The 54,890-nt window shown below is 61.4% G+C and carries 56 protein-coding genes, 1 tRNA gene and 1 pseudogene (2 of these 58 running past the window's edge); 32 read left to right on the forward strand and 26 right to left on the reverse strand.

Annotated features, from left to right (window positions below):
* A protein-coding gene (topA, locus tag ACK4FH_RS11305; RefSeq protein WP_409813659.1) for a type I DNA topoisomerase crosses the window boundary here: on the reverse strand, positions 1-1,653 show its 5' portion. 1,056 nt of this gene lie to the left of the window's left edge; 1,653 of the gene's 2,709 nt are visible here — the first part of the coding sequence; the start codon lies at positions 1,651-1,653; the stop codon falls past the left edge of the window.
* A 380-nt stretch (positions 1,654-2,033) separates the two neighbouring features.
* Here topA and ACK4FH_RS11310 point away from each other — a divergent pair, with 380 nt between their 5' ends.
* Positions 2,034-2,315 (forward strand): hypothetical protein, encoded by a 282-nt coding sequence (locus ACK4FH_RS11310; RefSeq protein ID WP_409813661.1) that lies wholly within the window; start codon positions 2,034-2,036, stop codon positions 2,313-2,315.
* Positions 2,316-2,318: 3 nt separating this feature from the next.
* Here the strand turns inward: ACK4FH_RS11310 and dprA are convergent, their stop codons facing one another.
* Genes dprA through ACK4FH_RS11330 form a run of 4 tightly spaced genes read right to left on the reverse strand, consistent with a single transcriptional unit; the run spans position 2,319 to position 6,344 of the window.
* Positions 2,319-3,434, reverse strand: a complete 1,116-nt coding sequence (gene dprA / locus ACK4FH_RS11315) for a DNA-processing protein DprA (RefSeq protein ID WP_409813663.1) — start codon at positions 3,432-3,434, stop codon at positions 2,319-2,321.
* A 5-nt stretch (positions 3,435-3,439) separates the two neighbouring features.
* Entirely contained in the window at positions 3,440-4,069 is a 630-nt protein-coding gene (gene plsY, locus ACK4FH_RS11320; RefSeq protein WP_409813665.1) for a glycerol-3-phosphate 1-O-acyltransferase PlsY, read from the reverse strand.
* Positions 4,070-4,071: 2 nt separating this feature from the next.
* The gene (gene pyrC, locus ACK4FH_RS11325; RefSeq protein ID WP_409813667.1) at positions 4,072-5,367 is read right to left on the reverse strand and encodes a dihydroorotase; all 1,296 of its coding nucleotides are present in this window, start codon (positions 5,365-5,367) and stop codon (positions 4,072-4,074) included.
* Positions 5,364-6,344: an aspartate carbamoyltransferase catalytic subunit gene (locus ACK4FH_RS11330; protein WP_409813668.1), complete on the reverse strand. Its 981-nt coding sequence runs from the start codon at positions 6,342-6,344 to the stop codon at positions 5,364-5,366. The genes pyrC and ACK4FH_RS11330 overlap by 4 nt, the downstream gene beginning before the upstream one ends.
* Before the next feature lie 123 nt (positions 6,345-6,467).
* On the opposite strand from ACK4FH_RS11330, the gene ACK4FH_RS11335 reads away from it, so the two are divergent.
* Positions 6,468-8,159, forward strand: coding sequence for an isovaleryl-CoA dehydrogenase (locus ACK4FH_RS11335; RefSeq protein ID WP_409813671.1), 1,692 nt, complete (start codon positions 6,468-6,470; stop codon positions 8,157-8,159).
* A 117-nt stretch (positions 8,160-8,276) separates the two neighbouring features.
* Here the strand turns inward: ACK4FH_RS11335 and ACK4FH_RS11340 are convergent, their stop codons facing one another.
* Complete coding sequence (locus ACK4FH_RS11340) at positions 8,277-9,191, reverse strand: AEC family transporter (protein ID WP_409813674.1); 915 nt, start codon at positions 9,189-9,191, stop codon at positions 8,277-8,279.
* A gap of 27 nt (positions 9,192-9,218) precedes the next feature.
* Positions 9,219-9,626, reverse strand: a complete 408-nt coding sequence (gene ruvX, locus ACK4FH_RS11345) for a Holliday junction resolvase RuvX (protein WP_409815255.1) — start codon at positions 9,624-9,626, stop codon at positions 9,219-9,221.
* Between the two features lie 279 nt (positions 9,627-9,905).
* Here ruvX and gatC point away from each other — a divergent pair, with 279 nt between their 5' ends.
* The 10 genes and pseudogenes from gatC (at position 9,906) to ACK4FH_RS11395 (ending at position 17,628) form a co-directional block, all read left to right on the forward strand.
* Entirely contained in the window at positions 9,906-10,193 is a 288-nt protein-coding gene (gene gatC / locus ACK4FH_RS11350; protein WP_409813676.1) for an Asp-tRNA(Asn)/Glu-tRNA(Gln) amidotransferase subunit GatC, read from the forward strand.
* A gap of 3 nt (positions 10,194-10,196) precedes the next feature.
* Positions 10,197-11,675 (forward strand): Asp-tRNA(Asn)/Glu-tRNA(Gln) amidotransferase subunit GatA, encoded by a 1,479-nt coding sequence (gatA, locus tag ACK4FH_RS11355; protein ID WP_409813679.1) that lies wholly within the window; start codon positions 10,197-10,199, stop codon positions 11,673-11,675.
* Positions 11,675-13,180: an Asp-tRNA(Asn)/Glu-tRNA(Gln) amidotransferase subunit GatB gene (gene gatB / locus ACK4FH_RS11360; RefSeq protein WP_409813682.1), complete on the forward strand. Its 1,506-nt coding sequence runs from the start codon at positions 11,675-11,677 to the stop codon at positions 13,178-13,180. The genes gatA and gatB overlap by 1 nt, the downstream gene beginning before the upstream one ends.
* A 221-nt stretch (positions 13,181-13,401) precedes the next feature.
* Positions 13,402-13,863 (forward strand): histone H1-like repetitive region-containing protein, encoded by a 462-nt coding sequence (locus tag ACK4FH_RS11365; protein WP_409813684.1) that lies wholly within the window; start codon positions 13,402-13,404, stop codon positions 13,861-13,863.
* A gap of 153 nt (positions 13,864-14,016) precedes the next feature.
* Positions 14,017-14,664 (forward strand): annotated as a pseudogene (locus tag ACK4FH_RS11370) (glutathione S-transferase family protein).
* Between the two features lie 98 nt (positions 14,665-14,762).
* Positions 14,763-15,110, forward strand: coding sequence for a hypothetical protein (locus tag ACK4FH_RS11375; protein WP_409813687.1), 348 nt, complete (start codon positions 14,763-14,765; stop codon positions 15,108-15,110).
* A 124-nt stretch (positions 15,111-15,234) separates the two neighbouring features.
* Entirely contained in the window at positions 15,235-15,867 is a 633-nt protein-coding gene (locus tag ACK4FH_RS11380) for a glutathione S-transferase N-terminal domain-containing protein (protein WP_409813690.1), read from the forward strand.
* 163 nt (positions 15,868-16,030) lie between these two features.
* Positions 16,031-16,300 carry a hypothetical protein gene (locus ACK4FH_RS11385; protein ID WP_409813692.1) on the forward strand — a complete coding sequence of 90 codons (270 nt, stop codon included), beginning with the start codon at positions 16,031-16,033 and terminating at the stop codon, positions 16,298-16,300.
* A 250-nt stretch (positions 16,301-16,550) separates the two neighbouring features.
* Positions 16,551-17,450 (forward strand): acyl-CoA thioesterase II, encoded by a 900-nt coding sequence (gene tesB / locus ACK4FH_RS11390; RefSeq protein WP_409813695.1) that lies wholly within the window; start codon positions 16,551-16,553, stop codon positions 17,448-17,450.
* Between the two features lie 85 nt (positions 17,451-17,535).
* A tRNA-Ser gene (locus ACK4FH_RS11395) sits at positions 17,536-17,628 on the forward strand.
* 62 nt (positions 17,629-17,690) lie between these two features.
* On the opposite strand, the gene ACK4FH_RS11400 is transcribed toward ACK4FH_RS11395, so the two are convergent.
* On the reverse strand, positions 17,691-18,800 hold the full coding sequence (locus ACK4FH_RS11400; RefSeq protein ID WP_409813698.1) for an AI-2E family transporter: 1,110 nt from the start codon (positions 18,798-18,800) through the stop codon (positions 17,691-17,693).
* A gap of 153 nt (positions 18,801-18,953) precedes the next feature.
* On the opposite strand from ACK4FH_RS11400, the gene ACK4FH_RS11405 reads away from it, so the two are divergent.
* The 6 genes from ACK4FH_RS11405 (at position 18,954) to ACK4FH_RS11430 (ending at position 24,829) form a co-directional block, all read left to right on the forward strand.
* Positions 18,954-19,577 (forward strand): trimeric intracellular cation channel family protein, encoded by a 624-nt coding sequence (locus tag ACK4FH_RS11405; RefSeq protein WP_409813700.1) that lies wholly within the window; start codon positions 18,954-18,956, stop codon positions 19,575-19,577.
* 5 nt (positions 19,578-19,582) lie between these two features.
* Positions 19,583-20,215: a DUF2459 domain-containing protein gene (locus tag ACK4FH_RS11410; RefSeq protein WP_409813702.1), complete on the forward strand. Its 633-nt coding sequence runs from the start codon at positions 19,583-19,585 to the stop codon at positions 20,213-20,215.
* Between the two features lie 335 nt (positions 20,216-20,550).
* A complete protein-coding gene (locus ACK4FH_RS11415; protein WP_409813704.1) occupies positions 20,551-21,360 on the forward strand; it encodes a class I SAM-dependent methyltransferase in 810 nt (269 codons plus the stop codon).
* The gene (locus ACK4FH_RS11420) at positions 21,347-22,186 is read left to right on the forward strand and encodes an SAM-dependent methyltransferase (protein WP_409813707.1); all 840 of its coding nucleotides are present in this window, start codon (positions 21,347-21,349) and stop codon (positions 22,184-22,186) included. The genes ACK4FH_RS11415 and ACK4FH_RS11420 overlap by 14 nt, the downstream gene beginning before the upstream one ends.
* Positions 22,187-22,419: 233 nt before the next feature.
* Positions 22,420-23,130, forward strand: coding sequence for a hypothetical protein (locus ACK4FH_RS11425; protein ID WP_409813709.1), 711 nt, complete (start codon positions 22,420-22,422; stop codon positions 23,128-23,130).
* Between the two features lie 28 nt (positions 23,131-23,158).
* Positions 23,159-24,829 carry a Na/Pi cotransporter family protein gene (locus ACK4FH_RS11430; RefSeq protein WP_409813711.1) on the forward strand — a complete coding sequence of 557 codons (1,671 nt, stop codon included), beginning with the start codon at positions 23,159-23,161 and terminating at the stop codon, positions 24,827-24,829.
* Positions 24,830-24,832: 3 nt separating this feature from the next.
* Here ACK4FH_RS11430 and ACK4FH_RS11435 read toward each other — a convergent pair whose 3' ends face one another.
* Positions 24,833-25,705: an alpha/beta fold hydrolase gene (locus tag ACK4FH_RS11435; protein ID WP_409813713.1), complete on the reverse strand. Its 873-nt coding sequence runs from the start codon at positions 25,703-25,705 to the stop codon at positions 24,833-24,835.
* A 75-nt stretch (positions 25,706-25,780) separates the two neighbouring features.
* Entirely contained in the window at positions 25,781-28,060 is a 2,280-nt protein-coding gene (locus tag ACK4FH_RS11440; protein ID WP_409813715.1) for a lytic transglycosylase domain-containing protein, read from the reverse strand.
* Between the two features lie 281 nt (positions 28,061-28,341).
* Here ACK4FH_RS11440 and dapA point away from each other — a divergent pair, with 281 nt between their 5' ends.
* Together dapA and smpB are read left to right on the forward strand one after the other, a co-directional pair.
* A complete protein-coding gene (gene dapA, locus ACK4FH_RS11445; RefSeq protein ID WP_409813717.1) occupies positions 28,342-29,217 on the forward strand; it encodes a 4-hydroxy-tetrahydrodipicolinate synthase in 876 nt (291 codons plus the stop codon).
* A 25-nt stretch (positions 29,218-29,242) separates the two neighbouring features.
* Positions 29,243-29,740, forward strand: a complete 498-nt coding sequence (gene smpB, locus ACK4FH_RS11450) for an SsrA-binding protein SmpB (RefSeq protein ID WP_409813719.1) — start codon at positions 29,243-29,245, stop codon at positions 29,738-29,740.
* A 6-nt stretch (positions 29,741-29,746) separates the two neighbouring features.
* Here the strand turns inward: smpB and ACK4FH_RS11455 are convergent, their stop codons facing one another.
* Entirely contained in the window at positions 29,747-30,388 is a 642-nt protein-coding gene (locus tag ACK4FH_RS11455) for a uracil-DNA glycosylase (protein ID WP_409813721.1), read from the reverse strand.
* A 10-nt stretch (positions 30,389-30,398) separates the two neighbouring features.
* Entirely contained in the window at positions 30,399-31,019 is a 621-nt protein-coding gene (locus tag ACK4FH_RS11460; RefSeq protein WP_409815258.1) for an NYN domain-containing protein, read from the reverse strand.
* 188 nt (positions 31,020-31,207) lie between these two features.
* On the opposite strand from ACK4FH_RS11460, the gene folK reads away from it, so the two are divergent.
* The 10 genes from folK to era all read left to right on the forward strand — a co-directional run bounded on the left by folK (position 31,208) and on the right by era (position 39,530).
* Positions 31,208-31,738: a 2-amino-4-hydroxy-6-hydroxymethyldihydropteridine diphosphokinase gene (gene folK / locus ACK4FH_RS11465; protein ID WP_409815260.1), complete on the forward strand. Its 531-nt coding sequence runs from the start codon at positions 31,208-31,210 to the stop codon at positions 31,736-31,738.
* Between the two features lie 106 nt (positions 31,739-31,844).
* Entirely contained in the window at positions 31,845-32,270 is a 426-nt protein-coding gene (gene rpoZ / locus ACK4FH_RS11470) for a DNA-directed RNA polymerase subunit omega (RefSeq protein ID WP_409813724.1), read from the forward strand.
* Between the two features lie 188 nt (positions 32,271-32,458).
* Positions 32,459-34,606, forward strand: a complete 2,148-nt coding sequence (locus ACK4FH_RS11475) for a RelA/SpoT family protein (protein ID WP_409813726.1) — start codon at positions 32,459-32,461, stop codon at positions 34,604-34,606.
* A gap of 36 nt (positions 34,607-34,642) precedes the next feature.
* Entirely contained in the window at positions 34,643-35,227 is a 585-nt protein-coding gene (pyrE, locus tag ACK4FH_RS11480) for an orotate phosphoribosyltransferase (protein ID WP_409813728.1), read from the forward strand.
* Between the two features lie 9 nt (positions 35,228-35,236).
* On the forward strand, positions 35,237-35,848 hold the full coding sequence (locus ACK4FH_RS11485; RefSeq protein WP_409813730.1) for a DUF2062 domain-containing protein: 612 nt from the start codon (positions 35,237-35,239) through the stop codon (positions 35,846-35,848).
* Positions 35,845-36,636 carry a pyridoxine 5'-phosphate synthase gene (locus ACK4FH_RS11490; protein WP_409813731.1) on the forward strand — a complete coding sequence of 264 codons (792 nt, stop codon included), beginning with the start codon at positions 35,845-35,847 and terminating at the stop codon, positions 36,634-36,636. Before ACK4FH_RS11485 ends, ACK4FH_RS11490 begins: the two co-directional genes overlap by 4 nt.
* Entirely contained in the window at positions 36,633-37,034 is a 402-nt protein-coding gene (gene acpS / locus ACK4FH_RS11495) for a holo-ACP synthase (RefSeq protein ID WP_409813733.1), read from the forward strand. Before ACK4FH_RS11490 ends, acpS begins: the two co-directional genes overlap by 4 nt.
* 79 nt (positions 37,035-37,113) lie before the next feature.
* Complete coding sequence (lepB, locus tag ACK4FH_RS11500; RefSeq protein ID WP_409813736.1) at positions 37,114-37,890, forward strand: signal peptidase I; 777 nt, start codon at positions 37,114-37,116, stop codon at positions 37,888-37,890.
* Entirely contained in the window at positions 37,878-38,558 is a 681-nt protein-coding gene (gene rnc, locus ACK4FH_RS11505; protein ID WP_409813739.1) for a ribonuclease III, read from the forward strand. The genes lepB and rnc overlap by 13 nt, the downstream gene beginning before the upstream one ends.
* A 33-nt stretch (positions 38,559-38,591) precedes the next feature.
* The gene (era, locus tag ACK4FH_RS11510; RefSeq protein WP_409813742.1) at positions 38,592-39,530 is read left to right on the forward strand and encodes a GTPase Era; all 939 of its coding nucleotides are present in this window, start codon (positions 38,592-38,594) and stop codon (positions 39,528-39,530) included.
* Here the strand turns inward: era and ACK4FH_RS11515 are convergent.
* The 5 genes from ACK4FH_RS11515 to ACK4FH_RS11535 all read right to left on the reverse strand — a co-directional run bounded on the left by ACK4FH_RS11515 (position 39,494) and on the right by ACK4FH_RS11535 (position 42,443).
* Complete coding sequence (locus tag ACK4FH_RS11515; protein WP_409813744.1) at positions 39,494-40,171, reverse strand: class I SAM-dependent methyltransferase; 678 nt, start codon at positions 40,169-40,171, stop codon at positions 39,494-39,496. The genes era and ACK4FH_RS11515 overlap by 37 nt on opposite strands.
* On the reverse strand, positions 40,168-40,896 hold the full coding sequence (locus tag ACK4FH_RS11520) for a spermidine synthase (protein ID WP_409813747.1): 729 nt from the start codon (positions 40,894-40,896) through the stop codon (positions 40,168-40,170). The genes ACK4FH_RS11515 and ACK4FH_RS11520 overlap by 4 nt, the downstream gene beginning before the upstream one ends.
* Complete coding sequence (locus ACK4FH_RS11525; protein ID WP_409813749.1) at positions 40,893-41,135, reverse strand: hypothetical protein; 243 nt, start codon at positions 41,133-41,135, stop codon at positions 40,893-40,895. The genes ACK4FH_RS11520 and ACK4FH_RS11525 overlap by 4 nt, the downstream gene beginning before the upstream one ends.
* Positions 41,136-41,380: 245 nt before the next feature.
* Positions 41,381-41,590: a hypothetical protein gene (locus tag ACK4FH_RS11530; RefSeq protein WP_409813751.1), complete on the reverse strand. Its 210-nt coding sequence runs from the start codon at positions 41,588-41,590 to the stop codon at positions 41,381-41,383.
* 19 nt (positions 41,591-41,609) lie between these two features.
* Complete coding sequence (locus ACK4FH_RS11535; protein ID WP_409813754.1) at positions 41,610-42,443, reverse strand: class I SAM-dependent methyltransferase; 834 nt, start codon at positions 42,441-42,443, stop codon at positions 41,610-41,612.
* A gap of 562 nt (positions 42,444-43,005) precedes the next feature.
* Here ACK4FH_RS11535 and recO point away from each other — a divergent pair.
* Together recO and parC are read left to right on the forward strand one after the other, a co-directional pair.
* Positions 43,006-43,734, forward strand: coding sequence for a DNA repair protein RecO (gene recO / locus ACK4FH_RS11540; RefSeq protein ID WP_409813757.1), 729 nt, complete (start codon positions 43,006-43,008; stop codon positions 43,732-43,734).
* 89 nt (positions 43,735-43,823) lie between these two features.
* A complete protein-coding gene (gene parC / locus ACK4FH_RS11545; protein ID WP_409813759.1) occupies positions 43,824-46,070 on the forward strand; it encodes a DNA topoisomerase IV subunit A in 2,247 nt (748 codons plus the stop codon).
* Between the two features lie 6 nt (positions 46,071-46,076).
* On the opposite strand, the gene ACK4FH_RS11550 is transcribed toward parC, so the two are convergent.
* The 9 genes from ACK4FH_RS11550 to motA form a co-directional block, all read right to left on the reverse strand.
* A complete protein-coding gene (locus tag ACK4FH_RS11550; protein ID WP_409813760.1) occupies positions 46,077-46,571 on the reverse strand; it encodes a hypothetical protein in 495 nt (164 codons plus the stop codon).
* Between the two features lie 2 nt (positions 46,572-46,573).
* Positions 46,574-48,148 carry a TRAP transporter large permease subunit gene (locus tag ACK4FH_RS11555; RefSeq protein WP_409813762.1) on the reverse strand — a complete coding sequence of 525 codons (1,575 nt, stop codon included), beginning with the start codon at positions 48,146-48,148 and terminating at the stop codon, positions 46,574-46,576.
* A gap of 14 nt (positions 48,149-48,162) precedes the next feature.
* Positions 48,163-48,702 (reverse strand): TRAP transporter small permease subunit, encoded by a 540-nt coding sequence (locus ACK4FH_RS11560; protein WP_409813764.1) that lies wholly within the window; start codon positions 48,700-48,702, stop codon positions 48,163-48,165.
* A gap of 17 nt (positions 48,703-48,719) precedes the next feature.
* On the reverse strand, positions 48,720-49,796 hold the full coding sequence (locus ACK4FH_RS11565) for a TRAP transporter substrate-binding protein (RefSeq protein ID WP_409813765.1): 1,077 nt from the start codon (positions 49,794-49,796) through the stop codon (positions 48,720-48,722).
* 122 nt (positions 49,797-49,918) lie between these two features.
* Positions 49,919-50,665, reverse strand: a complete 747-nt coding sequence (locus ACK4FH_RS11570) for an arginyltransferase (protein ID WP_409813768.1) — start codon at positions 50,663-50,665, stop codon at positions 49,919-49,921.
* 56 nt (positions 50,666-50,721) lie between these two features.
* On the reverse strand, positions 50,722-52,584 hold the full coding sequence (locus ACK4FH_RS11575; protein ID WP_409813770.1) for an SLC13 family permease: 1,863 nt from the start codon (positions 52,582-52,584) through the stop codon (positions 50,722-50,724).
* An 82-nt stretch (positions 52,585-52,666) separates the two neighbouring features.
* Positions 52,667-53,146 (reverse strand): RDD family protein, encoded by a 480-nt coding sequence (locus tag ACK4FH_RS11580; protein WP_409813773.1) that lies wholly within the window; start codon positions 53,144-53,146, stop codon positions 52,667-52,669.
* 77 nt (positions 53,147-53,223) lie between these two features.
* Complete coding sequence (locus ACK4FH_RS11585; RefSeq protein WP_409813775.1) at positions 53,224-54,120, reverse strand: flagellar motor protein MotB; 897 nt, start codon at positions 54,118-54,120, stop codon at positions 53,224-53,226.
* Positions 54,121-54,138: 18 nt separating this feature from the next.
* Positions 54,139-54,890, reverse strand: partial view of a flagellar motor stator protein MotA gene (gene motA, locus ACK4FH_RS11590; protein ID WP_409813777.1) — the 3' portion only. It continues 112 nt past the right edge of the window; the window shows 752 of its 864 coding nt (coding positions 113-864); its start codon lies beyond the right edge, outside the window; the stop codon is at positions 54,139-54,141.

The raw sequence follows: 54,890 nt of genomic DNA on the forward strand, positions 1-54,890 counted from the left end.
GTCGAGCTCGCCCGCCGATACCTTGTCGAGCTTTTCCTCAAGCGCCGCCGTGAAGTCGTATTCGACATAGCGCGAGAAGAAGTTTTCGAGGAAGGCGGTGACGAGGCGGCCCTTGTCCTGCGGCACAAAACGCTTCTGGTCCATGCGCACATAGTCGCGGTCGCGCAGCGTCTGCAGCGTCGAGGCATAGGTCGACGGACGGCCGATGCCAAGTTCTTCCATGCGCTTCACGAGCGTTGCTTCGGTGAAGCGGGGCGGTGGCTCGGTGAAATGCTGTTCGGGGCGGATCTTCTCCGTGCCGAGCTTATCGCCGCGGGCGACTTTCGGCAGGCGGTTGCCTTCCTCCGCATCGTCCGGTTCGTCGCGGCCTTCCTGATAGAGACGAAGGAAGCCATCGAAGACGATGACCGATCCCGTGGCGCGCAGGCCGATCGGCGCGTCGTTCGCTTCCATCTCGATGGTCGTTCGCTCAAGCTGCACGCTTTCCATCTGGCTTGCGATGGTACGGTTCCAGACGAGTTCATAGAGGCGGCGCTGATCGTCGTCGAGGCGGGCGGCCACCTGCTTGGGCAGGCGCGCGAGATCGGTCGGGCGGATCGCTTCATGCGCTTCCTGCGCGTTCTTGGCCTTGCTCGTGTAGACGCGCGCGCTGTCCGGCAGATAGGCCTCGCCGAATTCATTGTTGATGACGGTGCGGGCCTGGGCGATTGCTTCCGGCGCAATCTGCACGCCGTCGGTTCGCATATAGGTGATGAGGCCGGTCGTCTCGCCGTCGATATCAACACCTTCGTAAAGCCGCTGCGCCACCTGCATGGTGCGGCTTGCCGAGAAACCGAGCTTGCGCGAGGCTTCCTGCTGCAGCGTCGATGTCGTGAAGGGCGGGTTCGGATTGCGCCGTGCAGGCTTGCTCTCGACCGAGGTGACCGAGAAGCGCGAAGCCTTGATGCGCGCGACGACTTCATCTGCCGTCTTCTGATCGGGAATGTCGAACTTGCCGAGTTTCTTGCCGTCGAGCGACACGAGGCGTGCGGCAAAGACATCACCTGCGCCGGTCTTCATGTCGGTTTCGACTGTCCAGTATTCCTGGCTGCGGAAGGCTTCGATCTCGAGTTCACGGTCGCAGATGAGGCGAAGCGCAACGGATTGCACCCGGCCGGCGGAGCGCGATCCGGGGAGTTTCCGCCAGAGCACGGGCGAAAGGGTGAAGCCGACGAGATAGTCGAGGGCGCGGCGGGCGAGATAGGCGTCGATCAACTCCCTGTCGAGTCCGCGCGGATGTTCCATCGCCTCGGTGACGGATTTTTTGGTGATGGCGTTGAAGACGACGCGCTGGACCTCGACGTCCTTCAGCGCCTTCTTCTTGTTGAGCACTTCCAGCACATGCCAGGAAATCGCCTCTCCCTCGCGGTCCGGGTCGGTTGCGAGGATCAGGCGGTTGGCGCCTTTCACGGCGGCGGCAATCTCGTTCAGGCGCTTCTGGGATTTCGCGTCCACATCCCAGGCCATGGCGAAGTCGTCATCCGGCAGAACCGAGCCATCCTTCGAGGGCAGGTCGCGGACATGGCCGTAGGAAGCGAGGACCTTGTAGTCCTTGCCCAGATATTTGTTGATGGTTTTCGCCTTGGCGGGCGACTCAACAATGACGACGTCCATTGGACTGTTGCACTCTCTATATTAGGGGCTCTCGCGGTGGCGAAGCACGGCGCGCCCTTTGCCTTCGGCCCGGTATGCCGGGCCGTTTCCACGCTTGCAAACCGTGAAAAGCTCCAGTCAGCGCCGCGACCGCCGCTGCGAACCGCCGGGTGAAAATGGTGAAAAGGGCGGGGCCTGTCAAATGCCGCGGAATCCTTGAGGAAATACGGCACTCCATCGAGCCGGTGAATATCAGTCCAGTTCGAATATAGTTCCGCTTAGGCCAAAGGGTCTACTTCATCCAGTCTGTATATGCTTCGATCTAGTTCCCGGCCCGGAGGCCGGTTCGGGAAGGAATGTCACCGCCGCGCCGTGTGCATGGCTATTGGAGGAGGTGAGAGATGCGGAAGTCCTATATCCGGGCCGAGGCCGTGCCCGAAGCCGGCGATCTGGCGGAGGCAGCGCGGCGGCTTCGAAACTCCCTTCCGAATGGTGACCCGCTGGCCGATGCCGACGATGAGGCGGTGGCCGCCTATCTGCTGGATCTGATGATCGCATCCCGCAAAATGGCGGCAAAACGCGGCTTCAGCTTTCTGGCCTATCTGATCGGCGTGGCGGCGGAGGAGTCGCGGCTGCTGTCGCTTGGCCAGTCGGCGGTGCGCAAGCAGGTTGCAGGCGACTGAGGATCAGGCGTCAGGCAGCAGGCTCACGCGGTCACCCGGATCGCGATGCAGCCTGCCCGCAAGTTCGAGCTCCAGCAAGACGGCGCGAAGCTCCGGCACGGAGACGCCAGCCTGCCGGATGATGTAATCGACCGGCGTCGGCGTCGGGCCGAGAGCGGCGAAAATGCGCGTGCGTGAATCCCCGTCCGTTTCGGACCGTGCGGCGGCGCGCGGTGCATAGGAGGGCGGTTCCGGCTCGTCGAAGCGGTGGCCGAGCGGCGTCGCCAAAGCGGCGATCACGTCGGCTGCATTTTCCACCAGCGGCGCGCCATCCTTAATGAGCTTGTTTGCGCCCTGCGCGCGCGGATCGAGCGGCGAACCCGGTACGGCAAAGACATCGCGGCCCTGTTCCAGCGCAAAACGCGCGGTGATGAGCGAGCCGGAACGGAGTGCCGCCTCGATCACCACCACGGCGAGCGCGAGGCCGGAGATCAGGCGATTGCGGCGAGGGAAGTGCCGCGCCTGCGGGCTGGTGCCGGGCGGCATTTCGCTGACGAGCGCGCCGCGCTCCGCAATCAGTTTCTGCAGTTCGCGATTTTCTTCCGGGTAGACGATGTCGAGCCCGCCCGCGAGAACGGCGACGGTTCCGGTCGCAAGCGAGGTGCGATGCGCCGCCGTGTCGATGCCGCGCGCAAGACCGGAGATGACCGTGAAGCCTTCCGCGCCCAGCGCCTCGGCCATATCGCCTGCGATGCGGCGTCCGGCGGCGGAAGCATTGCGCGAGCCGACGATAGCGACGGATTTGCCATTCGCCTGCGAGATGTCGCCAAGCATGGAGATCACAGGCGGCGGCGGATCGAGCGTGGCGAGACGCGCCGGGAAATTTTCATCGCCGAGCACGAGCAGATGACCGCCCATTTTCGCAACGGCCGAGATTTCCGCTTCGGCATCCGCAGGATGCGCGATCTTCAGGCGTCGCTTCGAGCCGCCGCGCTTGGCAAGTTCCGGCAATGCATCGAGTGCGTCGAGCGCGTTGCCGAAATGATCGAGCAGGTCGCGGAATGTGACGGGGCCGACATTCTCGCTGCGCGCAAGGCGAAGGCGGGCGAGGCGCTCGGCCGAAGAGAGCGCCGTGCCCACGCGCTTCAGCCTTCGGCCTTCTTCTGACCGATGCGGGATTCTGTTCCCGCCATCAGCCTCGAAATATTTTCGCGATGCGCAATGTAGATGAAGAGCACGAGAACTGCGCTCAGGCCGACAAGCTGCCACTGGTTGAGCCAGGCAAGATAGACCGGCGTGAGCAGCGCCGCGACCAGCGCCGAAAGCGACGAATAGCGCGAGATCAGCGCGACCACGAGCCAGGTGGCGCAGAAAAGCAGGCCGACGGGCCAGTGAAGCGCGAGCAGTATGCCGATAAAGGTCGATACGCCCTTGCCGCCCTTGAAGCCGAGCCAGATGGGATAGAGGTGGCCGATAAAGGCGCCCAGCGCCGCAAGGCCCGGTAGCAGGACAACGTCACCGCCTGCCGTGCGCGCGACCCACGCCATGAGCAGAACCGCAATCGCGCCCTTGCCCGCATCGCAAATCAGCGTGCCTGCGGCGACCCAGCGGTTGCCCGTGCGCAGCACATTGGTTGCGCCGATATTGCCCGAGCCGATATCGCGAATGTCGCCTAGGCCCGCTGTCTTGGTCAGCAGCAATCCGAAGGGGATCGAGCCGAGCAGATAGCCGAGAACGAGCGCGACCAGCGGCAGCGCCATTGAGGTGAAGTCCATGGTCAGCGTTCCTCCCCGTGAACATAGACCGTGCGGCCGCCGACCATGGTACGGATGGCGCGGCCCTGGAACAGGCGGTCCTCGAAGGGTGTGTTCTTCGAGATTGACTTCAGATTAGCCGCTTCGAGCTTCCAGGGCACCTCCGTATCGATCAGCACGAGATCGGCGGGAAGTCCGGTGACAAGGCGGCCCCGGCCAAGGCCGAGCAGATCGGAAGGCAGGCAGGTGAGTGCAGCAAGCATCCGCCCGAGCGGCAGATCGCCATTATGGACCAGCGTAAGCGCGGCCGGCAGCAGCGTTTCGAGGCCGATCGCGCCGAAATCGGCTTCGGCAAACGGACGGCGCTTCACTTCCGGGTCGCGCGGATCATGGCCCGAGACGACGACATCGATTGTACCGTCCGCGAGTCCCGCAACCAGCGCCAGCCGGTCCTGTTCGCCGCGCAGCGGCGGCGACAGCTTGAAGAAGGTGCGGTAGGACTGGACGTCGTTCTCGTTGAGCTGCAGATGCGCCGCCGAGACGCCGCAGGTGACGGGCAGGCCGCGCGTCTTTGCCCGGCGGATGATTTCGACCGAGGCTTCGCTGGAAACCTGCGAGACGTGATAGCGCCCGCCGGTGAGTTCCAGAAGCCGCAGGTCGCGCTCGATCATGATGGTTTCGGCGGCAGCTGGAATGCCTGCAAGGCCGAGGCGGCCTGAAAGCTCGCTCTCGTTCATCACGCCCGTTGCAAGCGTCGGTTCCTCCGCATGCTGCACCACCAGCGCGCCCATATGGGCGGCATAGCTGAGCGCGCGGCGCATCACCTGCGCATTGGCGACGGCTTTCACACCATCCGTGAAGCCGACGGCACCTGCCTCCAGCAGCAGGCCGAATTCCGTCATCTCCTTGCCTTCGAGACCCTTGGTCAGCGCCGCCATCGTGTGGACATGGACGACCGCCGTGTCGCGGGCGCGGCGCTCGATGAAATCGACAAGCGCCACATCGTCGATCACCGGATTTGTGTTCGGCATGACGATCATGGTGGTGACGCCACCTGCGGCTGCCGCCTTGCTGGCGAGCGCCAGCGTTTCGCGGTGTTCGGCGCCCGGTTCGCCGGTGAAGACGCGGCAGTCGATCAGGCCCGGCGCGAGGACGCGGCCCTTGCAGTCCACCACCTCCGCGCCATCGGGCAGACCGTCATTGAAGAGGGCGGGGCCGAGATCGGCGATCACACCATTCTCGACCAGCAGATTGCCGCGCTCGTCATAGCCGCTGGCGGGGTCGATCAGGCGTGCATTGATGAAGGCTGTGCGTTTCATGCGCGGCTTCCGAGCGGCAGTTCGTTCGGCAGGTTGCGCGAGAGCGCGTCAAGCACGGCCATGCGCACGGCAACGCCCATCTCCACCTGTTCGCGGATGAGGCTCCGGTCGATATCGTCGGCAACCGCGCTGTCGATCTCGACACCGCGGTTCATCGGCCCCGGATGCATCACGAGCGCATCGGGCTTCGCATAGGCGAGCTTTGCGTAGTCGAGGCCGTAGAAGTGGAAATATTCGCGCTGGCTCGGCACATAGGAACCTGCCATGCGCTCAAGCTGCAGCCGCAGCATCATAACGATATCAACGCCTTCGAGGCCCCTCTTCATGTCGTGGAAGACCTCGACGCCGAGCCGCTCGATACCTTTCGGCATCAGCGTCGGCGGGCCGATGACGCGCACCCGCGCGCCCATCGCGTTCAGCAGCAGGATGTTCGAGCGCGCGACGCGGCTATGCAGAATGTCGCCGCAGATCGCCACGAGGAGGCCCTGGAGCCTGCCCTTGCGGCGGCGGATCGTCAGCGCGTCGAGCAGCGCCTGTGTCGGATGTTCATGCGCGCCGTCGCCCGCATTGATGACCGAGCAGGAGACTTTCTGGGACAAAAGCTCCACCGCGCCGGAGCTTTGGTGCCTGATGATGATGAGATCGGGGTGCATCGCATTGAGCGTCACCGCCGTGTCGATCAGCGTCTCGCCCTTCTTCACGGAGGAGGAGGAGACCGACATGTTCATCACATCCGCGCCGAGGCGCTTTCCCGCCAGCTCGAAGGAGCTTTGTGTGCGGGTGGAGGCTTCGAAGAAGAGGTTGATCTGGGTGCGGCCGCGCAGCACCGAACCCTTCTTGTCGACCTGCCGGTTCTGCTCGACATAGGTGTCGGCAAGGTCGAGAAGGGCGGTGATGTCGGCGGGGGAAAGCCCTTCGATGCCCAGCAAATGCCGGTGCGGGAAGATGGCTTGAGGCTGTTTGTCAGCGTTGGTCATTAAAGCCGCATTGTATAGGGCCGATTCCGGGGGGCGGCAAGGTGGTTTTGAGGCCGCGTTTGGCCGGGCGCCGGAGGGGGTGTTAACCTCACGGGAAGTCCCCGGAAAAGAGGTTCAGGCCCGATGTCCAGCCAGATGGAAACGCCCGCCGGTTTTGCCACTCACGAGGTCTTCAATCAGCCGCCGCCGCTTGAGGATGTGAACCTCTTTACCGGCGACAAGGCTCTTGCCGAGACGGTGGAGCGGGAAGGCGGGGGGCAGGCGCGCCGGTCGCTGACGGAATTCGGCGCAATCGTGGGCAGCGAGGAGGTGCTGGAGCTGGGGCGGCAGGCCAATGCCTATCTTCCTGTGCTCAAGAGCTTCGACCGTTTCGGCCATCGCGCGGACCGGGTGGAGTTCCATCCTGCCTATCATGCGCTGATGGCGTTGTCGGTGGAGCAGGGATTGCACGGCTCGCCCTGGGACCATCTGAAAGACGGGTTCGATGCTAAGCCGAAAGCGGGAGCGGTCGTCGCGCGGCTCGCCGGCACATACATGATGACGCAGGCGGAAGCGGGCCACGGCTGTCCCATCACCATGACGAATGCGGCGGTGCCCGCGCTTCTCTTCCAGCCCTCGCTTGCGGAGGAATGGGTGCCGCGCATCCTCTCGCGCGACTATGACGAGCGCTTCCTGCCCGCGAGCGAGAAGACGGGCGTCACCCTCGGCATGGGGATGACCGAAAAGCAGGGCGGCACGGATGTGCGGGCCAATACGACATCCGCGGTGCCTGCGGGCAGGGGTGGGCCGGGCGAGGAATATCGCATCACCGGGCATAAATGGTTCTTCTCCGCGCCCATGTGCGATGCCTTCCTCGTACTGGCGCAGGCGCCGAACGGAATCTCCTGCTTCCTCATGCCGCGATTCCTGCCCGATGGCAGCGTCAATGCAATCCGCATCCAGCGGCTGAAGGACAAGGTCGGCAATAAGTCGAATGCCTCGTCCGAGGTCGAGTTTCAGGCGGCCTCCGGCTGGCTCATCGGCGAGGAAGGGCGCGGCGTCCGAAACATCATCGAGATGGCGACCTATACACGGCTCGATTGCGCGGTGGCGACGGCAGGCATGATGCGGCAGGCGGTGAGCCAAGCCGTGCATCACTGCTCCTTCCGCACGGTCTTCCAGAAAAAGCTGATCGACCAGCCCCTCATGGCGAATGTGCTGGCCGATCTTGCGCTCGAGACGGAGGCGGCGACGGCGCTTTCCTTCCGCGTCGCGCGCTCGTTCGACCGCGCGCATGAGGACGAGGCGGAGGCCGCCTTCCGCCGCATCATGACGCCGGTCGCGAAATACTGGGTCTGCAAGCGCGCGCCGAACCTTGCCTATGAGGCGATGGAATGTCTCGGCGGCAATGGCTATGTCGAGGAGGGCATCGCGGGCCGCATCTACCGCGAAATGCCGGTCAATGCGATCTGGGAAGGCTCGGGCAATGTCATGTGCCTCGACGTGCTGCGCGCGCTGATGCGCGAGCCTCAGGCGCTCGAAATCGTGTTCGCGGAACTCGACAAGGCGCGCGGCGCGAGCGCGGCTTACGATGGCGCGCTCGATGCGCTGAAGGATGCGTTCACCGATATGGGCTCGCTTGAGGCGCGCTCGCGGCAGGTGGTGGAGCAGATGGCGAAAGTCGCCGCGGGCTCTATCCTGCTGCAACACGCGCCGGGCTTCGTCTCCGACGCCTATTGCGCCACGCGCCTCGGCCGCGACTGGGGCGATGTGTACGGCACGCTGCCGGTGGGCGCGGATGTCCGTGCGATCACGGAGCGGGCGCGGGTGGCGTAGCAAAATATCTCAGGTGTCATCGCGGGATTTATTCCCGCGACCCATTCGCCTCTCCAATTGCCGCAGCCGCCAATGGGTCCCGGCAACAAGTGCCGGGATGACAACTGTGTTTTTGTCTTAACCCAACAGCCACAACATCAGCGGCATGGTGACGACGGCCAGGATGGTGCCGCCGGTGATGAGGCTTGCCATCAGCGTTGCGTCGCCGCCAAGCTGGCGGGCGAGGATGTAGGAGGAGGTCGCGCCCGGCACCGCGCCGCAGAGCAGCACGACCGCGGCAGGAAGGCCCGTAACGCCGAAGGCGATGCACCAGCCCGCCATCAGCGCGGGCATGACGACAAGTTTCAGTCCGCTTGTCAGTCCGACGATCCAGCCGGTTTCGAGCGCGTGCTTTGGCTGCAGGCCCGCACCGATCGCGATGAGGCCGATGGTGAGCGCAGCAGCACCCAGAATATCGAATGTCGGCGCAAGCGGTCCGGGCAGGCCGATGCCGGTAACATTGAGCGCTATACCCGCCGCGCAGGCGAGGATCAGCGGGTTCTTCGACAGGAGCTTCAGCACGGTTCCCATACCCGCCGGTTCGTCACCCGCATATCGCGTAAGGATGAGCACGGAGAGCACGTTCACCGCGGGAACGAGGACGGCGAATGAAACCGCTGCAAGCGTTACGCCTTCGGGGCCGAAGAGCGAGCCGATCGCGGCAAGCGCGACAAAGCCGTTCCAGCGCGCCGCACCCTGAAAGACGGATGAGAATTGCTGGCCGGTAAGCGGCAGAACCGCCTTCAGGATCATGAGGATCACGACCATCGAAAAGAGGCCCGCGCCCAGCGCCGAGGCCATCGGCCAGATGTCGTAGTCGGTGAGGTTCGCAGTCGCGAGAGTGTGGCAGAGCAGCGCAGGGAAGAAGATGTAATAGGTGAGCCGGTCGAGGGGCGCCCAGATACCCTCATCGAGAAAATTCATGCGCTTGATCGCAAAGCCGAGCGCAATGACGAGGAAGACGGGGATCAGGGAATTCAGGATGGGGAGCATGGTTCGCTCTTCTTGTTTAACGGTGTCTCACAGCCGTCTCAGCCGGTCGAGGGCACCTTGCAGAATGTACGCGGCGGCCATCTTGTCCACCAGTTCGGCGCGGCGGGCGCGGCTGGCGTCGGCGTCGAGCAGCGTGCGGGTCACGGCCTGGGTGGACATGCGCTCGTCCCAGAAGACGACGGGGAGGTCCGTCAGCTTTTCTAGGTTGCGGACGAAGGCGCGGGTGGACTGGCAGCGCGGGCCCTCGGTCCCGTCCATGTTGAGGGGCAGGCCGAAGACGAGGGCGACGACGCCATGTTCCTTCGCCAGCGCGATCAGCCGTTCGGCATCCGCCGTGAACTTCGTCCGCTTGATGGTTTCAAGCGGGCTCGCGATCGAGCGGGAGACATCGGAAAGGGCAAGGCCGATGGTCTTGGTGCCCAGATCGACGCCCATCAGGCGGTCATGGCGGCCGATCCCGTGTTCAAGTTCCTCAAGAAGTTTCACATTGGCGCTCAAGTGCCTGCAACCTTTGGGTAAAATCTGTCGCGGCGGACCATAATCCGGGGCTTTCCGGGGCGCAATCGCCGCCCTCATATATATTGTGCGGGCGGCGTTGCGGCGCGGGGCTCCCGCTTGTTATGTTCCCTCGCGATTCAAGGAGCAAGGGGTGCTTCGCCGGGCTTCCGGCCCCGAGGCAGCTTCCCTCTTCCGACCACCAACAAAGGCGGACCCATGTCGGTCGATCAGAAAACGGTCCGGCACATCGCCCGGCTTGCGCGGATTGCCGTGCGGGACGATGAGCTGGAGGCGCTGGCCAAGGAACTCAACGGCATCCTCGATTGGGTGGAGCAGCTCGGCGAGGTGGATACCGCCGATGTGGAGCCCATGACGAGCGCGGTCGCGATGGCGATGAAGATGCGCGAAGACGTCGTGACGGAGACTAACCGTCAGAAGGATGTGACGCGGAATGCGCCGGGCGCGGAAGACGGCTTCTTCGTGGTGCCGAAGGTGGTGGAGTAAGCGATGACCGATCTGACCAGCCTCACGCTCGCCGAAGCCCGCGACGCGCTGAAGAAGAAGGAAATCACCTCGGTGGAGCTCACCGGCACCTATCTCAAGGAGATGGAAGCCGCGAGCCCGCTCAACGCCTATGTGACCGTCACCGCCGAAAAGGCGATGGAGATGGCCAGGGCGTCGGATGCGAAGCTCCAGAAGGGCGAGGGCGGGCCACTCGAGGGCGTACCGCTCGGCATCAAGGATCTGTTCTGCACGAAGGATGTGCAGACGACTGCCTGCAGCCACATTCTCGAAGGCTTCGTGCCGCCCTACGAGTCAACTGTGACCGCCAATCTGTGGCGCGATGGTGCCGTGATGCTCGGCAAGCTCAACAATGACGAGTTCGCGATGGGCTCCTCCAACGAGACGAGCCATTACGGCGCGGTGGTGAACCCGTGGCGCCGCCAGGGTTCGGACGCGAAGCTCGTGCCAGGTGGATCGTCCGGCGGTTCGTCGGCGGCGGTCGCGGCGCGGCTCTGCGCGGCGGCGACAGCGACGGATACGGGCGGCTCCATCCGTCAGCCCGCCGCCTTCACCGGCACTGTGGGCCTCAAGCCCACCTATGGCCGCTGCTCGCGCTGGGGCATCGTTGCCTTCGCCTCTTCGCTCGATCAGGCGGGGCCGATCGCGCGCGATGTGCGCGACGCCGCGATCATGCTCGGTTCGATGGCAGGCCATGACCCGAAGGACACGACGAGCGTCGACCGCGTGGTGCCGGACTATGAAGCCGCGCTTGCGGGCGGCGTGAAGGGCCTCAGCGTCGGCATTCCGAAGGAATATCGGGTCGACGGCATGCCGAAGGAGATCGACGATCTCTGGACACGCGGCATCGAATGGCTGAAGGCCGCGGGCGCCACGGTGAAGGAGGTGAGCCTTCCCCACACCAAATATGCGCTGCCGACCTATTACATCGTTGCGCCTGCGGAATGCTCGTCCAACCTCGCGCGCTATGACGGTGTGCGCTACGGGCTGCGCGTCGAGGGCCGCGACGTGACGGAGATGTATGAGAACACCCGCGCGGCCGGTTTCGGCGCGGAAGTGAAACGGCGCATTCTGATGGGCACCTATGTGCTCTCGGCGGGTTACTACGACGCCTATTACCTGAAAGCGCAGAAGCTCAGGACCCTGATCGCGCGGGACTTCACGGAAGCCTTCTCCGAAGTCGATGTGCTGCTGACTCCGACGGCGCCGTCCGCCGCATTCGCTATCGGCGAAAAAACCGACGATCCGCTCTCCATGTATCTCAATGACGTGTTCACGGTGACTGTGAACCTTGCGGGTCTGCCGGGCATTTCGGTGCCGGCCGGGCTTTCGGGCGAGGGGCTGCCGCTCGGGCTGCAGCTTATCGGGCGGACATTCGACGAAGAGACGCTGCTGCGCGCGGCGCGGGCCATCGAGGAGGCTGCGGATTTCACCGCGGCGCCCGGCGCCTGGTGGAGGGCATGATGAGCGAGTTCGAAAGCACGATGCGAAAGCGCGAGCCGCGCAAGGAAGACCTGATCCAGGGCCAGACCGGTGACTGGGAGATGATCCTCGGCCTCGAGGTTCATGCGCAGGTCACCTCCAACGCCAAGCTTTTCTCCGGTTCCTCGACCACCTTTGGCGCCGAGCAGAACACGCAGGTAAGCCTCGTCGATGCGGCGATGCCGGGCATGCTGCCGGTCATCAACCGTTTCTGCGTCGAACAGGCGATCCGCACCGGGCTTGGTCTCAAGGCGAAGATCAATCTGCGCTCGGTCTTCGACCGGAAGAACTATTTCTACCCGGATCTGCCGCAGGGCTATCAGATTTCGCAGTTCAAGCACCCGATCGTGGGCGAGGGCGAAGTGCTGCTCGACATGGCGGACGGGCGCGTGGTGACGGTCGGTATCGAGCGGCTGCATCTCGAACAGGATGCGGGCAAGAGCCTGCATGACCAGCATCCCTCGATGAGCTTTGTCGATCTCAACCGCTCGGGCGTGGCGCTGATGGAGATCGTTTCGCGGCCGGATATGCGCTCGGCGGACGAGGCGAAGGCCTATGTGAACAAGCTGCGCACCATTCTGCGCTATCTCGGCACCTGCGACGGCAATATGGAGGAGGGCTCGCTCCGCGCCGACGTGAACGTCTCTGTGCGCAAGATCGGCAGCCCGCTCGGCACACGCTGCGAGATCAAGAATGTGAACTCGATCCGTTTCATCGGTCAGGCGATCGAGTATGAAGCGCGCCGGCAGATCGAAATCCTCGAGGAAGGCGGGAAGATCGCGCAGGAAACCCGGCTTTTCGATCCCAAAACGGGAGAGACACGCTCCATGCGCTCCAAGGAAGAGGCGCATGACTATCGCTACTTCCCCGATCCCGACCTGCTGCCGCTCGAATTCACGCAAATCTGGGTGGACGAGATCAAGGCGTCGCTGCCGGAGTTGCCGGACAACAAGAAGGCGCGGCTGATCGCCGAATATGGCCTCACGCCTTATGACGCGACCGTTCTGATCGGCGAGGCGGCGCGGGCGGACTACTTCGAGGCGGTCGCCAAGGGGCGCGATGCGAAGCTCGCGGCGAACTGGGTGACGGGCGAATTGTTCGGCGCACTGAACCGCGAAGGGCACTCGATAGAGGAGACTCCGGTGTCCGCAAGGCAGCTCGGAGAGCTCATCGACCTTATCTCGGACGGGACCATCTCGGGTCGAATCGCGAAGCAGGTTTTTGATTCGATGTACAAAACGGGTCGTGACCCGGCCAAAATCGTCGAGGATGAAGGGCTGCAGCAAGTCACGGATTTTGGGGCTATCGAGGCCGCAATCGACGCCATCATCGCGGCGAACCCCGATAAAGTCGAGCAAACGAAAGTCAAGCCCCAACTTGCTGGCTGGTTTGTCGGCCAAGTCATGAAATCCACGTCTGGCAAGGCAAATCCTGCCGTCGTCAACGAAATCCTTGCGAGGAAACTCGGCCTATCGTCCGACGGCTGACGAAAATTTCCAGCCTCCCGATGAACGGTTTGGTAACCACTTTCCCCGGAGAGTGGCGCGGACGCCTGTGCACAAATCTGTTGCATTCAGTTGCCGAGCGCAAAATGCGCGCTCATAGTAATTGGCGTGTGCGCCTGAGGGGTACGAGGGCGCTAGCAATGTGTGCGTTACGAGTACATGGATTGTCGCCAAACGAACGGCACATCAGGAGCTAGAGAAACATGGCTACCACCACCAAGACGAAAGCTAAGCCGAAGGCCGCTGCGGCCAAGAAACCCGCCGCAAAAAAGCCGGCTGCCAAGAAGAAGCCGGCCGCCAAGAAGACGGTAAAGAAGCTCGCCGCGAAGAAGACCGCGACGAAGAAGGCCCCCGCCAAGAAGAAGCCGGCTGCGAAGAAGAAGCCTGCTGCCAAGAAGGCGGTTGCCAAGAAGACCGTCGCCAAGAAGGCGCCTGCGAAGCGGAAGCCCGCAGCCAAGAAGAAGCCCGCAGCCAAGAAGACGGCCGCGAAGAAGCCCGCCGCTCGCAAGACGGCTGCGAAGAAGAAGCCTGCAGCGAAGAAGAAGCCCGCTGCTCGCAAGACAGCTGCGAAGAAGCCCGCCGCCCGCAAGACCGCTGCCAAGAAGGCACCGGCCAAGCGGAAGGCTCCTGCGAAGCGCAAGCCCGCAGCGAAGAAGGCGGCCTGAGAAGGCTGAATGAACGATACGCGCCGGTCATCCGCCGTGAAAGCGGCCCCGAAGCGTTCTGCGGCAAGGCAGCGTCCCGCCACTCGGCGGGACAACGCCGAGCCGATCGATCTTTACTACTGGCCAACACCTAATGGCTGGAAAGTGTCGATCATGCTGGAAGAATGTGGGCTGCCCTAAACGGGCAGGCCGGTGAATATCGGAGTTGGCGATCAGTTCAAGCGATCCTTTCTGAAGATCGCGCCGAACAACAGGATGCCTGCCATCGTGGATCCGAAAGGACCAGGGGGGAAACCGGTCTCGATCTTCGAGTCGGGGGCAATCCTTCAATATCTCGGGCGCAAGACCGGCAAGTTCTATCCAGCCGGCGAACGCGCGAGGATTGAGGTCGACCAATGGCTATTCTGGCAAATGGCTGGGCTTGGTCCGATGGCGGGCCAAGCCCATCACTTCCGCCAATACGCCAAGGAGAAGATACCCTATGCAATCAAGCGCTGTACCGATGAGGTGAACCGGCTCTACGGCGTGATGAATAAGCGCCTCAAGGACCGTGACAATCTTGCCGGGCGTTACTCGATTGCGGATATGGCCTGCTGGGGCTGGATCGTACCCTACAAGAACCAGGGCCAGCGGCTGGACGATTTTCCTTTCCTGAAGGACTGGTTCGAGCGGGTTGGTTCCCGTCCGGCGGTCCAGAGGGGATTTGTCCCGGGTCGCGAATGGCGCCGGGGCTCCATCGGTGACAAGACAAAAGAAGCGGAGAAGGCTCGCAAGATCCTCTTCGGACAACGCGCACAATAGGGCGGAGCGGGGCTTAACGGTTCCGCCACTTATGCTAAGCTTGCAGCGTCCCTGGAAACGGGGGCGCTGTTTGCCTTTCAATGGCCCGGAGCGAGCTGATGCGTGAATTCATATCCTCGATTGCCGCGATCGGCATGTTTGCCGCGGTGGTCCCTGCCTCGGCGGCGACGGTTACAGGCACCGGCAGCCTCGTCATGAAGGACAGCTACAACTCCCAGACGAATTGGGGCAGGCCGCTTGTCCTTCCGTCGGACGGCAAGGTTGTGCGGGTGATGTACGGTTCCTATGGCTTTTCGATCATCGACAAGAACGGCAACACGGTAGGCGATTTCCTGCTGCCGGAAATGGCGATGGGCACGGAAATTCCGGCGGGCGAGTACAGCATCGTGCCTTATGTCTGCGCCAAGCACCGGCATCACCATGTCGAAGTGACGGTCGAGTACTGATTTTCCGGTCCGGAAAGATATCCCCTCTTTACAGCGTCACGCTCCACCCCCATTTCGTTTCCATCTGGGGAGGTGTGCCTGAAATTCGTCTTCGCGCTTCCTGCCACAACAACAGGAGGGCGCAATGATCGATCTCTACACATGGACCACGCCGAACGGGCGCAAGGTTTCGATCATGCTTGAGGAAGCGGGCCTTCCCTATGAAGTGCATGCCGTGAACCTCGGCAAGAACGAGCAATTCGCGCCGGAATTCCTTAAAGTCAGCCCGAACAACCGGATACCCGCCATCGTCGACAGGGATGCCGACAGCGGCCCGGTTTCCGTCTTCGAGTCGGGCGCGATCCTGATCTATCTCGCCGAAAAGACCGGCAAGTTCCTCGCGCCGAAGGGCGAGCAGCGGGCGAAGGCGCTCGAATGGCTGATGTGGCAGATGGGTGGCGTCGGGCCGATGCTCGGTCAGGCCAATCACTTCATCAACACGGCGCCGGAAAAGGTTCCCTATGCCATCGACCGCTACATCACCGAGGCGGCGCGGCTCATCAAGGTGCTCGACACGCGGCTCGGCCACGCGGCCTTCATGGCCGGCGACTATTCCATTGCCGACATGGCGACTTATCCCTGGATCAGCGTCGCCTTTCCGCTGATCGCGCAGGGCAAGCCTGACATCGTGGGCGAGGGCGCCAATGTGAAGCGCTGGCTCGACGCGGTCGGCGCGCGGCCTGCCGTTCAGCGCGGCATGGCAGTGCCGAACGTATAGTGCATGACGGAAAACGGCTGCCTGTTGTCGATACGACACTTATGGTGCACCGGCGTTAACCATTTTTTCAGCGGGGGCATAGAAATTTGCATGCGGGAACGAAGTTCATGACTTCGTCGATACGGCAACCGGGGCGGAAGGCCGCGATCTTAGGAGTGGGCAAATGGCTCGCATGCAACTCGAGAGTTTCGAGAAGAACGACCTTGCGGCCGAAGGCGGCAAGGAAGAGGCGCTCTACAATCTTGGCCTGATGTATTCGACGGGGCACGGGGTCGAAGTCGATCTGGTGACCGCGCACAAATGGTTCAACCTGGCCGCCATGAAGGGGAGCAATGCGGCGCGCAGCTGCCGGGCGGAACTGGCTGCCGAGATGTCTCCGTCGCAGATCGCCGAAGCGCAGCGCCAGGCCCGCGAGTGGTTGGCAAACCAGTAAGATACTGTAATAAATAACTAAATCAGGCTTTCCGCAGGCGTCCTCTGCGCCGCGATGTGCCTGATCCGCCGGTATCCGCCCTCTTGCGGATGCGGGCCCTGCTGCCGCCCGCAGCTCCTTTCGCGCCTGCGAAATCGCGGCATCGACTCCGCTGCAAAATGTTCTATGTTCCGCGCAATTGCGTAGCCCGTTTTCCGCCCGCACGACGGAAAATCGCTTCGCGATGTTCGTTTCCCTTTCTGGAGTGGCCATGAGCGACACGTCCCCCCAAGAGGATGAAAAGTCCGTCGAGGATCTGGTCGATCTGCTCGATCTCGAGCGGATCGAGGAAAATCTGTTCCGCGGCCACAGCCCCGATGTCAGCTGGCAGCGCGTTTTTGGCGGGCAGGTCATCGGGCAGGCGCTGGTGGCGGCCTACCGGACGGTCGAGGAGCGCGTATGCCATTCGCTACACGCCTATTTCATCCGGCCGGGCGATCCGAAAGTGCCGATCGTCTATGAAGTCGACCGCTCGCGCGATGGCAAGAGCTTCACCACGCGGCGTGTCGTTGCGATCCAGCACGGCAAACAGATATTCAATCTGGCGGCGTCTTTCCAGGTGCCGGAAGAGGGCTTCGAGCATCAGGCCGACATGCCGAAAGTGCCGATGCCGGAAGAGCTCGCCAGCGAACGCGAATTGCGCAAGGCAATTGCCGAAAAGCTGCCGCCCGAGATCGCCAAGCATTTCTCGCGTCCCCGGCCCATCGAAATCAGGCCCGTCAATCCGCAGGACTATATCGACCCGGCGCCGATGGAGCCCTTGCAGCATGTCTGGTTCCGGGCACGCAAAAGCGTCGGTGACAATACTCCGCTGCATCAGTGCATCCTCGCCTATGCCTCCGACATGACGCTGCTCGACACCTGCATCCGTCCACATGGCGTGAGTTGGGTGTCCGGGAAGCTGCAGTCGGCGAGCCTTGACCATGCGATGTGGTTCCACGGGCCGTTCAGCACCGATGACTGGTTGCTCTATACGCAGGACAGCCCCAGCGCCTCCGGCGCGCGTGGACTCAACCGGGGCTCGATCTATACGCGGGACGGCAAGCTCGTCGCCTCTGTGGCGCAGGAAGGGCTGATCCGTTACCACGGCAAGCCCAAACCCAAGGGCTGAGGCTCGAAAATAGCGGTGTGCGGCTGGACTGAACCGGATATTGGCCTTGAAGCGCCCCGCAATCTTGGGCATACACGGGAAAGCCGGAGAGGTGGCCGAGTGGCTGAAGGCGGCGGTTTGCTAAACCGTTGTACAGTGTAAAGCTGTACCGTGGGTTCGAATCCCATCCTCTCCGCCATTAAAAGGGCCCCCGCAACGGGGCCTTTTTTATTGGCAGAAGATCGGGGGCCGGATCTGGGCTCAGTCGAGCTCCTTACCTTCGCTCAGGTCGCCGTCACGCGATAGCAGGATAGCCACAGGCCTCAGGCCGGGGACATGGGCGCAGACGATCATCACCATGACCATGATCGGTACGGCGAGGAAGAGGCCGACGATGCCCCAGATCGCGCCCCAGAATGTCAGCGACAGGATGATCGCCAGCGACGACAGGTGCAAAGCACGGCCCATCAGCATGGGCTCAATGATGTTGCCGATGCAAAACTGGATGGTGCCGATGCTGAGCAGCACGATGAGCGCCATCGGCCAGTCGCCGAACTGGACCAGCGCCACCAGCATGGGAAGGAACGAGGCGATGATCGAGCCGATATTGGGAATGAAATTGAAGAAGAAGGTCAGCGTCGCCAGCGTTTCGGGGAAGTCGACACCGATCAGCAAGAGCAGCAGATAGACGACGCCTGCCGTGGCAAGGCTGACCGCCGTCTTGACCAGCACATAATGGCGAACGCTGCGCCCGATTGCCTCGAGAATATTGCTTAGCCGCTGGGCGCGTTCGGGGGCGGGAAAGAGCTTTTCGAACTTGGCGGAAAAATGCGGCCTCTCGGCAAACAGGAAGCCGATATAGAGGATGACGAGCACAGTCGAAATCAGCAGGTTCCCCGCCGATCCGGCAAGGGAACGGAGATTGGCGCCGACATCGATGTCGCGGAAGGCCGCGCTTACCGCTGAGGCGGCGTCTTCTCCGAGCCAGGTGAAAAGGGTGGAAAGACCTTCTTCCGAGCGGTCGGTATAGGTCGACGCGGTTGCGACGACGGAATTGACCTGCGCCGACACGATTCCGAAGAGCGCCATCAGCACGGCCGCCGAAAGCAGGGAGACGATGATGGTCGCAAGCCAGTTCGGCATGGCAAGCGAACCGATCCTGAAATGACCGGCGAGGTCGATCAGGGCGGTGATGAGGCTGAAAAGCAGAATGGCGACGGCCAGAGGGGCGAGAAAAAAGCGGCCTTGAACGACGATGACAAGAATGACGGCTATGCCGAGGAGGCCGAGAAGCCAGCTCAAGGGCGGCTGCATCTTCTGCAGAAGCTGTTCGCGCCGCGGGGCCGGGAAATCCTGCGAATCGTCCTGCACGGCGGGTATCCTCTATTGTTCCGGCGCGGGAGAGCGGCGCAACAAACCGCGTCCGTCTGATGCAAGACTGGCAGTGCGGGGCAGGAGGGGCAAGCAGATTGCAGTGCGGTGCTGGCCTTGGCGCGCTTGTGGCGCTAGCGTTTGATCATGGAAATGCCCGATATTCTGCTTTCGCTTCAACTGATCGGCATCGCGGCTTTCGCGGTGTCGGGGGCGCTTGTCGCCGGTGAGCGCCAGATGGACTGGTTCGGCGTCATGGTGCTCGGCATCATTGTTGCCGTCGGTGGCGGCACCGTGCGCGACCTCTTGCTCGATGTGCCCGTCTTCTGGATTGCGGCGCCCTGGTATGTGCTTCTTGCCGGCGGATTTGCGCTGGCGACCATCCCCTTCGCGCGCTTTGCGCACAGGGTCCGGCGGCCCGTCGCCATTGCCGATGCCGTCGGCCTTGCGATCTTCGTATCGCTCGGCACGCGCAAGGCGCTGGAGATGGGGACTTCCGGCTTCGTGGCGGTGGTCATGGGGGTCATCACAGGCATCGCGGGCGGCATCATCCGCGATGTGCTGGCGAACCGGACGCCGACCATCCTGCGCAAGGAGGTCTATGCGCTGGCGGCGCTTTGCGGTGCCTCGCTCTTTGTGCTGGCTGACCGGATGGACATGCCGCCGCTGCTGACGTTCTGGGTTGCGAGCGGCGCGGTGCTTGTCATCCGGCTTCTGGCGATCGCCTATAACTGGTCGATCCCGACGCTGAAGGTCGAACCAGGCGAGCAGGATTGAATCGGATGGCTGCGAAATTTCCACGCATCGCATTCTTCGTTCTGTTTGTGATTGTTTTGCTGGCAGCCGCCCGCGCCGCCGCCGCCGGGGAGGTTTATGTCGTCTATGTGAGCAGCAATGGCTGGCACACCGGCATCGTCGTCGCCACGGACGATATTCCGGCGGGCAAGATTCCCGAGGCCGCCGACTTTCCGGAAGCCGCCTATCTCGAGTTTGGCTGGGGCGATGCGGGTTTTTATCCGAAGCCCGATGCGGGTCTTTTCGCCGCCATCGGTGCCGCCTTTCCGGGTCCAGCCGTCATGCATGTTGCCGCGCTGGCGGCGCGGCCTTCGGATTTTTTCGCTGATGTCGAGGAAGTCGAACTCGAACTCGGCATGGAAGAGTTTACGTCGCTGATACGCTATCTGCACGAGAGCTTCGCGCGCGACGGCGAGCGTGTGGAAGCGACGGCGCCGGGGCTTTATTCTTTCAGCAAGTTCTATCCGGCGACCGGCATATTCAGCCTGAATAACACCTGCAACACATGGACGGCGCGTGGGCTTGAGCTTGCGGAAGTGAATGTCCAGTCAAGTGGTGTGCAGCGTGCAGAAGACCTCATGAAGCAATTGCGGCGTTTTGCGCAGCCTGCGGAGCGCTGAAACGCGTCATATTCCATATGTTTTCGTGAATTTCCCACTCTTGCGGTTGCGGCATGTGGAACGCTTTGTTAGCGTGGCTTCGCTGAGTGGGCGTACCATAATCTGCATCTGCGATGCAGTTCGTCCTTCAGTCGCATCCCGCAGCTTCGCTGCCTTGCCGTTTTCCTGACGGTGTCATGGGATGCGGCCCGCTTCGTGCATTTGCGCGGCTTTCCCTTTGCGGGCTTTCGAAATCGAATTCATAGGTGTCCGGAGGCAGTCGTGCCGGCGCCGTTTGTGCTTTCCGGCGGTGCATCAAGCGCCTGCACGCCGTCATTTGATGAAGGAACGTCACCATGAAACAAATCAAGAAACAGGAACAGGAATTTGGCGACGATCCGCTCTCGATACGCGAGACGGACCACTATCAGCAGGAATATGTCGAGTCCTTCGTCGACAAATGGGACGACCTCATCGATTGGGAAAGCCGCGCGGAGAGCGAAGGGCAGTTCTTCATCAATATTCTGAAGGAACGTGGCAAGCACAAGATTCTCGATGTGGCGACAGGTACGGGGTTCAACTCGGTGCAGCTCCTGAAGGCCGGATTCGACGTGACAAGTGTGGACGGCAGCGCGGAGATGCTTTCAAAGGCGTTCTCGAATGCGCGCGATCATGGCTTCGTCATGCAGACGGTTCATGCGGACTGGCGCTGGCTTAACAAGGATGTGCATGGGAAATTCGACGCCATCATCTGCCTGGGCAACTCCTTCACGCATCTTTTTGAGGAGCGCGACAGGCGCCGCGCGCTGGCGGAGTTCTACGCCGCGCTGAAGCATGACGGCATTCTCATCCTCGATCAGCGAAACTACGATGCCATTCTCGATCGCGGCTTCAGCACCAAGCACAAATACTATTATTGCGGCGACAAGGTCACGGCGGAACCAGCGCATGTCGACGATAGTCTTGCGCGCTTCCGCTATACCTTCTCGGACGACAGCGTCTATTACCTGAACATGTTCCCGTTGCGGAAAAACTACACACGCAAGCTGATGCACGAAATCGGTTTCCAGGCCGTCACCACCTATGGCGACTTCCAGGCCGGCTACAAGGACGAGGACACCGACTTTTTCATTCACGTTGCGGAGAAGGCCTATGAGCAAGACTAGATCGAACGCGGTGGCACAGGCGGAAGCCTATTACGACAGCCCGGACGCGGATTCCTTCTACTTCACGATCTGGGGCGGCGAAGACATCCATATCGGCATGTATGAAAGCGACGATGAGGCGATCGTTCCGGCAAGCCACCGGAACGACGAGACGCTCGCCTCGATGCTGAAGGGTGTGACGAAAGACAGTGTTGTGCTCGATATCGGCGCAGGCTATGGCGGCGCGGCGCGGCATCTTGCGAAGACGCGGGGCTGCAAGGTCATCTGTGTCAATATCAGCGAGACCCAGAACAGGCTCAATCGCGAGCTGAACCGTAAGGCAGGGCTCGACGGCCGTATCGAGGTTCTGCATGGCGATTTCGAGAATATTCCGGTCGAGCCGGACAGCGTCGACATCGTCTGGTCGCAGGATGCGATCCTGCACAGCGGCAACCGTCCGCGCGTACTCGACGAAGTGCAGCGAGTGCTGAAGCCGGGCGGGCAGTTCATCTTCACCGATCCGATGCAGGCCGATGACTGCCCTGAAGGCGTCTTGCAGCCGATCCTTGATCGCATTCATCTGGAGACGCTTGGCAGCTTCGGGTTCTATGAAAAGGAACTTTCGGCGCGAGGTTTCGAGAAGCTCGAGGTGATCGACATGACGCATCAGCTCCGCCGTCACTACTGGCGGGTGGGTCAGGAACTTGAGGCGAACTACGAGCGGCTGACCAAGGGCGTCAGCACGGATTATCTCGACAATATGCTGAAAGGTCTTGAGCGCTGGGTGGATGGCGCCGAGAAGGGCTGGCTTGCCTGGGGCGTAATGCACTACCGCTTGGCAAAGTGATAGCCGGGGGCTAGATTTCTACTGCCGGAACGACCCGGCGACAGGGATCGGAAGATGAGCGCGACACTTTTCGCACAGCTGAATTGGTGGACCACCTGAAGGGTGGCCCCGTTCCGTCGTCTGACGATCAAACCGGACAAGGCCGCCCCATCTGGAGGCGGCCTTTTCGTTTGCGCATAGGGCATCGAAGGCGTCTCCGGGTGGCGGCCAAGCCGTGATATCGGGAGAGAAACATGCTGAAGCCGCAAACGGGCGCCGCGCGCGAATTCGAACTCGAGGGTATCGTGCCCTGGGGGCGTCGCTTCTCGGAATACGAGGCGTTTTTTGCGCTGGCCGATTTCCGTTTTCCGGGAACGGTGCTCGATGTGGTTGCCGGGCCGTCATCCTTCGCAGCAGAGGCGCAGGCGCGAGGGATCAAGGTTGTGGCCGCCGATCCGCTCTACTGCTACCCGGGCGAGGAAATCGAGCGCCGCTTCGAACTGACGGTCGAGGCAATGCGGGCGGGAATGCGCCGTGCCGCCTATCGCTTCAACTGGAAGCACTACGGCTCGGAGGAGGGCATTCACCGGCTCAGGCGGGAGGCGCTGGCGCTATTTCTTGCCAACTATGAGGCGGGCAAGCGGGAGGGGCGATATGTGACGGCGGCCTTGCCTGTGCTGCCATTCGCGGATGGCGCCTTCGGCCTCGCGCTCGTCTCGCATCTCTTGTTCCTCTATGGGGACAAGCTCGACTTCGCCTTTCATCTGGCGGCACTCCGGGAGCTGTTGCGTGTCGCGCCGGAAGTTCGCGTATTCCCGCTGATGAACCTCGACGGCCTGCCGTCGAGCCATCTGCCGGGCGTAATGCGGACGCTGCGCGAGGAAGGCGCTGAGGTGGAGCTTGTCGAAGTGCCGTTCGAGTTTCAGCGAGGCGCCACACGCATGTTGCGGGCAAGGCGCCGATAAAGCGATACTCGCTGCCGCGGAGGCGTGAATGGGTATCGACAGCATTACGGGACTGCTTGGCGGGCTGGGGCTTTTCCTGGTCGGCATGTGGTTGATGACCGAGGGGTTGAAAGTCGCCGCCGGACCGTCGCTCAAGATGCTGCTTGAGCGCTGGACGAATACGAGGGCAAAGGGACTGGCAACCGGCTTTGCCCTCACAGCGCTTGTGCAATCGTCGAGCGCCGTGACGGTGGCGGCCATCGGCTTCGTCAATGCCGGTGTCCTGACGCTTGGGCAGGCGATCTGGGTCATTTTCGGCAGCAATGTCGGGACGACCATGACAGGCTGGATCGTCGCGACGGTCGGCTTGAATGTGAATATCGAGTTCCTCGCGTTGCCGCTGATCGGGCTCGGCATGATCGTGCGGCTGATCTGGTCCGGCGCGGCAAGGGGTGCGCTGGGCGAAGCCATTGCCGGCTTTGGCCTTTTCTTTCTCGGGGTTGCCGTTCTCAAGGAGACATTCGAGGGAATCGCGGCGGCTATCCCGATCGAAATGATGGCCGGCGGCTATTTGCAGGATTTTCTGTTCCTGCTTGCGGGCTTTGCCATCACCGCGCTGGCGCAGTCGTCGAGCGCCTCGATCGCGGTGGCGCTATCGGCGGTATCCGGCGGTTTGGTCAGCCTTGAAACAGGTGCGGCAATGGTGATCGGTGCCAACCTCGGTACGACGGTTACGGGAATGCTGGCCGTTCTCAATGCCACCTCAAATGCGAAACGGGTCGCGGCGAGCCATGTGATCTTCAATTTGGCGACCGGGGCGCTCGCCTTTCTCATCCTGCCCGGCTTCGTCTGGCTGGCGGGACTGGCGGCGGCAGCCGGATATGCCGATCCGGGGCCCGCGGCAACGCTGGCTCTGTTTCATACGTTGTTTAACGTTTCCGGCGTATTGCTGTTCTGGTTCCTAGGCGACCGGTTGATCCGTCGCGTCGAAGCCATGTTTACCTCGCAGGAGGAAAGCGAGGCCCGGCCAAGGCATCTCGACAGGACGCTGCGCGACATGCCGTCGCTCGCGGCGGCGAGCCTGCTGCTCGAACTTCGCAGGTTCGGCGGCATGACGAGCGACATGGTCGTGCAATATCTGAAGGCACCTGTAATGCGCGCGACTATGGTCGCGCGGCGCGCGCTTTTACTTGCAAAACTTTCCGAAGCGATCAGCGATTATGCGGCGGGCATGTCGGTGGCGCGGCTGCCGGAAAAGTTGCCGGATGCGCTTGCCCATAGTCTGCGCGCCTTGCAGCACTACAATGGCATGGTGCATGAATTGCAGGAATTGATGGAACACGTTGGCGAGCAGCGCAATCTGCCAGAGAGTCTGGCGGCGGAACTGCGCGGCTACCGGATTTCCCTCGAAGAGCTGCTTTCCGATACGTCGCTGACGGACAGGGCAGGAGATGGCGAGGCCCTGTCGGCGAGGGGACAGGCGTTCGAAGCGGAATACCAGCATATAAAGGATGCCGCGCTTTCAGCTGCGTCGCGCGGCGGCATGGATCACCTGAAACCCCTTGACGATGCGATCCGCGAGGCGGATCTCATCCGACGGATTGCCCATCATGCGGTGCGCGCAGCCATGCGGATCGAGGCGGCAGAAGCAATCGTCGCACCGCAGAAGCGGGACGCTCAGGCAGAGCCGGTGGCCGAAGCCGTGGCACGCAACGAGTAGACCTCAGCGCGCCACGCGGTCGAGGAAGGCGTCGATTGTGGCGACGACTTCCGGCTCGTCGAGGAAAGGCGCGTGGCCGCGGTCTTTCGCCGTGACGGCGGAGACATCCACATAGTCCGCTGTCATGCGGGTGACGATGGCCTCGCTCAGGAGGTCCGAATTCTCGCCGCGCACGACGAGAACCGGCTTTTGCGCCAGCGCGCCGAATTGCGGCCACATAGTCGGCACTTCGCCATTCGAAGCTTCGAGTCCCTTGCGCATGGCGGTGCCGATCTTCGGGTCGTAATCGAGTTTCGGGGCGCCATTGTCCTCGGCGAAGGTGCGCCGGCTGAACGCCCGCCATTCTTCGGCGGTGAGGTTCGGGAATTCGCGTTCGTTCATCATGCGCAGCTTTACCGCCGCCTCGTCCCAGCTTTGCGGCGTTTCCATGATGCCGACATAACCGGCGATGCGCTCGATGCCTTTCCTTTCGAGCTCCGGGCCTATGTCGTTCAGGATCGCGGCCTTGATGACATTCGGGCGGAACGCTGCAAGCGCCATGGTGACGATACCGCCGCGCGAGGTGCCGATGAAGACCGCCTGGCCGATGCCTGCGGCACCCATCAGGTCGAGTGTGTCCATCATTTCATGGGCAGGCGTGTAATCCGCCCAGTTATCGCACCAGGCCGAGCGGCCCCGGCCCCGGAAGTCCGGGCAGAGGACGCGGTGCTTCGCAGCGAGATGCGTTGCCAGCGCGTCGAAGTCCTTTGAGTTGCGGGTGAGGCCAGGCAGGCAGATGACAGGCGTGCCTGGCGCCGCGCGGTCGCCATAATCCCGGGCATAGAGCTGCAGGCCATCCTGGCTGGTGTAGAAGACGTCACGAAATGAGGCGGCCATGCGGAGGCACTCCACGCTGTTACGAGGTGGCGATCTTGTTCAAGCGAGACGGCTGCCGCAAGCGCGAAAGCGTGACTAGTGGTCTTCTGCTTCGATGACCGGGGCCATGCCGCTCACCGGCGATGCGACGGGTGTCGGCGTCACGGTGCCAGGGATAGCCGAAGGCTGTGCGGCGGGCGTAGCGCCAGGCGGTGCGAGCGGAACATTGCTAGGCCGAGGTGTAGGCGCGGGGTCATTGATCGGGGCCGAGCCGGTGTAACGGCGAATGTCTTGATCGATGCGAATGGGCTGCGGCGCGCCGTCAAGCCGCCCGCGATAGACCTCGAGATTCTCCATCACGCGCTGGACGTAGTTGCGTGTTTCCGAAAACGGGATGCTTTCGATCCAGTCGATCGGATCGACAGCGGTCGAGCGGGGATCACCGAAGCGGTTCACCCATTGGCGGACGCGGGATGAGCCGGCGTTGTAGGCGGCGATGCTCATGATGTAGGAGCCGCCGAATTCGTTCTCGACAAGGTCGCCGAGATGGGCGGCACCAAGCGTCGCATTGTAGACGGGGTCGTTCAGGCGGCTCTGGTTATAGGGCAGGCCGACCTGCTTTGCGACGATACGCGCCGTGCCGGGCATGAGCTGCATGATGCCGCGCGCACCGGCCGGGCTCAGCGCATTCGGGTCGAACTCGCTTTCCTGCCGCGACAGGCCGTAGACGAGCGCCTTTTCGACAGGCGGGCCGCGATGCGTCCATGCGGGCATGGCGTCGGTCGGATAGGCGTGTTCGGCGATCACGATATTGCGGGAAAGTGCGTTCTTGGCAACACGCAGCGAGAGCTTGCGGTCGCCGAAATTGAGCGCCAGCTCAGACAAGGCACTGAGTTCGGTCTTGCTTTCGAGCGTGTTCGATAGATGCAGCATGACGGCCCAGAGTTCCCGTTCGCGCTCCATGTCTTTCAGAATTCGCGCGGCGCGCACGAGTTCGCGGTCCGAGAACTGCCGGGTCGTGCCTGCATCGCGTGGCGGCTGGGCGGGCAGAGTGAGCTTCACATCCCCGCCGCGGCTCGCAAGGGCCGCCTTGGCGAGCTGACCGTAGAAGGTCGTCGGATAGGAGGCGGCTAGGTTGAAATAGCGGTCAGCGTCCGCCTGCTTGCCGGCGGCGGAGGCTGCGCGCGCAGACCAGTATTCCGCTCGCGCCTTGCTGATGGGCGTCGAAACGCCCGCCTCGAGCTTGCGGAAATGGTCATAGGCCATGTCGGGCTTGTTCAGGAACTGGAGCGCAATCCAGCCGGCCATGAATTCGGCATCTGCAAAGTCCACGCCTTCGCTGAGGCCGCTGCCCGCGGCAATCTGGTAGGCCTGCATGTAGAGGCCATCGGCAAGAGCCTTGCGTGCAAGAATGCGCCGTTCGATCCACCAGGTTTCCGGCCGGACCAGTTTGTGCGGCTCGGTCGGCGCGGTCAGCAGCAGCGGCAGAGCATTGTGATCGTTGCCGCGCTGGCGCTCATAGCGCACCTGCTCGTAAAGCAGGCCGGGGTCAGCGCGCAGCGCCGGCGGCACCTGCGATAGCGCGGCCTGGGCCCGGCTTGATCCGGAAATGAACTCGATGCGCGCATCGGCAAGGGCGCGGGCCTCCTGGCCGAGAAGGGCGGCGGTGGTGCGGGCATCCGAGGTGCGGCGCTCCCAGAGGAGGCGGGCGAGCCGGTTCTGCTGCGCTTCGGTATTCAGATGCTGGCCATAGGCCGCCAGAATTTCCTTTTGCCGGGTGGGGGAGAAGTCGTTTTCGACCCATGCCCGGCGGATCCATTCCGCGCCTTCGCCCGTGCGCCCGAGTTCAATGAGCGCCTTGCCATAGCGGATGCGGCCTTCGCCTGTCTCCGGCCCATTGGCCGAGAACCATTCGACGACATCCTCGTTCGACATCGGATAGGAGAGCAGCGCGCGTTCCGCCCGAAGATTGAGTGTTGCCATGCGCGGCCAGCCCGGATTGGCGTCCGTGAAGGCGACGATCTCGGAAAAGGTCGCGGTGCTGTTGTCGGAAATGAGGCGGGACCAGGTGACGAGTTTGATGGCCGTGGGGTCGGAGACTTGCGGCAGGTGCTGGCTTGCGGCAATCCAGTTGCCGCGATCCGACTCCGCGAAGGCCGAACGCAGGGCGCCGATCTGGGCGGCGCTCAGACCCGAATATGCACCGGCCGAAGCGGCCCGCGCAGCCGGTGCGGCTGCTACCGGTGTGGCGGCCGCCTGGGCGCCATCGGGGCGGGCAAGGGGAACTGTCGAGGCGGTCGAACCCACGGATGTGGCGGCGAGTGCCGCCAGGGATAGAGCCGCAACCCGAAAACGCTTCACCGAGGACTTTGCCATCGAGGTGTTTTACCTGACCTGTATGAGCCGAATCTTGCCTGCGCCGCGGCCCATCAGGGGCCGGGCGTGCGCCGCTGACCGTATAGCGGCACTGCCTCAGCCTGCCATCCAGTCATTTATTTGAGACTAATCGCGGCCCCCACTGCGCCGCAACAGGAACCGGAGGCCGGAACAGGCAGGTTTCTTGCCGCGTCCGGTACTTGCGGTTATGTTGCGCGCCTTCGGGAACCGCCCGAAACAGCCCCCCGGCAGGGTAAATCCGGGGTAACGGAGCCATAGCCATGTTCAAGGGATCGTTCACTGCACTCATTACGCCGTTCAAGGGCGGCAAGGTGGATGAGTCGGCGTTCGTGAAACTTGTGGAATGGCAGATCGAGCAGGGTACGCATGGGCTGGTTCCCTGCGGCACGACGGGCGAGTCCCCGACGCTGTCGCATGATGAGCACAAGCGAGTGGTTCAGCTTTGCATCGAGACGGCGCGCGGCCGGGTGCCCGTCATCGCCGGGGCGGGCTCGAACAATACGGTTGAGGCGATCGAGCTGACCGCTTTCGCGAAGGAAGCGGGCGCCGACGCCGTGCTCAGCGTGACCGGCTATTACAACAAGCCGTCGCAGGAAGGCATCTATCAGCACTTCAAGGCGGTGAATGATGCCGTCGACATTCCGATCATCCTCTACAACATTCCCGGCCGGACCATTGTCGACATTTCGCTGGAGACGATGACCCGGCTTTTCGCTCTGAAGAACGTGGCCGGCGTAAAGGATGCAACCGCGAATATCGCGCGGGTGAGCCTGCAGCGCATGGCGATGGGGACCGATTTCTGCCAGCTTTCGGGTGAGGACGCGACCGCGCTTGCCTTCAATGCGCATGGCGGCGTCGGTTGCATTTCGGTGACCGCAAATATCGCGCCGAAGCTTTGCGCGGAATTCCAGGAGGCGACGCTTGCCGGCGATTATGCCAAGGCGCTTCAGATTCAGGACCGGCTGATGCCGCTCCACAACTCGCTCTTCATCGACCCCAATCCGGCACCGGTGAAGTATGGCGCAAGCCTGCTTGGCCTTTGCGAGAATGAAATCAGGCTTCCGCTGGTGACAGCGAGCGCTTCGGTTCAGGACAAGGTTCGGGACGCGATGTGGAGTGCCGGCCTCCTCAACTGAGGGGCGGGAAGGAAACAGGCGAGCCATGTCCTCTAAAAGCGGCGGCGCCAAACGGAAGCCCGGTGACGGCAGCAAGATCATTGCCGACAACCGCAAGGCGCGCTTCAACTACAGCATTACCGAGACGTTCGAGGCCGGTATCGAGCTCAAGGGCAGCGAGGTTAAGTCGCTGCGCACGGGGCAGGGCAGCCTCAACGAGGCCTATGCCCATGCGACGAAGGATGGCGAGATCATGCTGGTCAACGCCTATATCCCCGTCTATCTGCAGGCAAACCGCTTCAACCATGAGACGCGGCGGCCGCGAAAGCTGCTGCTGCACCGGCGCGAGATCGACAAGCTCACGGCGGCCGTGCAGCGGCAGGGCATGACCATCGTGCCGCTCCGCATGTATTTCAACGACAAGGGCTTCGTGAAGGTCGAGATCGGGCTTGCACAGGGCAAGAAGCTCGCCGACAAGCGCGAGACGCTGAAGGAGCGCAGCTGGGAGCGCGACAAGGCTCGGCTGATGCGCGAAAAGGGCTGAGACCCTTCAGTTTTCGAGGCAGGACTTGATGGCGCGGAAGACGCTCTGGAACATTTCCGGCGTAAGGCGGCGCGTGTTCGTGTTGTAACGCGAGCAGTGATAGCTGTCGAAAAGCGTTACACCGCCGGGAAGCTCGTGCGTTGCGCCATGCCCGAATGTGGCGGAAGCCTTGCGGATTCCTTGTGCCGAAAGCACTGCGTCATGGGCAATGCGGCCCAATGCCAAAATGGCTCTGAGGTCCGGCAATGCGGCGATACGGGATTTGAGAAAACCGAGACAGTTTTTCGCTTCGGCGGGCGTCGGCTTGTTTTGCGGCGGGACGCAGCGCACCGCATTGGTAATCATCGCGCCTTTCAGCTCAAGCCCGTCATCCGGGCGTGCGTCGTATGTTCCTTCGGCAAGGCCGAATTCAAGCAGCGTGCCGTAAAGAAGATCGCCGGCAAAGTCACCGGTGAAGGGCCGGCCGGTGCGGTTCGCTCCCTTTACGCCGGGTGCGAGGCCGACGATGAGGAGGTGCGCATTCGCATCGCCGAAGGAGGGAACCGGGGCATTGAACCAGTCGGGATGCGCCGCGTCATTGTCGCGGCGATAGGCGACTAGGCGAGGGCAAAGCGGACAGTCGAGGGGCGCTTCGGCGGGAGAAGTCATTGCGGTCCAGTCAGACGCGCACGGGACGGCTGTCCTGATCGTTCTCTTCGTCGTCGTAATCATATTCATCATCGTCGTTGCGGAGCGCAGGCGCCGGACGATCCGAATGACTGCGGCCGACAATATCGCGCATGGATTCGAGGTCGATATACTGGTCGGCTTGGCGGCGAAGTTCGTCGGCGATCATGGGCGGCTGGCTGCGCATGGTGGAGACGACGGTGACGCGCTTGCCCTTGCGCTGCAGCGCATCGACCAGGCGGCGGAAGTCGCCATCGCCGGAAAAGATGATCATGTGGTCGAGCTTGTCGGCGATTTCGAGCGCGTCGATCGCAAGCTCGATATCCATGTTGCCCTTGATACGGCGGCGGCCATTCGCGTCGGTGAATTCCTTGGCCGGCTTCGTCACCACCGAGTAGCCGTTATAGTCCAGCCAGTCTATCAGCGGACGCAGCGGAGAATATTCCTGATCTTCGAGGAGGGCAGTGTAGTAGAAGGCGCGGATCAGGGTGCCCTTGCCCCGGAAATGATCCAGCAGGCGCTTGTAGTCGATGTCGAAGCCAAGACCGCGGGCGGCGGAATAGAGATTCGCGCCATCAATGAAAAGGGCCATTCGCTCATGTGGATAAAAGATCATTCAAAAACTCCAAACAAGAATGCGGTTATGAAAAAAGACCTGACTTCGCTTCATCTGGCAGCTTTAAGGTTTCCTGCAGAGACTTAGAACCGGAATAGTGGCTCGCGCAAGGTTTCCGGCAAGGCCGGGCAAGATGTTCTTCGGCAATTGATTCGTTTGACTTCGAAATACCCAGTTTGAATGCAATGAATATAATTCTGATTGCACTCGGCGCCAATCTTCCCGGCGCGTCTGGCGGGCCGGAAGCGACGCTTCGGGCTGCGCTCAACACGATGCCGTCGTTCGGGATTCGAGTCGTTCAGGTGGCGTCATTCTACCGGACGCCGGCGCTGTCCGATTATACGCAACCGGATTATGTTAATTCAGTGGCCGAAATCGAGGCAGCCGAGCCGCCCGAGGCGCTTCTCCGGACATTGCACAGGATCGAGTCGCTGTTTGGCCGGGTGCGGCGGGACCGGTGGGCACCGCGGGCTATCGACCTCGACCTGCTGGACTATCGGGGCATTGTTATGCCCGGCGGCAACGCCCGGAGCGGGGTCGCTGGAATGCCAATTGCCTTGCCGCATCCGGGGATTAGCGGACGGAGCTTCGTTCTGGTGCCACTTCGGGAGGTCGCGCCCGGCTGGCGGCACCCGGTCAGCGGGGAGAGCGTTGAGCGCCTGATTGCGGCGTTGCCCCATGGCGAGCTTGCCCGCATTCGCCGGACCAGTGGCTAAAATCGTCGCAGAATTGGCTCTAAGAGCCTGTTCCTGCTTGCTTTCTGAGGGTTCAGCCCCTACATACAGGGCCAAATCAGGATCCTGAATACTGGAGTTTTGTGCAATGGCCCGCGTGACCGTTGAAGACTGCGTCGACAAGGTGCCCAACCGCTTTGAGCTGGTTCTGCTCTCGGCACACCGGGCGCGTGCCATGTCGGCTGGCGCGGAGCTGACCGTCGACCGCGACAATGACAAGAACCCGGTCGTGGCGCTGCGCGAGATTGCCGAGCGGACCATTCTGCCCGAGGATCTGCGCGAGGATCTGATCGGTTCGATGCAGAGCCGCGTCGATACGGAAGAGCCGGAAGTCGAGAACATGCAGCTTCTGATGGCCGGCGAGACCAGCGTCGAGGTTCAGGATACGTTCGGCTCGGCCGAAGGCGGCGGCGACCGCATGAGCGAAGAAGAGCTGCTCCGCGCCATTCAGAGCCAGATCGACTCGCCGCAGCAGAAATCTGCCGATGCGGACGACATGGACGGGGAAGACTGAGAACGGGTGATCCGGGCCGGAGGACGGCCTCAAGGCCCAGACGCTATTCGGTTCAAGCGCCGCCCGGCCGGAAGGTAAGGGGCGGCGCTTTTCGTTTGCGGGCAGGCTGCCTTACGTGTTTTGGCCGCATGGCGGCGCCCCTTGGATGTTAGGATTGTTGCAAGGAAGGTCACGGGAGAATCGAAGGCATGTTGCGTCAGTATGAGCTCGTCGATCGCGTGCTCGGCTACGATCCGAAAGCGGACGAAGCCCTGATCAACCGCGCCTATGTCTATGCCATGAAGCAGCATGGCAGCCAGAAGCGCGCCAGCGGCGATCCTTATTTCTCTCACCCGATCGAAGTCGCCGGCATCCTGACGGACCTCAAGCTCGACACCGCAACGATCGTGACCGCGCTGCTGCACGACACGATCGAGGATACCGGCTCGACGATGGACGAGCTCACCAAGCTGTTCGGACCGCAGGTGGCGGGGCTCGTGGACGGCGTGACGAAGCTCACCCGGATCGAACTCACATCCGAGCGGTCGAAGCAGGCGGAGAATTTCCGCAAGTTCCTGCTCGCCATGTCGAATGACATCCGTGTGCTCCTGGTGAAGCTCGCCGACCGCCTGCACAATATGCGGACGCTGCATTTCATCTCGTCGGCGGATAAGCGGCAGCGGATCGCGTTGGAGACGATGGAAATCTATGCGCCACTGGCGGGCCGCATGGGTATTCAGGAGATCCGGGAAGAGCTGGAAGACCTCGCCTTCAAGGAATTGAATCCGGAAGCACGCGAGGCGCTCGTCAAGCGGCTCAACGAGTTTCGCGAGTCGACAGGCGATGTCGTGAAGAAGATTGCCACGGAGATCAGGGAGACGCTTGAAGCGGCCGGTCTTCCCTGTGAGGTGATCGGACGTGAGAAGCGGCCCTACTCAATGTGGCGCAAGATGGAGCGCCGCGCGATCTCGCTCGAGCAGCTATCGGATATTTTCGGCTTCCGCGTGATTGTGGACGATGTGCCGGACTGCTACCGCGCGCTCGGCGTGTTGCATACGGCATGGCCGATGGTGCCGGGGCGCTTCAAGGATTACATTTCGACGCAGAAGGCGAATGGCTATCGCTCGCTGCACACCACCATTATCGGTCCGCAGAAGAAGCGCGCCGAAGTGCAGGTGCGCACGCGAAAGATGCATGAAGTGGCCGAATACGGTATCGCGGCGCACTGGCTCTACAAGGAGGCGGCTGGCGGCGATGCGACCGGAGAGTTTGCAGCGACCTTCAAATGGCTCCGTCAGCTTATCGAGATGCTGGAGCATGGGGCCTCGCCGGAAGAATTCCTGGAGCATACGAAGCTCCAGATGTATTCCGACCAGGTGTTCTGCTTCACTCCGAACGGGCTGCTGATCACGCTGCCGCGCGGCGCAACGCCCATCGATTTTGCCTATGCCGTGCATACCGAGATCGGCGATACCTGCGTGGGTGCCAAGATCAACGGTCGGCACATGCCGCTTCGCACCAAGCTCGAAAATGGCGACGAAGTGGAGATCATTCGTTCGCAGGCCCAGAAGCCGTCACCCGCGTGGGAAGCGATCGTTGCGACCGGCAAGGCGCGTTCCGCCATCCGGCGGTCGATACGTGCGGCGAAGCAGGCCGAATTCAGCAAGCTCGGCCGCCAGATCGTCAAGACGGCATTCGAAGCCGTGGGACGCGATGCAAGCGATACGATCCTCGAGCGCGCGCTGGGGCCGCTGCGCAAGCACGATCTCAATGACCTTCTCGCGTCGGTCGGCGACGGCACGCTGAATGCGGCGCAGGTGTTGCTCACGGTTTATCCGGAGGAACCGGCGCCGAAGGCGAGCCGCAAGCGCGGGTCGCGGGCAAACGGCAAGGACGAGGGCAGTGGTTCGGTGCGGGTGACGGGGCGGGCGTCCGGCCTCGCGATCCGCCTTGCGCCGGAGATGTTCCCGCTGCCGGGCGAACGTATTGTCGGCATCATGATGCCGGGCGAAGGTGTGATCATCTATCCGATCGATGCGCCCGCTCTAGAGGAGTTCGATGGCGATACACAGCGCTGGATAGATGCGACGTGGGATATTGACCCAGAGCACCCGCAGAGCTTTCCTGCGCGCCTTCGCGTAACGGCGAAGAACGAGGTCGGTTCGCTCGGTCATATTGCGACGCTGATTGCCGATTATGGCAGCAATATCGCCAATCTCTCGCTGGCGCAGCGCGATATGGATTTCTACGACATCCAGCTCGATCTCGAAGTGCGTGACCTGAAGCATCTGACGCGGATCATGTCGGCGCTGAACGGGCTCTCCTGCGTCAATACAGTGGTGCGCCCGCGGCGCTGACCGACAAGTCTCACTCAAAAACAAAGCCGGTGGAAAATGGATCAGGAAAAGGTTCTCAAGGAGTTCGAGAAGGCCGGCGCACTGCTCAGGGGCCACTTCATCCTTTCATCGGGGCTGCATAGCCCGGTCTTTCTGCAGAAGGCGCTGGTGTTCATGAACCCGGCGCGTACTTCAAAACTCTGCAAGGCGCTCGCCGCGAAAATCGCGGGCGAGGTGAAGGGGCCTATTGATGCCATTATTTCGCCTGCTGTTGGTGGCATCATTCCCGGCTACGAGACGGCAAGGCACATGAAGGTTCCTGCCATGTATGTCGAACGGGAGAATGGCGAATTCGCACTCCGGCGCGGCTTTCATCTCGAAAAGGGCATGCGTGTGGTGATGGTGGAAGACATCGTGACAACCGGGCTTTCCTCGCGCGAGTGCATCGAGGCGATCAAGAAGACGGGCGCCAAGGTTGTGGCCGCGGCTTGTCTGATCGACAGGTCGGGCGGCAAGGCCAAAGTCGGCACGAAGCTCATTTCGCTCGCCCGGATCGCCATTCCGGCCTATCCGGCCGACAAGCTGCCGAAAGAGCTTGCGGCGCTGCCCGCCGTGAAGCCGGGCAGCCGGCATCTTGCATGAGGTAGTGAATTGTTTCGCCGTCGTGTCGAACTTCACCCGATCAGGAAGCTGAAGGAGTTTTTCTGGCCGAGTTCCGGCTGGAAGAGGTCGTTTCAGTATGGGTGGCGGCGCGTGTGGCGGCTTTCAGGCACGCCGCATGCGATCGCGCTCGGGGTGGCGGCAGGGGTGTTTGCTTCCTGCACGCCGTTGTTCGGCTTTCATATTCTGCTGGCGATGCTGGTTGCCTGGGTGATCCGGGGCAATCTGGTGGCCAGCGCCCTTGGAACATTTGTCGGCAACCCGCTGACATTTCCTTTCATCTTTCTGGTGGTTTACGAAGTCGGCACCTTCATGGTCGGTGTGCCGGTGGGGCATGTCGATCCTGATATCGAGGGCATGGTGCAGCAGGCGGGAGCCTTCGACCGCTTGTTGCCGCATATCGTTCCCCTGCTGGTAGGGGCTGTGCCCGTCGGAATTGTCTCGGGATGTGTCTTTTACGTCATTACGCGGAGCGGCGTTGAAGCCTATCAATCGCGCAGGCGAATATTGCTGGAAGAACGGGCGAGGGTGCGCGCCGAAGCGGCTGCGGCAAATTCCACCGGGACAAACGGCCTCGGGATGACCAAGGGAGATGCGGTATGAGCGATGTGACAAGGCCTGGCTATCTGCGCCTCGGCGTCAATATCGATCATGTGGCAACGATCAGAAACGCGCGCGGGAACGATCATCCGGATCCCGTGAGGGCCGCGAAACTCGCTGCGGAGGCCGGCGCGGACGGCATCACGGCTCATCTGCGCGAGGACCGGCGTCATATTCGCGACGATGATATTGCGCGGCTGATGGACGAGATCGGTCTGCCGCTCAATCTCGAAATGGCGGCAACGCCGGAGATGCTCGCAATTGCTTTGAAGCATCGCCCCCATGCCTGCTGCATCGTGCCGGAGAGGCGCGAGGAAGTAACGACGGAGGGCGGTCTCGACGCTGCCGGGCTGCACAATCACCTGAAGCCGATCGTCGACAGGTTGAGCGATGTCGGCATTCGCGTTTCGCTGTTTATCAATGCCGACAAACGCCAACTTGAGGCTGCGCGTTCGCTCGGTGCGCCGGTCGTCGAGCTGCATACCGGCGCCTATTGCGATGCGGTGCTCGAGAAGCAGAGCGCGAAGCGGGATGGGGAGCTTGCCCGTCTCGTTTCGGCAGCGCGAGACGGCGCGGCGCTTGGGCTTGAAGTTCATGCCGGGCACGGGCTCACCTTCGACACGGTTGGCCCGGTGGCCGCGATCCCCGAACTTGCCGAACTCAATATCGGCCATTTTCTGGTTGGCGAAGCGATCTTCACCGGCCTTGCCGAAAGTATTCGCATCATGCGTGAAGCCATGGACGTGGCGCGCGCGACAGCCGACGACTTGCGATCCAGGGATGTGCGATGATTATCGGTATCGGCAACGACATCATCGACATAAGGCGCGTGGAGCAGACGCTGGACCGTTTTGGCGAGCGCTTTGTCAAGCGCATCTTCACTGAAGTGGAGCAGCGCAAGTCGGAAGGGCGGCGCATGCGGGCGGCATCATATGCGAAGCGGTTTGCAGCGAAGGAGGCCTGCTCCAAGGCGCTCGGTACAGGGTTGCGCCGCGGGGTTTTCTGGCGTGACATGGGCGTCGTCAACATGCGCGGCGGGCAACCGACCATGGCGCTTACCGGCGGTGCGCTCGACAGGCTTCACGAAATCACGCCGGAAGGCATGTCGCCCGTTATTCATCTGACCATTACCGACGATCACCCGCTCGCGCAGGCATTCGTCATTATTTCCGCCGTGCCCAGGTCCTAGGCATCGCAATTTCAGAGTGAGCAGACCGCTTGATCCGATGTGTTATGGTCCGGCAGCTCTGCAGGGGAGCAATCAAGGCATGGCGAAGAGCTGGAAAGTCACGATGAGCGAAAATGCGCGAAAGTTGCGTGGCAGTTCGCTGTCGGAGAATGTGCGCACGATCATCTATGCGTTGCTTATAGCCATTGTCATTCGCGCCCTTCTGTTCCAGCCGTTTTTCATCCCTTCGAGCTCAATGGAGTCCTCGCTGCTGATCGGCGATTATCTTTTTGTATCGAAATACAGCTATGGCTATTCCCGGCACTCCCTTCCGTTCAGTCCGCCTCTTTTCAGCGGGCGGATCGCAGGTGTGCAACCTGAACGCGGTGACATCGCCGTGTTCAAGCAGCCGACGGACAACCGGACGGACTTCATCAAGCGGGTCGTCGGACTGCCCGGCGACAGGATCGAGATGCGCAGCGGTGTTCTCTACATCAATGACCGCGAAGTGCCGCGCATGCGTGTGGACGATTTCATCGAAAACGACGCATTCGGAAATGTTCGCCGCGTTCCGCGCTACAAGGAAACGCTGCCGAACGGAGTGACCTATCTGACCCTCGACCGCATGAGGGACAGCATGTGGGACAATGTTGGGCCCTATCAGGTGCCCGAAGGCCACTATTTCATGATGGGCGACAATCGTGACAATTCGAGCGACAGTCGCGTTGCGGAATCCGTCGGTTACGTGCCGTTTGAAAATCTTGTTGGCAAGGCCGAGATCATTTTCTTCTCCGCCGATGGGAGCGCGGCGCTCTGGCAGGTATGGAAGTGGCCATCGGCCATTCGCTGGGACCGTATCGGCAAATGGGTCGAGTGAATCAGGCGCTGCAGGCGCGGCTTGCCCACAATTTTGCAGATGACGATCTGCTGAGGCGAGCGCTGACCCATCCGAGTGCCGACGGCGCGAACTATCAGCGTTTCGAGTTTCTCGGTGACCGTGTGCTCGCGCTCGTCATTGCGGACTGGCTTCTTGAGGACTTCCCTGAAGCCGATGAGGGCGAGCTTGCCGTCCGTTTCAATTCGCTGGTGCGCAAGGAGACTTGCGCGGAAGTGGCGGAGCGCGTTGGCCTTGGCGATCATGTCGTCATGGGGGGAGGCGAGGAGAAGGCCGGAGGACGGAAGAAGGCCGCCATTCTTGCGGATGCCTGCGAGGCGGTCATTGCAGCGCTATACATAGATGGCGGGCTTGCCGCGGCTGAGCGCTTTATCAGGGCGGAATGGGCGCCGCTGATCGAAAAATCGAGCATTGTGCCGCAGGATGCCAAGACGGCGCTTCAGGAATGGGCCCAGGGTGCGGGGAAGCCGGTGCCGAAATACGTTCTGGAAGGCCGGACAGGTCCGGATCACGCGCCGGAATTCACCGTTTCCGTTCAGGTCGCGGGACAGGCGCCCGTGCAGGCGAAGGGCGCCTCGAAGCGGCAGGCAGAGCAGGTGGCGGCGAAGGCCATGCTGGAAAAACTCGGTTTGTGGCACAGTCAGGACTGAGCGTGCCGCAAGGCAATATGCTATTGAGACATCATGGAACATGAATTGAACAAGAATGCGCCGGAAGGCGCTGTCGGACAGACGCGCTGCGGCTTTGTCGCCATCATCGGCGCGCCGAATGCAGGCAAGTCGACGCTGCTCAACCAGCTTGTCGGCTCCAAGGTCGCGATCGTGACTCACAAGGTGCAGACCACGCGCTCGCGCATTCGCGGCATCGCGATGGAAGGGAACACGCAGATCGTGTTCGTCGATACGCCTGGCATCTTCAAGCCGAAGCGCAGGCTCGACAAGGCGATGGTGGAAGCTGCCTGGGGCGGGGCGGGCGATGCCGATGCCATCATCCTCATGGTCGATGCGGAATATGAGCGTGATGAAGATCTTGAGCGGATCATCGAAGGTTTGAAGTCGCAGGGGCGGAAGGCGATCCTCGTTCTGAACAAGATCGACGCCACGAAACGCGAGAAACTGCTGAAGCTTGCAGAACGCTTGAACGAGACCGGGTTATTCACCGACACGTTCATGATTTCCGCCATGAAGGGAAGCGGTGTCGCCGATCTGCGGCGTCATCTGGCGGCGCTGATGCCTGCCGGGCCGTGGCACTACCCGGAAGACCAGGCGGCCGATGTGCCGCTCCGCTCGCTCGCTGCTGAAGTTACGCGCGAGAAGCTCTTTCTCAGGCTCCACGACGAATTGCCCTATTCGTTGACCGTTGAAACGGAAGAATGGGAGCAGCGTAAGGACGGTTCGATCCGCATTGCGCAGGTTATTTTCGTCGAACGCGAAAGCCAGAAGAAGATTGCCCTCGGCAAGGGCGGTCAGACGATCAAGAAAGTCGGTCAGCTGGCGCGTGAAGAACTGGAAGAAATGCTCGAGACGCGGGTTCATCTGTTCCTGTTTGTGAAAGTGCGCGAAAATTGGTCCGACGACCGGGAGCGCTACCGCGAGATGGGGCTCGACTTCCCGACGGAGTGAGACGATTTCTGCATCAGCACGATATTGGGGGCAGGGATTGTGCATGACCACCCGCGCGCGGCAGCAATCACTTGAAAAGTCTCCTTCCGGTAGAAGACTACATGTGTCGGGTCCTTGCGATAGTGCCAGTCGGCAAACTTTTCGTCATCCGTCTGGAACGATGTCATGATTCCGATCCAGCCTCGAGGACGCACGAGGCGGTCGATCCTGTCAAATTCCATGGCGGGATTATGGAAGTGTTCTGCCGTTTCCGTGCTGGTCAAAAAATCGTATGTGCGCTCAAGTGGCTCCCTTCCGGGAAAGAAAAATGGGTCGTGAAGCGACATGCTGTGCCCTGCTTCGTGCATCATGGCGGCAAGAGCCGGACCGGGGCCGCAACCATAATCGAGGCCTTCCGACGGACCCTCAAGCACGGCTAGAAGCGGGTCGACCAGTTTTGAAAGAAACGTGCGGTAGCGCACATCGTCAGGATCGTTCCGATGCAAAGTATATTGATTGTATTCCACTTCGGCGGAAGGGTGTTGCGACGGGTCGAGAAACCTGGCCGCACAGACATCGCATTTCCAATATTGAAGGCCGCCAATTTCGATAAGGTGCTCTGTTTCATGTGAGCAACAAACGGGGCAAAAAGGCGGCTTCATGAAGCAGTCTCTTTTTTTGCCAGGTAGATCGTTTGAGTTGCTTCGCGATTGTTCTGTAAGGGATTGGGGAAAGTGACTGGTTCCGCGTGCGCCTCAATAAAAACGCGGGACAGGCGTTCGACAAAAGATTGATCCGGTTTGTCGTTCGACCAAAGGGCGAACATGCCTCCGGGGTGAAGTAAAGCGGAGAGCCGAAGCATTCCTTCATCGCTGTAAAAATCCCTGCTTTCGGGAGAAAGCCAGAAATCCGGCGAATGGTCGATATCGAGCAGGATTGCGTCGTACCGCCGTCCCTTGCTCTCGGCGATGAACCCATTTCCTGCATTGACGAGAGAGAAAAAGTCACCGCGAATGAAGCGGCAGCGAGGGTCTCCCGTCAACTCCGGTCCAAGCGGGACAAGGCCTTGTTCGTGCCACTCGATGACAGGATCGAGAAGCTCGATAACGGCTAGCGAGTCAACCGAGGGATTGCTTAGAGCGGCTCTGGCTGTGTAGCCGAGCCCCAAGCCTCCGACGACGACATCAAAACCGGTACCATCCAACTGTGCGAGAGCGAGTTCGGCAAGCGCTTCTTCGGATTTGGTGAAGAGGCTCGACATCAAATATTCATCGCCCAACTTCACTTCGTAAACGTCCACACCAAGTGACATTTCGCGCCTTCGACGAAGGCTGACAGGGCCCAGCGGTGTGGGCTGAAAATCGATTTCCTCGAAGAATGAGCTCATTTCCCGGATTTCTTTCCTAATGATTTTTTTTCAGCCTCGGTCATGTCCTCAAGCAGGAATGAAATGAGGTCGAGAAATGCCACTGCATCGCTGAGTGACGAAAAATGCATTGCCAGTCCATCGCTTGAAACGGATGCGAATGCGCGATGTTTGCATGTTAAGGTGTTAAGTTCGCAAAGAAGTGCGATGCTTTCGCTGGAAATTTCGATATCCAAGTAGACAGTACGAATATTTGTCACTGCTGGCGCTTGGAAAATTTCATCTGCGCCTTGTTTTTCTTTTTGCTGCGGATGATTTCGACCGTTGCTTCATGCGGTCGATCGTTCGGCGCAGATCATCGTCGGAGTATGAGAAAAGACCTGGTAAACAGCGCTTCAACTCAGCCGGAGATCGAATGTCCCGGAATGCAAGAAGGCGTTCGACCAAACGATCAACATCCGAAGACGAGAGTGGACTGGCCTGATTCTTCGAGGGGTTGGTGCGATCAATAGACATGCCGAATATCATCGACGAGACCCGGAAATCGATGCTCAAAATCGTTGAGATCGGATTCGTTCTTCAGATAAATGGCAACACGTCCGTCAAACCGCTCGACGGTGTATCGGGTCGGGCGTTCCGCGGACAGGAATTCAAAGACACTTTCTTCCGTGGGCAGAGAGAGGTTTTCCTTGAGGAGCAGTTTCAGACGTTTCATCAGGCTGGTTCCAATCAGTTCATTGCGGTGACCTGCGGGCCATTGCCCACATGTTGTCGCTTGTGGGCAGGCGCCAAAGCGCTGGCTGATCCGTGACAAAGCCGGCCGCGGAAAGCATGGTTTTCAAGGTAGATGGCGTGAAGTAATTGAGGTGGTCGGGCAGACGAAATCCGCACCATTTTCTTCCGCGAATATGCCGGTTCACGGATGCGTAATTTGGCACTTTGATTATCAACGTGCCACCGGGCTTCATGACCCGAAACGCATGACGGAGAACCTCAGTTGGCTCCGCTTCGTGTTCAAGATAGGAGCGCATAGAAATTGCGTCGAACTTTTCAGGCGGCAGTTTTCTGAGTACTTCCAAGGTCGGCCCGACGTAAGCGGTGCCGCCTCGACCTTCCAGGTTTTCTTTCGCCCTTGCGCCAAGATATTCAGATATTTCGATGCCGTACGGATTTACTGATTGTGGCAAGCGCATAAGGTGCAATCCGGCAGCGCATCCTATGTCCAAGACATTACCTGCCGAACAAGCCTTTTGGAGAAGCTCGGTCATGTTCAATCGTTTGAAGATACGCATACGCCAGCGTGTCTTCTGGCTGAGGGGCTTTGCAATGGGCTGTTCTCTCATCCGGCGTGCTGTTTCGGCGCCATGAGACTTTTCCCATGCGAGATTTGAAGCCAATTCTTCGTATACAGGTGCTTGTTCGAGATAGACGAAGTCACATGCACATTTGCGCATCGGCCAGTCACTGTTCCCATAGGGGAGCAGCTGACCCGGTTCCGCGGTTCCACAGGCAGGGCAGTCCCGCTTCATCAGCCGGATGGGATTATGGCCAGGCACATCGGACTCCATTGGCATAGAGTTTTCCATAGATCTATTCCAACACTTTGAATTGCGACCGCAGTCCGATTGGTTCCGGGCCGCAGCCGAGCTCATTGACTATTGAGCCGGGATCGAGGTGAGCAGTCAAATTTCTTGTTTCCGCAACGGAGGGGATAGAAGAAAATTCAAACGCTGACTTTTGAATTTCTTTTTTGGTATCCATCGGATTTCCAAATTCAAATTAAAAGATGACACTGCAGAGTGATCTCTACAGGGACGACCGGGACACCGGAACTGGAGGGCACACTTCATGCGACAGCCAGAGCCCGATTTGAAAGCTGGCATATCGCCTGCCTCCACCGGTGCCGCTGAGTCTGTTGCTTTGTGTGCGCTCCCGAAAAAATGCAGGGAACTGACATGGAAGACGTCTGGTCAGATTCCGGACGTTATACGAACGGAACCGGCCTGTGTAGAAAAAAATGGAACGTGAGTTCGGCGTAAACGCTAGGTTTCCTGCGTATAAGTAGCATGTTTTGATCCTGAAACTGCGTCGAGAGGACGGTGCAGGGGGGCGGCATTCGTGGAGAGGGTCATGGACTGGCGTGGCGAAGGGATCGTGTTGTCGGCGCGGGCCTATGGTGAGACCGGGGCGGTTCTCGAGCTTTTCACGCGGGAGCAGGGGCGGCATCTGGGTCTCGTGCATGGCGGGGCGGGGCCGCGGATGCGCAGCGTTCTGCAACCCGGCAACAAGCTCAATGCGCATTGGCGCGCGCGGCTCTCCGATCATCTCGGCACTTATCAGGTGGAGCTTGTGCGTCCGCTTGCCGGACTTCTGATGGATGATCCGCTGGCGCTGCTGGCGCTCAGTGCGGCGAGCGCCGTGTGCGGTGTGGTGCCGGAGCGGGAGGCGCATCCTGCCCTCTATGATGGCTATGAAGTGCTGCTCGAAACGCTGCAGGACGGAGATGTCTGGCCTGCGATCTTCGTTCGGTTCGAACTTGGGCTCCTGCAGGAGCTTGGTTTCGGGCTCGACCTCACGCGCTGCGCGGCGACGGGTGCCCGCGACGATCTCATCTATGTATCGCCCAGAAGCGGCGGTGCCGTGAGCCGGGCGGCGGGTGAGCCCTTCAAGGACCGGCTGTTCCGGCTGCCGGGGTTTCTCGTCGGGTCGCAGGCAGGCGAGGCGTCTCCTGCCGATGTGGCCGAAGGTTTCAGGCTCACCGGACATTTCCTGGAGCGGCATCTCTTTGCAGCGCATGGCAGGCATCTGCCGGATGCCCGGCTCCGCCTGATGGAAAAGATCGCCGCCTGGGCGGGGTGAGAGGCGAATCGCTGGTATATTTGGCGGGCTTTGTTTATCCCCTAGGGCCGGACAAGCCGGACCTGACGCAGCATCAATAGTAGAATTCCATGACCAAGGCCGTAACGCCGCCCGAGCCCGAACACGAGATCAATCTGCGCGAGGCGCTGGAGACGCGCTACCTCGCCTATGCGCTCTCGACCATCATGCACCGGGCGCTGCCGGATGTGCGCGACGGGCTCAAGCCCGTGCACCGGCGCGTGATGTTTGCGATGCGGCAGCTCCGGCTGGAGCCGGGGCAAGGCTTCAAGAAATCCGCCCGCGTCGTCGGCGATGTGATCGGCCGATATCACCCGCATGGCGACCAGTCGGTCTATGACGCGCTTGTGCGTCTCGCACAGGATTTCTCGGTGCGCTATCCGCTGGTCGATGGGCAGGGCAATTTCGGCAATGTGGACGGCGATAATGCCGCCGCCATGCGCTACACCGAAGCGCGGCTGACGGCGGTTGCGGCGCTGTTGCTCGACGGGCTCGATGAAGACACGGTCGATTTCCGCGAGACTTACGACGGCGAAGACCGGGAGCCGATGGTGCTGCCGGGCGCATTCCCGCAGCTTCTGGCGAATGGCGCCTCCGGCATCGCGGTCGGCATGGCGACGAGCATCCCGCCGCACAATGCGGCAGAGCTTTGCGATGCGGCGCTTCATCTCATCAAATATCCAAATGCGCGGACGGAGAAGCTTGTCAGCTTCGTGCAGGGCCCCGATTTCCCGACCGGCGGCATCGTGATCGAGCCGCGCGAGTCGATCATCGAGGCTTATGAGACAGGGCGCGGCGGCTTCCGTGTGCGTGCCCGTTGGGAGCAGGAAGAACTGCCACGCGGGCTCTGGCAGATCGTCGTCACGGAAATCCCCTATCAGGTGCAGAAGTCGAAGCTGGTCGAGAAGATTGCCGAACTGCTGCAGGCGCGGAAGCTGCCGCTGCTTGAAGATGTGCGCGACGAAAGCGCGGAAGAAATCCGCCTCGTGCTTGTGCCGAAGTCGAAAACGGTCGAGCCAGAGCATCTGATGGAATCGTTGTTCCGCGCGACGGAACTCGAAAGCCGTTTCCCGCTTAACCTCAACGTGCTGTCCGCCGGGCAGGTGCCGGGGGTCATGAGTCTCAGGGAGGCGCTTCGCGCCTGGCTTGGGCATCGCAAGGAAGTGCTGGTCCGCCGCTCCAACTTCCGGCTCGACAAGATCGAGAAGCGGCTCGAGGTGCTGGAGGGCTATCTCAAGGCCTATCTCAATCTCGACGAGGTGATCCGCATCATCCGCGAGGAGGATGAGCCGAAGCCCGCGCTCATGAAACGCTTCAAGCTGACGGACAATCAGGCCGAAGCGATCCTCAACATGCGGCTGCGCTCCTTGCGCAAGCTTGAGGAAATGGAAATCAGGGGCGAGCACAAGGAACTGACGGCTGAGCAGAAAGAGCTCAAGGCGCTGGTCAGGTCCGATGCGAAGCAGTGGGAGCGCGTTTCCGAAGAAATCAAGGAAGTGCGCAATACGTTCGGCCCGAAGACGAAGCTCGGTGCGCGGCGGACACAGTTCTCGGACGCGCCGAAGATCGAGTATGTGCCTGTCGAGGCAATGGTCGAGAAAGAGCCGATCACCGTCGTCTGCTCGAAGAAGGGCTGGATCCGCTCGATGAAGGGGCATCTCGCCGCCGATGCCGACATCAAGTTCAAGGAAGGCGACGGGCCGCGCTTCACGCTTCATGCGGAGACGACGGACAAGATATTGCTGTTCGCGACGGATGGCCGCTTCTACACGCTCGATGCGGCGAAGCTGCCGGGCGGGCGCGGGCATGGCGAACCGGTGCGCCTGATGATCGATCTCGACGAGAGCCGCGAGATCGTGGAGCTTTTCGTGCATCAGCCGGGGCGGAAGCTTCTTGTCGCCTCGCATGAGGGCAATGGCTTTGTGGTGCCGGAAGATGAAGTCGTCGCGATGCGGCGTGCTGGCAAGCAAGTGCTGAATGTCTCGGGCACGGATGAGGCTGTTGCCTGCGCCGTGGTGCAGGGCGACCATGTGGCCGTAATCGGCGAGAACCGGAAGCTGGTGATCTTCCCGCTCAAGGAAGTGAACGAGATGACGCGCGGCAAGGGCGTCCGCCTGCAGCGTTACAAGGATGGCGGGCTTGGCGACATCAAGTCCTTCACGCTGAAGCAAGGCCTCATCGCCTATGACCGCTCGGAGAGGGCGCGGACATTCGATTCGCTGAAGGAATGGCTCGGACAGCGCGCTCAGGCAGGCCGCCTGCCGCCCAAGGGATTCCCGGTGGGCCACAAGTTCGGCGGTGGTTTCGGCGCGGCGTGAGCGGGTTCAGTCGATCTTGACCGGTTCGCGCAGCTCGTTGCCCCAGAACTTGATGAAGAGAATGTAGCGGCCGGGCTTCACGCGACCGGTGTCGATCCCCAGCATGTATTCTCCGGTGACCTGGTGCTTGCCCATCAACTGATCGCGGACCGGAACGGCAAAGCAGATCTCTTCGTCGCGCTGGGCCTGAACGAAATTCCTGTCCTCGTCGGTCAGGAACCAGCGGAAAATCTCGCAGTTATTGCCTGCTTCAAGGGGAATGGGCTCGCCGGTATTGTTTGCGAGCGTAACATTGACCTTGAGCTCCAGCGGGCCCGCTTCGGTCCATGCCTGCTGCTGGGCGATGCGTGCCGTCAGTTCAATCGGCTCGCTCAGCTGAACGCGGCCCGTTCCGACATAGAAGGCAATGACGCCTGCCATCGCCATGAAGATAAGCGACATGCGGACAAGATTGCTGCGCGCGTTCTGCGCTGCTTCTGAAGGATCTCTCGATTTCATCATTTTCACATTGTAGAGAAGAGAAGTCGCGGTAGCCATGTCGCAATGGACGGGAATATGGCGACAACCGAAATGGCGAGTAGTTGCAGACCGACAAAGGGAATGGCGCCACGGTAAATCTGCATCGTGGTGACGCTTTCAGGCGCCACGCCGCGCAGATAGAATAGCGCGAAGCCGAAGGGCGGTGTCAGGAACGATGTCTGCAGATTCAGCGCCATCATCACGCCCAGCCAGACGGGATCTACCCCCATCATAAGGAGGATGGGCGCCACGATCGGCACGACCACGAAAATGATCTCGATGAAGTCGAGAAAGAATCCAAGCAGGAACATGATGACCATGACGGTCACGACCGCGCCAGTCGTGCCGCCCGGCATGGATTTCAGGAATTCGTGAACCGTGTCGTCGCCGCCAAGGCCGCGGAAGACGAGGCTGAACAGGGCTGCGCCGATCAGGATTACGAAGACCATCGAGGTGATGCGAGCCGTTGCCTGCGTCACTTCGGCCACGATGCCTCTGAGCCACAACCGCCAGATGGCGGCGGCGAGTCCGATGGCGACGATGGCGCAGAGGATGTAGGCGAGCCAGATACCCATCTGGTCGCCGCTCGAAATTTCGCTGCGGGCGGTACGCAGATCCATGAATGAGGTCAGTATCAGCAGCGCGATGAGGGCAAGAGCGGCTGCGCGTACCGCATATTTTATGCCGCCGGCGCGCTCTCCGGCGAGCAATGTTGCGCCGATGGCGCCGAGCGCGGCCGCTTCCGTTGGCGTAGCAATGCCACCGAGGATTGAGCCCATCACGGCGACGATAAGCGCCACGGGCGGGATCAGCGCGCGCAGCGTGCGCCGGTAAAGCTCCGAGGTCGAAATGCTGTCATCGGCGGGCATCGCGGGGGACGATTTCGGGTCCAGCGCCGCGCGGACGATCTGATAGAGGATATAGAGGCCAACCAGGAGAAGGCCCGGCAGGAGTGCGCCGGCAAAGAGATCGCCGACGGAAAGCGTTTCCGGCGAAAAGATACCCTGCTCGAGCTGCGCGCGCTGATAGGAGTTGGCCAGCGTGTCGCCGAGCAGTACGAGCACGATCGACGGGGGAATGATCTGTCCGAGCGTGCCTGCAGCGGCGATGGAACCTGTTGCAAGTGCGGGGTCGTAGCCGCGCCGCAGCATGGTGGGGAGCGCCAGCAGGCTCATGGTCACGACAGTTGCGCCGACAATGCCTGTCGACGCCGCGAGAAGTGCGCCAACGATGGAAACCGAATAGCCAAGACCGCCGCGCAGCCGCCCGAAGAGGCGCCCCATGTTTTCCAGCAGGTCTTCGGCAACCTTGGAGCGCTCAAGCATCGTGCCCATGAAGACGAAGAGAGGCACGGCGATCAGCACGTCATTCGTCATGTTGCCGTAGATGCGCTGCGGCAGGGCCGCCATGAAGCCGAAATCGAAGACGCCGAAGATGATTCCGAGCGTCCCGAATATGAGCGCGACGCCGGCCAGCGTGAAGGCGACCGGGAAGCCTGTCATCAGCACCGCGCATACGGTGACGAACATCAGAATGTCGAGGCTGGCGCGAAGGTCCATCTACGGTTCGGCCTTCAAAGAATAGGCGATGCTTCTTCCACGGGCTTTTCCGCCCCGGAGAGAATTCGCATCGCATGAATGATTGTGGACAGGCCCTGAAGCGCGAGCAGAACGACGAAGCCGAGAATGACGCTTTTCAGGAGATAAACTCCCTGAATACCGCTCGTCTCCCGGCTGCCTTCGCGCACTGCCCATGACGCTTCGACGTAGGGCAGGGAAACCGAGAAAATGAGATAGCAGACAGGCCAGAGCAGAAATATCGTGCCGAGAAGATCGACCCAGGCCTTCGCCTGCGGTTTCATCGTCCGGTAGAAGACATCGACGCGGACATGGCTGTTGTGAAGCAGGGTATAGCCGGCGACCAGCATGAAGAGCGTGCCGTGCATGTAGACGATCGATTCCTGCATGAAGATCGATCCGATGCCGAAGACATAGCGTTGCAGCACGACGATGAACTGCACAAGCACCATGAACAGGGCGAGCCATGAAACGGTGCGTCCCACGCCTTCGTTCAGGGCGTCGATCCAGCCGGCAATGCGGTCGAGTGCGGTCATGGGCTTTCCCCGCCGCGTCAGCCGCGGCGCGCCTCCACGAAGCCTTCGTCGCCGATGCGGGTCCATTCGCTCGTCGTGTCGAGGAAGTTGCGGAAGCTCGCGTAGACTTTGGCGGTGAAGGGATCTTCCTTCGCAGCGTCTTCCAGCACTTCCTGCGAGGTTTTCTTGAGCGCGGCGACGACGTCGTCCGGAAATCGGCGCACGAGGACGCCGTGCTTTTCGATGAGCGTTTTCAGCGCTGCGCCGTTATGGGCATTGTATTCGGCGAGCGTAAAGTCGTTCTCGGCGGCGCAGGCGGCGCGAACGACGGCTTGCTGCGAAGGCGTCAGCGAATTCCAGACATCGAGGTTGAAGCCCGCGGCGAGGCTCGAGCCCGGTTCATGGAAGCCCGGCCAATAGTAATATTTGGCGAGCCGATAGAAGCCGAAGGCCATGTCGTTCCAGGGGCCGACCCATTCGGCGGCGTCGATGGTGCGGTTCTGGAGCGCGGGGAAGATGTCAGGGCCTGCGAGCGTGACCGAAGCGGCACCGAGCCGGCGCATGACTTCGCCGCCGAGACCCGGCATGCGGATCGAGAGACCCTTCAGGTCGTCGAGCGATTTGATTTCGTTGCGATACCAGCCTGGAAGCTGCACGCCGGTATTGGCACACATGAAGGCCTTGATCTTGAAGCGCGCCGAAAGCTCATCCCAAAGCTCCTGCCCGCCGCCGTGATAGATCCAGGCATTGATTTCGGCGGCAGTCATGCCGAAGGGGACGGCGGTGAAGAAGTTGAACGCCTTCGATTTGCCTTGCCAGTAATATTCTGCACCATGATAGATGTCGGCGGCGCCTGAGGCGACGGCGTCGAAACATTCGAGCGGAGGCACGAGTTCGTTTGCCGCGAAGACCTTGATGTCGATCTGGCCGTCGGTCATCTCGCGGATACGGGTGGCGAGACGCTCGGCGGACATGCCGAGACCCGGATAGTTCTTCGGCCAGGTCGTGACCATCTTGAGCTGGCGCGGCCGGCCCTGTGCAATGGCAGGCGCGGGCAGGGTGGCGGCGGCAAGGCCCGTCAGGCCAGCGCCCGCCAGAAACGAACGGCGTTTCATCGATTACTCCCCGATATACGTCCCCGGAGCGGCCGGTGGGCCGCTTCTCCCCAATGAAGGGATACAATTCGCGGCCAGTATAGGCAGGCGGGCGCAGGGCGCAACGGAGACCGGAGCAAGCCTCAGAAAGAGTTCGCGGACAGCCGCCGCCAGCCTTCCGGGAACAGGGCTTCGAGCGGGCCGAAGCGGGTCTTGTAGGACATCTTGCGGGAACCATCGACCCAATAGCCCAGATAGACGTAGGGCAACCCAAGCGCGCGGGCGCGTTCGATGTGGTCGAGCACCATGAAGGTGCCGAGACTGCGTGCAGCTTCCTGAGGATTGTAGAAGCTGTAGACCATCGAAAGCCCGTCATCGAGCGTGTCGGTGAGGGCGGCTGCGACGAGCGGGGCGGCAACGCCCGATTCGACCGGGGCGCGATATTCGACGAGGCGGGTGGCAACGGTCGTATCCTCGACCATTGCCACATAGTCGAGCCGGGACATGTCGGCCATGCCGCCTTCGGCATGCCGCGTATCAAGGTATCGCCGCAGGAGCCCGTATTGTTCATCGGATGCGACAGCAGGCGTGAGCCCCGTCCGCAAATCGGCATTGCGCGCGAAAATTCTTCGAAATGTGCGGCTTGGCTCGAATTCATCGGCGATGACGCGGACGGAAATGCAGGCCTGACAATTCTCGCAGGCGGGGCGGTAGGCGATGTTCTGGCTGCGCCGGAAGCCTGCTTGCGAGAGCATGTTGTTGAGCGAGACCGGCTCTTCGCCGAGGAGATGCGTAAAGACCTTCTTCTCGTAGCGGCCGGGCAAATAGGGGCAAGGCTGCGGCGAGGTTATGTAAAACTGGGGAAACCTGGTGCGTGACTGGTCTGTCACTTGCTATCTCACCCTCGCTTTTGCCCTGTCTTCGCCGATTCCGGTGTCTGCCCCGGTCAGAGACCGTAATACCAGGGCGCAAAGAAAGAATAGGCCAGCCAGAGCAGAATGACGAGGGGGGTGCCGGTGCGAACGAAATCCCTGAACTCATAGTGGCCGGGCCCCATCACCAGCAGGTTCGTCTGGTAGCCCATCGGCGTCGCAAATGAGCAGTTTGCAGCAAAGATCACCGCATAGATGAAGACGAAGGGATCAACGCCGAGCTGGGACGCGGTGCTGATTGCGATGGGTGTAAAGAGAACTGCGGTTGCGTTGTTCGTAAGGACGTTGGTCGTGATGGCGGCGGCGAGAAAGAATGCTGAAAGGATCACGGGTACACTGTAATCCGAGAAGACATAGACCGTCGCCTCGGCGATGGCGCGTGCGCCACCCGTCGCGTCCAGTGCCGCGGCGACGCCGAGCATCGCGCCGACCATGAGAAAAATTCGGCGGTCGATGGCGCGGGCAGCCTGCCGGACGTTGAGAACGCCGGTCGCAATGATGGCGCCGGCCGCCGTCACAGCGGCAATATCGATCGGCAGAATATCAAGCAGCACGGTTGTCACCATCACGCCGAAAATTGCAAGCGCACGGTGGCCGAGCTTCGGATCGGGAAGCTCGGTTGCCGACCATTCAAGAAGCAGGACATCCCGATTGTGACGCAGATCCTGAATCCGCGTACCCTTGCCGAGCACGAGAAGGACGTCGCCAGCCTCGAGGCGGATGTCGTTCAGGAGGGTGCGGATCATGCGGCTGCGCCGCTGAATGCCGAGCACGATGCAGCCGGTCTGGTGGCGGAAGGCGATCTGCTCGATGGTCTGGCCGATCATGCGGGAGCCGGGCGCCACGACGGTTTCGGCGAGGATCAGCTCACCGCCGGGTTTTGCCGGTTCGCCGTTGGTTTCGATTCCTTCGGCAAAACGCTCCTCAAGCATGCCTTCGAAAATGCGGGCGCCGGATTTCAGCGCTTCCGTGAGTGTGTGCCGGGTGGCGGCGACGATGATGACGTCGCCGGTCATCAGCGTCACGTCCTCAAAGGGGGGCAGGATCGGGTGTTCGCCGCGCTGGATCATGCGCACGGTCATGTCGCGCAATTGCGGAAAGAGGCCCGCTTTCGAGCTTTCGCCAAGCAGGGGATGGTCCGAGGTGATTTCGAGCTGCGCGATATACTGCTTTCCGTCGCCGTTGCTGGAGCCGGAAATATCCATCGCTGAACCGCCGCGATCGGGCACCAGGCGCGGGACGACGAGTGTCGAATAGAGAAATCCGATAGAGGCAAGGAAAACACCCGGCACGACGAAGTCGAAAATCCCGATTGGTGGAAGGTTCGACGTCATGACGACGCCTGCCACAAGCAGGTTTGTCGAAGAGCCTATGAGCGTCGTCATGCCGCCAAGGATCGAGACATAGCTCAGTGTCATCATCACCTTCGGCGCACGGGAGCCGAAGCGCAGCGCCAGCGTTGCCAGCACAGGGATGAACATCACCGCGACCGGTGTGTTGTTCAGAAAGGCGCTGATGACGGCCACCAGCAGGAAGGTGAAGAAGATCGTCGTGCCGGGGCGGGTCGAGCCGAGATCGGCGACATAGCGGGCGGCACCGTCAAGGGCGCCGGTCTGGAACATGCCGTGGCCGACCACAAGCAGTGCCAGCACCGCGATCAGCGCCGGATTGGCAAAACCTGCGAGCAGCGTCGTCGAGTTGAGAAGGTTTCTGCCATCGGCGCCTGCGAGCGGGAAGACATAAAAGAAGATCAGCAGCGCCGTGAGGATTCCAAGTGCGGAAAGCTCCAGCGAGATGCGCTCGATGCTGAAAAGGATAACCGCGGCAATGATGATGCCGTAGGTGACCCACATCTGCCAGGCGTAAACAATCTCCATGCGCGCATCATTCCCGGAGACGCATCATGCGGTCTGCATTTTCGCGTCGAGTGTCGTTTCAGGTTACTGAAGGAGTTTCGCGTCAGATGCCACTGCGAATGAAAACCGTACCGCAAAGATAATCATGAAGGCAGCGGCGCCGCTTGTTGAAAAACGGCACCAGCAGCACGAGTACCGTGCCGACGGTGACTGTGACATAAAATAAAAGTGTTTGCAGGAAAGCCTGCAGATAGCCCGGCCTGTTGCCGTTCCATGCACGCAATTCAATTCCCTGCCAGCGCATGCCGGGCGTTGCGGAATACCGGCCGCCCAGCGTGAACGTGAAGTAGGCAATGACGAGCAAGGGAGTCAGGGCGGCGCCGGGCCATAAAAGACCGAATGAGAGGATGCCCAGAATGCCGAAAACGAGGGAAGCGGCGATCAGGAGCACGAGAATGACGGCGAGGTCGGCAATGAACGCGAGGCAGCGGGCAATGATGATGCCGTCGAATGTACTGTCCGGCCAGACAGCGTCCTCGGAATCGGGAGGCCAGATTTCGGCTAGCCTGTTGCTTTCTCTCATGTTTTTCCGCCTCCCCGAATCCAGTCTGTCTGACATAAGGTCAGATCGGCGGGAAGGCAAGGCCGATCAGCCCTCGATCACGGGCTGAAGCCGGGGGGCGTCACGGGCGCTTCCCGCAGGAGAACGATCGAAAGGCGGCGGTTCGCGGCCATATAGGGGTCTTCCGGGAAAAGCGGTTCGGAGTCGGCCTTGCCGACGACCTGGTAGATGCGGTCATTGCTCAGGCCGGCATTTTCCAGAATGCGGCGGGCGGCATTGGCCCGGTCCGACGTCAGTTCCCAGTTCGAGTAGCCATCGCGGCCGGCGACAGGGTTTGCGTCGGTATGGCCGGAAACGCTGACCCGGTTCGGCAGCTTGATCAGGATTTTCGAGACTTCGTCAATCAGCTTGCGGGTGCGCTCGTAAGGTTCCGCAAGGCCGGTCGGGAACATCGAGCGACCGTCCTGATCGACGATCTGTATGCGCAAGCCTTCGGGGGTTTCGTCGATGATGACGTTGCGGGAAAGTTCGGCAAGGTCGGGGTTTTCGCGCATCGACTGGCGAATGCTTTCGGCGGCGCTGCGGAAATTCTGTTCGTCGCGGGCGGACTTCTCTTTCATGAGCTTGTCCATCTGTGCGGCCTTGGCCGCCTCTTCGCGTTCGACTTCCGGGCTTCGCGGCTGTGCGGGCGTCGAGATCGTCATTACGACCTGCGGCTTGGTGCCCGGCATGCGCGAGCCTTCCTGATCGAAGGCCGTACCGCCCATGATGCCGCCGGCGCCGCTGGTGGAGCGGCTGACATTGGAAGGCGCGAAATAGTCGGCAAGACCCTGCTTCTGCTCCGGCGTGGTCATGCTGATGAGCCACATGAGCAGGAAGAAAGCCATCATCGCGGTCACGAAGTCGGCATAAGCGATTTTCCATGCGCCGCCATGATGGGCGTGAACGACCTTCTTGACTTTCTTGAGGATGATCGGCTGTTCGTTGGTGGCCATCTGATACCGTTCCGCGGCTTAGCCGGCGGCCTGCAGAGCGGCCGTGGACTGTTCCACTTCGATGAAGGTGGGGCGGACTTCGGACATCAGTGCCTTGCGGGCAAACTCGATCGAAACCGCCGGTGCATAGCCCGCCATATGGGCGAGGAGGCCGGCCTTCATCGAGAGAAAATATTTCGACTCGGCTTCATAGGTGTTGCGGAGCGACTGCGCCATCGGCCCGAAGAAGCCATAGGCGACGAAAACGCCGAGGAAGGTGCCGACCAGCGCGCCGCCGATCAGACCGCCCAGAATTTCCGGCGGCTGGTCGATCGAGCCCATGGTCTTGATGACGCCCAGCACGGCGGCAACGATGCCGAGCGCCGGCGTACCGTCAGCCAGCGCCTGCACGGCGCTCACGATACGCTCGCGTTCCTGGTGGTGGGTTTCGAGTTCCTCGTCCATCAGGGCTTCGAGTTCATGGGCGTTTTCGGTGCCCAGCGTGATCATGCGAAGATAGTCGCACATGAATTCGACGGCGTGATGATCCGCCGTGAACTTCGGGAACTGCGCAAAGATCGCGCTTTCCGCCGGGTTTTCGACATGCGCTTCAAGCGCGAGGTTGCCCTTGCTCTTGGCGAGCTTGAACAGCGTGTATTGCAGACCGAGAAGTTCGAGGAAAGCGTCCTTGTCGTAGCGGGGGCCTCTGAACAGCGTGCCAAATATGCCGCCGACGGCCTTCAGGACGGTGGGCGGATTAGCGATGCAGAAGGCGCCGAGCGCGGCGCCAA

This window comes from Parvibaculum sp. (assembly GCF_046297875.1).
In the GTDB taxonomy this organism is placed as follows: Bacteria; Pseudomonadota; Alphaproteobacteria; order Parvibaculales; family Parvibaculaceae; genus Parvibaculum.

What these genes read in the sequence shown, in the direction of transcription:
- ACK4FH_RS11310 (WP_409813661.1), top strand. Translation starts at nt 2,034, where the DNA reads ATGCGGAAGTCCTATATCCGGGCCGAGGCCGTGCCCGAAGCCGGCGAT.
- plsY (WP_409813665.1), bottom strand. Translation starts at nt 4,069, where the DNA reads ATGGACTTCACCTCAATGGCGCTGCCGCTGGTCGCGCTCGTTCTCGGC.
- pyrC (WP_409813667.1), bottom strand. Translation starts at nt 5,367, where the DNA reads ATGAAACGCACAGCCTTCATCAATGCACGCCTGATCGACCCCGCCAGC.
- ACK4FH_RS11330 (WP_409813668.1), bottom strand. Translation starts at nt 6,344, where the DNA reads ATGACCAACGCTGACAAACAGCCTCAAGCCATCTTCCCGCACCGGCAT.
- ACK4FH_RS11335 (WP_409813671.1), top strand. Translation starts at nt 6,468, where the DNA reads ATGTCCAGCCAGATGGAAACGCCCGCCGGTTTTGCCACTCACGAGGTC.
- ACK4FH_RS11340 (WP_409813674.1), bottom strand. Translation starts at nt 9,191, where the DNA reads ATGCTCCCCATCCTGAATTCCCTGATCCCCGTCTTCCTCGTCATTGCG.
- ruvX (WP_409815255.1), bottom strand. Translation starts at nt 9,626, where the DNA reads ATGGGCGTCGATCTGGGCACCAAGACCATCGGCCTTGCCCTTTCCGAT.
- gatC (WP_409813676.1), top strand. Translation starts at nt 9,906, where the DNA reads ATGTCGGTCGATCAGAAAACGGTCCGGCACATCGCCCGGCTTGCGCGG.
- gatA (WP_409813679.1), top strand. Translation starts at nt 10,197, where the DNA reads ATGACCGATCTGACCAGCCTCACGCTCGCCGAAGCCCGCGACGCGCTG.
- gatB (WP_409813682.1), top strand. Translation starts at nt 11,675, where the DNA reads ATGAGCGAGTTCGAAAGCACGATGCGAAAGCGCGAGCCGCGCAAGGAA.
- ACK4FH_RS11365 (WP_409813684.1), top strand. Translation starts at nt 13,402, where the DNA reads ATGGCTACCACCACCAAGACGAAAGCTAAGCCGAAGGCCGCTGCGGCC.
- ACK4FH_RS11375 (WP_409813687.1), top strand. Translation starts at nt 14,763, where the DNA reads ATGCGTGAATTCATATCCTCGATTGCCGCGATCGGCATGTTTGCCGCG.
- ACK4FH_RS11380 (WP_409813690.1), top strand. Translation starts at nt 15,235, where the DNA reads ATGATCGATCTCTACACATGGACCACGCCGAACGGGCGCAAGGTTTCG.
- ACK4FH_RS11385 (WP_409813692.1), top strand. Translation starts at nt 16,031, where the DNA reads ATGGCTCGCATGCAACTCGAGAGTTTCGAGAAGAACGACCTTGCGGCC.
- tesB (WP_409813695.1), top strand. Translation starts at nt 16,551, where the DNA reads ATGAGCGACACGTCCCCCCAAGAGGATGAAAAGTCCGTCGAGGATCTG.
- ACK4FH_RS11405 (WP_409813700.1), top strand. Translation starts at nt 18,954, where the DNA reads ATGCCCGATATTCTGCTTTCGCTTCAACTGATCGGCATCGCGGCTTTC.
- ACK4FH_RS11410 (WP_409813702.1), top strand. Translation starts at nt 19,583, where the DNA reads ATGGCTGCGAAATTTCCACGCATCGCATTCTTCGTTCTGTTTGTGATT.
- ACK4FH_RS11415 (WP_409813704.1), top strand. Translation starts at nt 20,551, where the DNA reads ATGAAACAAATCAAGAAACAGGAACAGGAATTTGGCGACGATCCGCTC.
- ACK4FH_RS11420 (WP_409813707.1), top strand. Translation starts at nt 21,347, where the DNA reads ATGAGCAAGACTAGATCGAACGCGGTGGCACAGGCGGAAGCCTATTAC.
- ACK4FH_RS11425 (WP_409813709.1), top strand. Translation starts at nt 22,420, where the DNA reads ATGCTGAAGCCGCAAACGGGCGCCGCGCGCGAATTCGAACTCGAGGGT.
- ACK4FH_RS11430 (WP_409813711.1), top strand. Translation starts at nt 23,159, where the DNA reads ATGGGTATCGACAGCATTACGGGACTGCTTGGCGGGCTGGGGCTTTTC.
- ACK4FH_RS11435 (WP_409813713.1), bottom strand. Translation starts at nt 25,705, where the DNA reads ATGGCCGCCTCATTTCGTGACGTCTTCTACACCAGCCAGGATGGCCTG.
- ACK4FH_RS11440 (WP_409813715.1), bottom strand. Translation starts at nt 28,060, where the DNA reads ATGGCAAAGTCCTCGGTGAAGCGTTTTCGGGTTGCGGCTCTATCCCTG.
- dapA (WP_409813717.1), top strand. Translation starts at nt 28,342, where the DNA reads ATGTTCAAGGGATCGTTCACTGCACTCATTACGCCGTTCAAGGGCGGC.
- smpB (WP_409813719.1), top strand. Translation starts at nt 29,243, where the DNA reads ATGTCCTCTAAAAGCGGCGGCGCCAAACGGAAGCCCGGTGACGGCAGC.
- ACK4FH_RS11455 (WP_409813721.1), bottom strand. Translation starts at nt 30,388, where the DNA reads ATGACTTCTCCCGCCGAAGCGCCCCTCGACTGTCCGCTTTGCCCTCGC.
- folK (WP_409815260.1), top strand. Translation starts at nt 31,208, where the DNA reads ATGAATATAATTCTGATTGCACTCGGCGCCAATCTTCCCGGCGCGTCT.
- rpoZ (WP_409813724.1), top strand. Translation starts at nt 31,845, where the DNA reads ATGGCCCGCGTGACCGTTGAAGACTGCGTCGACAAGGTGCCCAACCGC.
- ACK4FH_RS11475 (WP_409813726.1), top strand. Translation starts at nt 32,459, where the DNA reads ATGTTGCGTCAGTATGAGCTCGTCGATCGCGTGCTCGGCTACGATCCG.
- pyrE (WP_409813728.1), top strand. Translation starts at nt 34,643, where the DNA reads ATGGATCAGGAAAAGGTTCTCAAGGAGTTCGAGAAGGCCGGCGCACTG.
- ACK4FH_RS11490 (WP_409813731.1), top strand. Translation starts at nt 35,845, where the DNA reads ATGAGCGATGTGACAAGGCCTGGCTATCTGCGCCTCGGCGTCAATATC.
- acpS (WP_409813733.1), top strand. Translation starts at nt 36,633, where the DNA reads ATGATTATCGGTATCGGCAACGACATCATCGACATAAGGCGCGTGGAG.
- lepB (WP_409813736.1), top strand. Translation starts at nt 37,114, where the DNA reads ATGGCGAAGAGCTGGAAAGTCACGATGAGCGAAAATGCGCGAAAGTTG.
- rnc (WP_409813739.1), top strand. Translation starts at nt 37,878, where the DNA reads ATGGGTCGAGTGAATCAGGCGCTGCAGGCGCGGCTTGCCCACAATTTT.
- era (WP_409813742.1), top strand. Translation starts at nt 38,592, where the DNA reads ATGGAACATGAATTGAACAAGAATGCGCCGGAAGGCGCTGTCGGACAG.
- ACK4FH_RS11515 (WP_409813744.1), bottom strand. Translation starts at nt 40,171, where the DNA reads ATGAAGCCGCCTTTTTGCCCCGTTTGTTGCTCACATGAAACAGAGCAC.
- ACK4FH_RS11520 (WP_409813747.1), bottom strand. Translation starts at nt 40,896, where the DNA reads ATGAGCTCATTCTTCGAGGAAATCGATTTTCAGCCCACACCGCTGGGC.
- ACK4FH_RS11530 (WP_409813751.1), bottom strand. Translation starts at nt 41,590, where the DNA reads ATGAAACGTCTGAAACTGCTCCTCAAGGAAAACCTCTCTCTGCCCACG.
- ACK4FH_RS11535 (WP_409813754.1), bottom strand. Translation starts at nt 42,443, where the DNA reads ATGGAGTCCGATGTGCCTGGCCATAATCCCATCCGGCTGATGAAGCGG.
- recO (WP_409813757.1), top strand. Translation starts at nt 43,006, where the DNA reads ATGGACTGGCGTGGCGAAGGGATCGTGTTGTCGGCGCGGGCCTATGGT.
- parC (WP_409813759.1), top strand. Translation starts at nt 43,824, where the DNA reads ATGACCAAGGCCGTAACGCCGCCCGAGCCCGAACACGAGATCAATCTG.
- ACK4FH_RS11550 (WP_409813760.1), bottom strand. Translation starts at nt 46,571, where the DNA reads ATGATGAAATCGAGAGATCCTTCAGAAGCAGCGCAGAACGCGCGCAGC.
- ACK4FH_RS11555 (WP_409813762.1), bottom strand. Translation starts at nt 48,148, where the DNA reads ATGGACCTTCGCGCCAGCCTCGACATTCTGATGTTCGTCACCGTATGC.
- ACK4FH_RS11560 (WP_409813764.1), bottom strand. Translation starts at nt 48,702, where the DNA reads ATGACCGCACTCGACCGCATTGCCGGCTGGATCGACGCCCTGAACGAA.
- ACK4FH_RS11565 (WP_409813765.1), bottom strand. Translation starts at nt 49,796, where the DNA reads ATGAAACGCCGTTCGTTTCTGGCGGGCGCTGGCCTGACGGGCCTTGCC.
- ACK4FH_RS11575 (WP_409813770.1), bottom strand. Translation starts at nt 52,584, where the DNA reads ATGGAGATTGTTTACGCCTGGCAGATGTGGGTCACCTACGGCATCATC.
- ACK4FH_RS11580 (WP_409813773.1), bottom strand. Translation starts at nt 53,146, where the DNA reads ATGAGAGAAAGCAACAGGCTAGCCGAAATCTGGCCTCCCGATTCCGAG.
- ACK4FH_RS11585 (WP_409813775.1), bottom strand. Translation starts at nt 54,120, where the DNA reads ATGGCCACCAACGAACAGCCGATCATCCTCAAGAAAGTCAAGAAGGTC.